This is a genomic window from Sinorhizobium terangae (genome assembly GCF_009601505.1).
GTDB lineage: Bacteria > Pseudomonadota > Alphaproteobacteria > Rhizobiales > Rhizobiaceae > Sinorhizobium > Sinorhizobium terangae.
The window spans coordinates 1-56,571 of the sequence record NZ_WITC01000136.1; the positions used below are offsets into that span (position 1 = coordinate 1).

Annotated in this window: 54 protein-coding genes and 5 pseudogenes (1 of these 59 only partly in view); 27 read left to right on the forward strand and 32 right to left on the reverse strand. The window is 61.0% G+C overall.

Translation table 11 applies throughout. From position 1 onward, the window contains the following. Positions 1-159: 159 nt before the first annotated feature. The 4 genes from GHK62_RS32510 to GHK62_RS32525 form a co-directional block, all read right to left on the reverse strand. Positions 160-1,221 carry an ABC transporter ATP-binding protein gene (locus tag GHK62_RS32510; protein ID WP_153443125.1) on the reverse strand — a complete coding sequence of 354 codons (1,062 nt, stop codon included), beginning with the start codon at positions 1,219-1,221 and terminating at the stop codon, positions 160-162. 2 nt (positions 1,222-1,223) lie between these two features. After that, the gene (locus GHK62_RS32515; RefSeq protein ID WP_153443127.1) at positions 1,224-2,072 is read right to left on the reverse strand and encodes a carbohydrate ABC transporter permease; all 849 of its coding nucleotides are present in this window, start codon (positions 2,070-2,072) and stop codon (positions 1,224-1,226) included. After that, positions 2,065-2,946, reverse strand: coding sequence for a carbohydrate ABC transporter permease (locus GHK62_RS32520; RefSeq protein WP_153443129.1), 882 nt, complete (start codon positions 2,944-2,946; stop codon positions 2,065-2,067). Before GHK62_RS32520 ends, GHK62_RS32515 begins: the two co-directional genes overlap by 8 nt. A 62-nt stretch (positions 2,947-3,008) precedes the next feature. Beyond that, positions 3,009-4,280: an ABC transporter substrate-binding protein gene (locus GHK62_RS32525; RefSeq protein ID WP_153443131.1), complete on the reverse strand. Its 1,272-nt coding sequence runs from the start codon at positions 4,278-4,280 to the stop codon at positions 3,009-3,011. Positions 4,281-4,496: 216 nt separating this feature from the next. Here GHK62_RS32525 and GHK62_RS32530 point away from each other — a divergent pair, with 216 nt between their 5' ends. From GHK62_RS32530 to GHK62_RS32550, 5 genes are read left to right on the forward strand one after another with little or no spacing between them, the layout of a single operon-like run. Further along, complete coding sequence (locus GHK62_RS32530; RefSeq protein WP_153443133.1) at positions 4,497-5,255, forward strand: IclR family transcriptional regulator; 759 nt, start codon at positions 4,497-4,499, stop codon at positions 5,253-5,255. Continuing rightward, the gene (locus GHK62_RS32535; protein WP_153443135.1) at positions 5,236-6,321 is read left to right on the forward strand and encodes a Gfo/Idh/MocA family protein; all 1,086 of its coding nucleotides are present in this window, start codon (positions 5,236-5,238) and stop codon (positions 6,319-6,321) included. The genes GHK62_RS32530 and GHK62_RS32535 overlap by 20 nt, the downstream gene beginning before the upstream one ends. After that, positions 6,318-8,210, forward strand: a complete 1,893-nt coding sequence (locus tag GHK62_RS32540; protein WP_153443137.1) for a thiamine pyrophosphate-dependent enzyme — start codon at positions 6,318-6,320, stop codon at positions 8,208-8,210. Before GHK62_RS32535 ends, GHK62_RS32540 begins: the two co-directional genes overlap by 4 nt. A 10-nt stretch (positions 8,211-8,220) precedes the next feature. Next, on the forward strand, positions 8,221-9,660 hold the full coding sequence (locus GHK62_RS32545; RefSeq protein WP_153443138.1) for an NAD-dependent succinate-semialdehyde dehydrogenase: 1,440 nt from the start codon (positions 8,221-8,223) through the stop codon (positions 9,658-9,660). A gap of 10 nt (positions 9,661-9,670) precedes the next feature. Next, positions 9,671-11,413: a dihydroxy-acid dehydratase gene (locus GHK62_RS32550; protein WP_153443140.1), complete on the forward strand. Its 1,743-nt coding sequence runs from the start codon at positions 9,671-9,673 to the stop codon at positions 11,411-11,413. A 419-nt stretch (positions 11,414-11,832) separates the two neighbouring features. Here GHK62_RS32550 and GHK62_RS32555 read toward each other — a convergent pair whose 3' ends face one another. Genes GHK62_RS32555 through GHK62_RS32565 form a run of 4 tightly spaced genes read right to left on the reverse strand, consistent with a single transcriptional unit; the run spans position 11,833 to position 17,498 of the window. Continuing rightward, positions 11,833-14,913 carry an efflux RND transporter permease subunit gene (locus GHK62_RS32555; protein ID WP_153443142.1) on the reverse strand — a complete coding sequence of 1,027 codons (3,081 nt, stop codon included), beginning with the start codon at positions 14,911-14,913 and terminating at the stop codon, positions 11,833-11,835. Next, positions 14,910-15,980 carry an efflux RND transporter periplasmic adaptor subunit gene (locus tag GHK62_RS32560; RefSeq protein ID WP_153443144.1) on the reverse strand — a complete coding sequence of 357 codons (1,071 nt, stop codon included), beginning with the start codon at positions 15,978-15,980 and terminating at the stop codon, positions 14,910-14,912. Before GHK62_RS32560 ends, GHK62_RS32555 begins: the two co-directional genes overlap by 4 nt. Positions 15,981-16,017: 37 nt before the next feature. Next, entirely contained in the window at positions 16,018-16,482 is a 465-nt protein-coding gene (locus GHK62_RS35125) for a TolC family protein (RefSeq protein ID WP_337733176.1), read from the reverse strand. After that, positions 16,431-17,498: an efflux transporter outer membrane subunit gene (locus tag GHK62_RS32565; protein ID WP_337733125.1), complete on the reverse strand. Its 1,068-nt coding sequence runs from the start codon at positions 17,496-17,498 to the stop codon at positions 16,431-16,433. The genes GHK62_RS35125 and GHK62_RS32565 overlap by 52 nt, the downstream gene beginning before the upstream one ends. A gap of 146 nt (positions 17,499-17,644) precedes the next feature. Here GHK62_RS32565 and GHK62_RS32570 point away from each other — a divergent pair, with 146 nt between their 5' ends. The 4 genes from GHK62_RS32570 (at position 17,645) to GHK62_RS32585 (ending at position 21,397) form a co-directional block, all read left to right on the forward strand. Next, positions 17,645-18,334, forward strand: coding sequence for a response regulator transcription factor (locus tag GHK62_RS32570; protein WP_153443146.1), 690 nt, complete (start codon positions 17,645-17,647; stop codon positions 18,332-18,334). Further along, positions 18,334-19,323, forward strand: a complete 990-nt coding sequence (locus GHK62_RS32575) for a sensor histidine kinase (RefSeq protein WP_153443148.1) — start codon at positions 18,334-18,336, stop codon at positions 19,321-19,323. Before GHK62_RS32570 ends, GHK62_RS32575 begins: the two co-directional genes overlap by 1 nt. A gap of 18 nt (positions 19,324-19,341) precedes the next feature. Further along, complete coding sequence (locus tag GHK62_RS35350; protein ID WP_420377802.1) at positions 19,342-19,647, forward strand: ATP-binding protein; 306 nt, start codon at positions 19,342-19,344, stop codon at positions 19,645-19,647. Between the two features lie 664 nt (positions 19,648-20,311). After that, positions 20,312-21,397: an ABC transporter ATP-binding protein gene (locus GHK62_RS32585; RefSeq protein WP_153443151.1), complete on the forward strand. Its 1,086-nt coding sequence runs from the start codon at positions 20,312-20,314 to the stop codon at positions 21,395-21,397. 75 nt (positions 21,398-21,472) lie between these two features. Here the strand turns inward: GHK62_RS32585 and GHK62_RS32590 are convergent, their stop codons facing one another. The 5 genes from GHK62_RS32590 to GHK62_RS32610 form a co-directional block, all read right to left on the reverse strand. After that, a complete protein-coding gene (locus GHK62_RS32590; protein WP_153443152.1) occupies positions 21,473-22,315 on the reverse strand; it encodes a carbohydrate ABC transporter permease in 843 nt (280 codons plus the stop codon). After that, positions 22,312-23,196: a carbohydrate ABC transporter permease gene (locus GHK62_RS32595; RefSeq protein WP_167528427.1), complete on the reverse strand. Its 885-nt coding sequence runs from the start codon at positions 23,194-23,196 to the stop codon at positions 22,312-22,314. The genes GHK62_RS32590 and GHK62_RS32595 overlap by 4 nt, the downstream gene beginning before the upstream one ends. 73 nt (positions 23,197-23,269) lie before the next feature. Further along, complete coding sequence (locus GHK62_RS32600) at positions 23,270-24,544, reverse strand: extracellular solute-binding protein (protein ID WP_153443154.1); 1,275 nt, start codon at positions 24,542-24,544, stop codon at positions 23,270-23,272. Positions 24,545-24,591: 47 nt separating this feature from the next. Continuing rightward, on the reverse strand, positions 24,592-26,100 hold the full coding sequence (arfA, locus tag GHK62_RS32605) for an arabinosylfuranosidase ArfA (RefSeq protein WP_153443155.1): 1,509 nt from the start codon (positions 26,098-26,100) through the stop codon (positions 24,592-24,594). Positions 26,101-26,203: 103 nt separating this feature from the next. Next, entirely contained in the window at positions 26,204-27,127 is a 924-nt protein-coding gene (locus tag GHK62_RS32610) for an ArsR/SmtB family transcription factor (RefSeq protein ID WP_153443156.1), read from the reverse strand. Positions 27,128-27,333: 206 nt separating this feature from the next. Here GHK62_RS32610 and GHK62_RS32615 point away from each other — a divergent pair. The 6 genes and pseudogenes from GHK62_RS32615 to GHK62_RS35135 form a co-directional block, all read left to right on the forward strand. Next, a pseudogene (locus GHK62_RS32615) lies at positions 27,334-28,080 on the forward strand (ATP-binding cassette domain-containing protein); the annotation flags it as partial. 43 nt (positions 28,081-28,123) lie between these two features. Further along, the gene (locus GHK62_RS35410) at positions 28,124-29,182 is read left to right on the forward strand and encodes a hypothetical protein (protein WP_475527766.1); all 1,059 of its coding nucleotides are present in this window, start codon (positions 28,124-28,126) and stop codon (positions 29,180-29,182) included. Continuing rightward, a complete protein-coding gene (locus GHK62_RS35130; RefSeq protein ID WP_475527767.1) occupies positions 29,064-29,387 on the forward strand; it encodes a beta-barrel domain-containing protein in 324 nt (107 codons plus the stop codon). The genes GHK62_RS35410 and GHK62_RS35130 overlap by 119 nt, the downstream gene beginning before the upstream one ends. 379 nt (positions 29,388-29,766) lie before the next feature. Then, positions 29,767-30,047: pseudogene (locus tag GHK62_RS32625) on the forward strand (type II toxin-antitoxin system RelE/ParE family toxin). Positions 30,048-30,075: 28 nt separating this feature from the next. Continuing rightward, positions 30,076-30,375 (forward strand): HigA family addiction module antitoxin, encoded by a 300-nt coding sequence (locus tag GHK62_RS32630; RefSeq protein ID WP_153443157.1) that lies wholly within the window; start codon positions 30,076-30,078, stop codon positions 30,373-30,375. 141 nt (positions 30,376-30,516) lie between these two features. Next, positions 30,517-30,891 (forward strand): lipocalin-like domain-containing protein, encoded by a 375-nt coding sequence (locus GHK62_RS35135; protein WP_283066884.1) that lies wholly within the window; start codon positions 30,517-30,519, stop codon positions 30,889-30,891. 182 nt (positions 30,892-31,073) lie between these two features. On the opposite strand, the pseudogene GHK62_RS34725 reads toward GHK62_RS35135, so the two are convergent. Beyond that, a pseudogene (locus GHK62_RS34725) lies at positions 31,074-31,461 on the reverse strand (LysR substrate-binding domain-containing protein); the annotation flags it as partial. Positions 31,462-31,519: 58 nt separating this feature from the next. Here GHK62_RS34725 and GHK62_RS33795 point away from each other — a divergent pair. Both GHK62_RS33795 and GHK62_RS32645 read left to right on the forward strand, forming a co-directional pair. Beyond that, complete coding sequence (locus GHK62_RS33795; RefSeq protein ID WP_167528422.1) at positions 31,520-31,690, forward strand: hypothetical protein; 171 nt, start codon at positions 31,520-31,522, stop codon at positions 31,688-31,690. Continuing rightward, positions 31,687-31,950 carry a hypothetical protein gene (locus tag GHK62_RS32645; RefSeq protein ID WP_184108940.1) on the forward strand — a complete coding sequence of 88 codons (264 nt, stop codon included), beginning with the start codon at positions 31,687-31,689 and terminating at the stop codon, positions 31,948-31,950. Before GHK62_RS33795 ends, GHK62_RS32645 begins: the two co-directional genes overlap by 4 nt. On the opposite strand, the pseudogene GHK62_RS32650 reads toward GHK62_RS32645, so the two are convergent. Both GHK62_RS32650 and GHK62_RS32655 read right to left on the reverse strand, forming a co-directional pair. Beyond that, a pseudogene (locus tag GHK62_RS32650) lies at positions 31,916-32,991 on the reverse strand (extracellular catalytic domain type 1 short-chain-length polyhydroxyalkanoate depolymerase); the annotation flags it as partial. The gene GHK62_RS32645 and the pseudogene GHK62_RS32650 overlap by 35 nt on opposite strands. Before the next feature lie 557 nt (positions 32,992-33,548). Continuing rightward, positions 33,549-33,827, reverse strand: a complete 279-nt coding sequence (locus GHK62_RS32655; protein WP_153443159.1) for a hypothetical protein — start codon at positions 33,825-33,827, stop codon at positions 33,549-33,551. A gap of 368 nt (positions 33,828-34,195) precedes the next feature. On the opposite strand from GHK62_RS32655, the gene GHK62_RS32660 reads away from it, so the two are divergent. From GHK62_RS32660 to GHK62_RS34745, 8 genes are all read left to right on the forward strand, one after another. Continuing rightward, positions 34,196-35,011: a class I SAM-dependent methyltransferase gene (locus tag GHK62_RS32660; protein WP_153443160.1), complete on the forward strand. Its 816-nt coding sequence runs from the start codon at positions 34,196-34,198 to the stop codon at positions 35,009-35,011. 286 nt (positions 35,012-35,297) lie between these two features. After that, the gene (locus GHK62_RS32665; RefSeq protein WP_153443161.1) at positions 35,298-37,127 is read left to right on the forward strand and encodes a PHA/PHB synthase family protein; all 1,830 of its coding nucleotides are present in this window, start codon (positions 35,298-35,300) and stop codon (positions 37,125-37,127) included. Between the two features lie 239 nt (positions 37,128-37,366). Continuing rightward, the gene (locus tag GHK62_RS34730; protein ID WP_283066879.1) at positions 37,367-37,720 is read left to right on the forward strand and encodes a LysR substrate-binding domain-containing protein; all 354 of its coding nucleotides are present in this window, start codon (positions 37,367-37,369) and stop codon (positions 37,718-37,720) included. After that, the gene (locus GHK62_RS34735; protein ID WP_234887130.1) at positions 37,714-37,992 is read left to right on the forward strand and encodes a type 2 periplasmic-binding domain-containing protein; all 279 of its coding nucleotides are present in this window, start codon (positions 37,714-37,716) and stop codon (positions 37,990-37,992) included. The genes GHK62_RS34730 and GHK62_RS34735 overlap by 7 nt, the downstream gene beginning before the upstream one ends. 66 nt (positions 37,993-38,058) lie before the next feature. After that, a complete protein-coding gene (locus tag GHK62_RS35355; protein WP_283066876.1) occupies positions 38,059-38,334 on the forward strand; it encodes a TniB family NTP-binding protein in 276 nt (91 codons plus the stop codon). After that, positions 38,300-38,944 (forward strand): TniB family NTP-binding protein, encoded by a 645-nt coding sequence (locus tag GHK62_RS32675; protein ID WP_283066874.1) that lies wholly within the window; start codon positions 38,300-38,302, stop codon positions 38,942-38,944. Before GHK62_RS35355 ends, GHK62_RS32675 begins: the two co-directional genes overlap by 35 nt. A gap of 1 nt (position 38,945) precedes the next feature. Then, on the forward strand, positions 38,946-39,401 hold the full coding sequence (locus tag GHK62_RS34740; RefSeq protein WP_234887137.1) for a TniQ family protein: 456 nt from the start codon (positions 38,946-38,948) through the stop codon (positions 39,399-39,401). A gap of 134 nt (positions 39,402-39,535) precedes the next feature. Further along, positions 39,536-39,847, forward strand: a complete 312-nt coding sequence (locus GHK62_RS34745) for a hypothetical protein (protein ID WP_234887131.1) — start codon at positions 39,536-39,538, stop codon at positions 39,845-39,847. Positions 39,848-40,213: 366 nt separating this feature from the next. On the opposite strand, the gene GHK62_RS32685 is transcribed toward GHK62_RS34745, so the two are convergent. The 8 genes and pseudogenes from GHK62_RS32685 to GHK62_RS32720 form a co-directional block, all read right to left on the reverse strand. Further along, positions 40,214-40,636, reverse strand: coding sequence for a type II toxin-antitoxin system VapC family toxin (locus GHK62_RS32685; RefSeq protein ID WP_153443162.1), 423 nt, complete (start codon positions 40,634-40,636; stop codon positions 40,214-40,216). Next, complete coding sequence (locus GHK62_RS32690) at positions 40,633-40,887, reverse strand: type II toxin-antitoxin system Phd/YefM family antitoxin (RefSeq protein ID WP_184108938.1); 255 nt, start codon at positions 40,885-40,887, stop codon at positions 40,633-40,635. Before GHK62_RS32690 ends, GHK62_RS32685 begins: the two co-directional genes overlap by 4 nt. A gap of 259 nt (positions 40,888-41,146) precedes the next feature. Then, positions 41,147-42,322 (reverse strand): annotated as a pseudogene (gene solA, locus GHK62_RS32695) (N-methyl-L-tryptophan oxidase). Then, complete coding sequence (locus GHK62_RS32700; RefSeq protein ID WP_153443164.1) at positions 42,306-43,826, reverse strand: HAL/PAL/TAL family ammonia-lyase; 1,521 nt, start codon at positions 43,824-43,826, stop codon at positions 42,306-42,308. The pseudogene solA and the gene GHK62_RS32700 overlap by 17 nt, the downstream one beginning before the upstream one ends. Then, positions 43,823-44,599, reverse strand: coding sequence for an ABC transporter ATP-binding protein (locus GHK62_RS32705; protein WP_153443165.1), 777 nt, complete (start codon positions 44,597-44,599; stop codon positions 43,823-43,825). Before GHK62_RS32705 ends, GHK62_RS32700 begins: the two co-directional genes overlap by 4 nt. Before the next feature lie 27 nt (positions 44,600-44,626). Beyond that, positions 44,627-45,331 (reverse strand): ABC transporter permease, encoded by a 705-nt coding sequence (locus GHK62_RS32710; RefSeq protein ID WP_153443166.1) that lies wholly within the window; start codon positions 45,329-45,331, stop codon positions 44,627-44,629. A gap of 9 nt (positions 45,332-45,340) precedes the next feature. Continuing rightward, entirely contained in the window at positions 45,341-46,066 is a 726-nt protein-coding gene (locus tag GHK62_RS32715) for an ABC transporter permease (protein WP_153443167.1), read from the reverse strand. 97 nt (positions 46,067-46,163) lie between these two features. Then, complete coding sequence (locus tag GHK62_RS32720) at positions 46,164-47,006, reverse strand: transporter substrate-binding domain-containing protein (RefSeq protein WP_153443168.1); 843 nt, start codon at positions 47,004-47,006, stop codon at positions 46,164-46,166. Positions 47,007-47,168: 162 nt separating this feature from the next. On the opposite strand from GHK62_RS32720, the gene hutC reads away from it, so the two are divergent. After that, positions 47,169-47,915, forward strand: coding sequence for a histidine utilization repressor (gene hutC, locus GHK62_RS32725; RefSeq protein WP_153443194.1), 747 nt, complete (start codon positions 47,169-47,171; stop codon positions 47,913-47,915). A gap of 237 nt (positions 47,916-48,152) precedes the next feature. Here the strand turns inward: hutC and GHK62_RS32730 are convergent, their stop codons facing one another. The 7 genes from GHK62_RS32730 to GHK62_RS32760 all read right to left on the reverse strand — a co-directional run bounded on the left by GHK62_RS32730 (position 48,153) and on the right by GHK62_RS32760 (position 55,421). Further along, entirely contained in the window at positions 48,153-49,007 is an 855-nt protein-coding gene (locus tag GHK62_RS32730) for a transporter substrate-binding domain-containing protein (protein ID WP_153443169.1), read from the reverse strand. Between the two features lie 57 nt (positions 49,008-49,064). Next, the gene (locus tag GHK62_RS32735; protein ID WP_153443170.1) at positions 49,065-49,841 is read right to left on the reverse strand and encodes an ABC transporter ATP-binding protein; all 777 of its coding nucleotides are present in this window, start codon (positions 49,839-49,841) and stop codon (positions 49,065-49,067) included. 2 nt (positions 49,842-49,843) lie between these two features. Beyond that, positions 49,844-50,566, reverse strand: coding sequence for an ABC transporter permease (locus tag GHK62_RS32740; protein ID WP_153443171.1), 723 nt, complete (start codon positions 50,564-50,566; stop codon positions 49,844-49,846). Beyond that, positions 50,566-51,285 (reverse strand): ABC transporter permease, encoded by a 720-nt coding sequence (locus GHK62_RS32745; protein WP_153443172.1) that lies wholly within the window; start codon positions 51,283-51,285, stop codon positions 50,566-50,568. Before GHK62_RS32745 ends, GHK62_RS32740 begins: the two co-directional genes overlap by 1 nt. A gap of 110 nt (positions 51,286-51,395) precedes the next feature. Beyond that, on the reverse strand, positions 51,396-52,241 hold the full coding sequence (locus GHK62_RS32750) for a transporter substrate-binding domain-containing protein (RefSeq protein WP_153443173.1): 846 nt from the start codon (positions 52,239-52,241) through the stop codon (positions 51,396-51,398). Positions 52,242-52,309: 68 nt separating this feature from the next. After that, the gene (locus tag GHK62_RS32755) at positions 52,310-54,004 is read right to left on the reverse strand and encodes a M28 family peptidase (protein ID WP_153443174.1); all 1,695 of its coding nucleotides are present in this window, start codon (positions 54,002-54,004) and stop codon (positions 52,310-52,312) included. Further along, entirely contained in the window at positions 53,997-55,421 is a 1,425-nt protein-coding gene (locus tag GHK62_RS32760) for a M20 family metallopeptidase (RefSeq protein WP_153443175.1), read from the reverse strand. The genes GHK62_RS32755 and GHK62_RS32760 overlap by 8 nt, the downstream gene beginning before the upstream one ends. Positions 55,422-55,703: 282 nt before the next feature. Between GHK62_RS32760 and GHK62_RS32765 the strand changes: the two genes are divergently transcribed. Next, entirely contained in the window at positions 55,704-56,336 is a 633-nt protein-coding gene (locus tag GHK62_RS32765) for a GntR family transcriptional regulator (protein ID WP_153443176.1), read from the forward strand. Between the two features lie 161 nt (positions 56,337-56,497). On the opposite strand, the gene dhaK is transcribed toward GHK62_RS32765, so the two are convergent. Then, positions 56,498-56,571 carry the 3' portion of a dihydroxyacetone kinase subunit DhaK gene (gene dhaK, locus GHK62_RS32770; RefSeq protein WP_153443177.1) on the reverse strand. 922 nt of this gene lie beyond the right edge of the window, so only the last 74 of its 996 coding nucleotides appear in the window; its start codon lies beyond the right edge, outside the window — the gene reads right to left on this strand; its stop codon occupies positions 56,498-56,500.

Consider the following 56,571-nt stretch of genomic DNA (forward strand, 5'->3'; position numbering starts at 1 on the left):
AAGGATGCAAGCTCCCCACAATCAAGAAAAGATGTCGCGCTGCATGCTCCGCAACACGGCAACAAAGTAGGGTGTTCGAAATTCGCTTGACCCCGAGCATGCGATTAGACAACGGATTCGAACCCACAACACTGTGAATGCGGAATTCAGACAGGACTCCTAACCGGCAAGTGCAACGCCGTGCCTATCAAATGCGTGAATCTTGTCGCCCATTGGTTGCATTCCCACGACATCACCTGCGGCAAGGTTCGATTCGGTCGGGACGGCAAGTGTGATCGGATCGATCAAGCCTTCGGATTCCACATAGGCATAGGTTTGCGCGCCAAGGCGTTCGATCAATTCCACCCGCCCGCGAATGCCGCCTTCTTCTGGCGGAAGAATCGTCAGGTGTTCCGGCCGAACACCCGCTGTGACCGTCCCTGCAGCGTTCCAGGCGCGCGCGCGCTCGATGCGCGTTCCATGCACTGTCAGATTTCCGCCGTCTACCGCAGCCGGCAGGAAGTTCATAGACGGGGCGCCGATAAACCCGGCGACGAAAGTGTTCGCCGGACGCTCATAGAGTTCCATAGGGGCGCCGACTTGCTCGATCTTGCCCTTGTTGAAGACGACAATACGGTCCGCGAGCGTCATGGCCTCCGTCTGATCGTGCGTCACATAGATCATCGTGGCACCGAGGCGTGCGTGAAGGCGTGCGATCTCTAGTCGCATCTGTACGCGAAGCCCCGCATCGAGGTTTGACAGCGGCTCGTCAAACAGGAAAATCTTCGGCTGTCGGATGATAGCGCGACCGATGGCGACGCGCTGTCGCTGGCCACCCGAGAGTTCACGGGGAAATCGTTCGAGAAGGGGACCGATCTGCAACGTGGTCGCGACGTCACCCACCCGACGGGAAATCTCCTCCTTTGCCAGACCAGAGAGCTTCAGGCCGAAACCGATGTTTTCCGCGACTGTCATGTGCGGGAAAAGGGCATAGGACTGGAAGACCATGGCAATCTCGCGCTTGGCCGGCGCAGTCGTGGTCACGTCGCGCCCGGCGATGCCGATCGTGCCGTCCGTCACGTCCTCGAGGCCGGCAATCATTCGCAGCATTGTCGACTTGCCGCAGCCCGAGGGGCCGACGAAGACGACGAATTCTCCTTCCGCGACATCTAGATCGACCCCGCGGATTACCTCCAGCGCTCCATAGGATTTGCGAATCGAGCGAAGTGCAAGCTGTGTCATGATCAACCCTTTACCGCGCCCATGGTCATGCCCTTGATGAAGTAGCGCTGGAAAAACAGAAAGACGAAAAGCGTGGGGAGGCTGGCGACGAGCGAGAGTGCGCCCTGCACGCCCCAGGCGACGGAATACTGCCCTTTGAGATTGACGATGCCGATCATGATCGTCCGCTTGTCGTCGGACTGAGTAAAGATCAGCGGCCAGAGGAAATCGTTCCAAATCCAAGTGAACTGCAGCGTCGCCAATACCGCAAGCGCCGGCAGGCTGAGCGGCAGCACGACACGGGTCAGCACCTGCCACTCGCTTGCGCCTTCCAAGATCGCTGCCTCGCGCAAGGCCGTCGGAACGGTGGCGAAGAAGTTGCGCATCAGAAGAGTGCAGATCGGAATTCCGAGCGCGGTATGAACGATGAAGACCGGCCATAGCGTATCGATCAGACCCATTCTGTTGAATAGGCGGAAAAGCGGAACCAGAATAACTTGTGGTGGGAAGAACATGCCCGCCACAAGGACGAGGAACAGCATGTTGGAGCCGCGAAACGGCAGCTTGGCGAAAACATAGCCGGCCAGCACGCCGAGCGCCGTCGACGCCAGCGTACCGGGGACCGTGACCAGCAGCGTATTGAGGAAGTAGCGATGCACGGCGGGGTTCGCCAGCACCTCGATGAAGTTGCCGAGGTAAAATGCCGACGGAAACGACCAGAGACTGCCGAGCGCGATCTCGCGCGTTGTCTTAACCGAGGCGAGCAGCACGCCGACCGTGGGCAGCAGGAAGAGAATTGCAAGCGCAAGCAGCATGGCGAAGATCGCCCCGCGCCACGGGTTGAAACGGCGGACGACGGAAGGATTAGCCATAGATCCGGTCCACCTTCTTGAGTTGGCGGAAATAGATGCCGATGATCATGAGGGCAATCAGGAACAGCACGACGGAAATGGCACTGCCGTATCCCATCAGATATTTGCGGAAAGACTCGTTGTACATGTGCATGGCTAGGGTATCGGAACTGTTGAACGGTCCGCCGCCGGTCATGATGTAAAGGATATCAAAGCCCTTGAGCGAATTGATCACCGAAAGAGCGATGACGACGACGGTGGACGGAGTGAGCAGCGGCAGGACGACGAAGACGATACGCTGCCAAAGCTTCGCGCCCTCAATTTCACAGACTTCCAGGAGATCTTCGGGAATCGCCGTCAGGCCGGCAAGGTAGATCACCATGGAAAGGCCGGTCTGTTGCCAAGACCAGGCGAGGATGACCGATCCGAGCGCCGTATCGGGCTTGGCAAGCCAGGCATAGCGCATCTTCTCCCCGGTGATATTGGAGAGCACCGTGTTGAGCAGGCCCCAGTCGGGCTGATAGATCCATATCCAGATCTGGCCGACGATAACGGCCGAAAGGCAGATCGGCAGGTAGAAGACCGTCTTGAAGGCGCGCCCGCCTGGAACTTTTCCGTCGAGCAGAAGCGCGAGCCCGAGCCCGAACAATGTCGGCACCACGATCGCCGCGACCATCCAGATCGTTGTATTGATCGCCGCGCTCATGAACAGCTTATCGGTGAAGATCTTGGCGAAGTTGTCGAGGCCCACGAAGTCGTAGTCGGAGCCGAAGCCGTTCCAGTTGGTCAAACTGTAGATGAACGAGCTGAACAGCGGCCAGATCACGAAGACGGCAAAGACGGACAATGGCGGTGCCAGCAGCGCGATGCGCCAGACGGTATTTTGCCGCTCCATCGGTATCCTTTCCGGGAAATCGCGACCCGCCCGGGGCCGCGATCCTCATTCCTGTTATTCGTCTATTGCTTGAACGCCGTCTTGGCATCCACGGCCACGGCCTTCAGGATTTCGTCCAGCTTGGACGGATCGTCGATGAAGCGCGTGAACATGGAAAGGCCCACTTCGGCAACGGGCGGCGTGGTGGCAAGGTCGTAGTTGAAGGCGAAGGCTTCCGCTTCGGCAACCGTCTTGGCGGCACCCTGCATGACGCTGTTATAGGTCTTCGGGTCAACATTGACATTGGCGGAAAGTGCGCCCTGCGCTTCAGCCCATTTCGCCTGGACATCGGCGTTCGACATCATGAAAGCGAGGAACTTCTCCGCTCCCTCCGGATTGGCCGCGTTGGCGGAAATCACCAGACCGTCGACCGGCCCGACCGCTGCGTTCGGAACACCGTCCTTGATCTCCGGGAAGGGGAAAAAGTCGTAGTCCTCGCCGGGGACAAGGCCGACGCCGTTCCAATAGCCGGTGATCCATGTGCCCATCAGGGTCATCGCCGCATCGCCGCGGGCCACCTTGTCGGCGGCGTCCGTCCAGTCGTCGGCATTGGCGTTTTCCACGAAGAAACCCTGGTCGAGAAGGTCCTTCCAGAGAGACATGGCAGCGACGACTTCCGGGTCGTCATAGGACGCTTCACCCTTCATCAGCTTGGCGCGGTAGTCGGGACCGGCGGTGCGTAGCAGCAGGTAATCGAACCAGAACTGCGCCGGCCAGCGGTTCTTGGAACCGAGCGCGACGGGGGCAACGCCCTTTTTCTTCAGGGTCTTGCAGAGCGCGATGAACTCGTCCCAGGTCGCCGGAGGCGCCGCCATGCCTGCATCGGCAAGCACCTTCTTGTTATAGAACAGGCCGGCGTAGTGATAGTTGAACGGCACGAGGAAGCGCTTGCCGTCATAGAGCGTCGCGCTGTCGGCGATGGGCTTGGCGACGACGCTGTCGAGCTTCTCGCTCGCCCACATGTTGTCGATCGGGCGCAAGCTGCTGGACTTGACGATGAAATCGACGCGCGCGCCGGCCCAGTAGCTGAAGACATCAGGGAGGCTGTGGCCTGCCGCCCGCACGAGAATGTCGGTCTTGAAGTCCTCGTGGCCGACCGGGCTTTCCTTCATCTTGACGCCGGTCGCCTGCTCGAACTTCTCGACCTGCTCGTTGAAGGCCTTCAACCCGAGTTCGCCCGTGAAATAGTGGCTGATCGTGACGTCGCCCGACTGGGCGAAGGTGGGGTTAGCCCCTCCCGCCGCCGACGCCAGGAGCGCTGCAAGCATGAGCGAGCGCCGTGTGATGGAAAACATAGGAACCTCCCGTAAAGTTTTCGATTGTTAAACTTCCTGCCTCACACACTCAGAATTCGGCAAATTTGTTGCCCCTGTCAACACAAAAGTATTGCATTTTGAAACAAAACCGGCAACTTGTTCCCATGTCGGGCGACGTCACCGATTTTGTTGCCATATGCTGTACTTGAGTTTAGCATGGCGCAAATGAACGGCACCCCGAAGGAGTTTACACCGATGCGCCTTTTGCAATCTCTCACGCGCGGCCTAGAGGCCCTCGACTTTCTTGCGGCAAGCCGTGAGCCGGCCCGGTTGACCGACGTCGCCGAGGCACTGGGCGTGGATAAGTCCAATGCGTCGCATCTGATGAAGACACTGGTCGCCGCCGGCTACGCGACCCAGGATTCGGCCCGCCGCTACCAGCCGACCGACAAGATCGCGCGACATACGGCAAGCAGCCATTCGTTGATCGACATCGTCTCGGTGAAGGAAGCCTGGCGCCCGGTGCTCGAACGACTCGTCGCCGAGACCGGCGAATGCGCCCACATGGCCGTGCTGGTCGGTAGCCGCGTCTGGTATATCGACAAGATCGATTCCTCGCTGCCGCTCAAGGTCGATCATCCGATCGGCGCCCTTGCGCCGCTCCATTGCACGGCGCTCGGCAAGGCGTTTCTTGCCTTTGGCGACGCCCAGCTCGAGGGCCCCTTCCCGTCCTTCACGGCGCGTACACTGACGACGCGCCGATCTCTCGACGACGAGATCGCGCGCACCCGTGCACGGGGCTATTCCATAGACAACGAGGAATTTGCGCCCGGCATCCGCTGCGTCGCCCGTCCCATCTACGACGATCACAGCCACATGATCGCCGCCGTCGGCGTCTCCGGCCCCTCCGTCCGCGTGACCGACGAGCGCCTCGCCGAGCTCGGCCACATCGTCACATCCGCTTCCATACCTTCACCGCAGAAAGGCCCATCGCATGAGTACCAACCCGATTAGGGTCGCCATTATCGGCACCGGTCGCATATCCGATCTTCACGCCATCGAATATCTCAAGAACCCGGCAAGCCGTATCGTCGCACTGTGTGACCGGGACCCGGCACTGGCCGCGACCAAAGCAATGGAATGGGGAATAGAGGGCGTTGCGATCGAGACCGAGCTCGACGCTGTCCTCGCAAGGCCCGATGTCGATCTGGTGGAAATCCTCCTGCCGCATCACCTGCATCTTAGCGCCGCGCTCAAGGCGATGGACGCCGGCAAGATCGTCTCCCTGCAGAAGCCTATGTGCGTTTCGCTTGAGGAGGCGGACCAGCTCGTGGCAGCGGCCGAGGCCTATGACCGGCCAGTCAAGATCTTCGAGAACTTCATCTTCTATCCGCCGGTGCTCAAGGCGCGCGACCTGATCGACCAGGGCGCCATCGGAACGCCGCTCTCCATCCGCATCAAGTCCAATCCGGCGCGCAGCGCCACGGCCTGGAATGTGCCGGCCGCCGCGAATGCTTGGCGCCAGAAGCAGGATCAGTCCGGCGGCGGGCCACTGGTCTTCGACGATGGCCACCATAAATTTGCGCTGGCCTGGCACTTCATGGGTGAGCCGGACGAAGTCCACGCCTTCATCGGTGACACCGAAGGCCCCGGCGGCATTCGCTTCGACGCCCAGTCGCAAATCTCTTTCCGCTTTCCCGGCAACCGCATCGGCAATCTCGAGATTGTCTATTCGCCGGAGATGGAACTGGCGACGCGACACTATGCGCAGGACGACCGCGTGGAGATTACCGGCACCCAGGGCGTCATCTGGATCAACGGTGGCCACGGGCGGCTCGCTGACGTTCCGCCGGTCGTGGTTTACAGCGACGGCAGATTGAAGGAATTTCGCGACATTCCGACGGGTTGGGAGCAGAGCTTCGTCCTGTCGACCCGGCACTATATCGACGCAATCGGTACCGGCGCCGCCCCCGTGCTGACGCCACGCCAGGCCCGCGAGATCCTGCGCTTCGCGCTCGCCGCAGACGAATCCGCACGTATCGGCCGCCCCGTGGACCTCAGGAGCGGGAGGTCCGCATGACGCTTCTCCCGTTTCCCAATGGCCCCACGCATACAGCCACCGACCGCGCCGCCTGGCTCAGCGCCGCTGGAGGACTGAAGGCCGCGCTAGATGCGGACCGCCTCAGCGCACCCGTGACGATACCGCTGGTCGAGGCGCTGGTTCTCGGCCTGATGCGACAGGGCGTGACCAAATATCTCGCGATCTTCGGCCATGGCAGCACCGCGCTCGCCGATGTGCTTGACGCTTATGAGGCCGAGGGTCTCGTGCGCTGCTGGCAGTTCCGCAACGAGGTGGAAATGGCGCATGCCGGCACGGCACTCTCCTGGGTCTATGGCGAGGTCGGCGCCGTCGTCACATCGATCGGGCCGGGCGCCTTCCAGGCGATGGCGGCATCACTTGCCGCCGCCTCCAACGGCGTCGGCCTCTATCATCTCTACGGCGACGAGACGACACAGGGCGAAGGTTACAATATGCAGCAGGTACCGAAACCGGCACAGGGCGTCTTTTCCCAAATTACCTCCCTTATGGGAAGCGCCTATACGCTGCATACTCCGGGCGCGCTGCGGGATGGACTGCGCAAGGGCGCAACTTGCGTTTTCCACCCGTGGCGCCCCGGCCCCTTCTACATGAACCTGCCGCTCAACACGCAGCCCGCACCGGTAACGCTGCGCCTCGACGCCCTGCCCGACCGGCCGGTCTTCCCCGCGCTCGCACCGGCTGACGACGGCCCATTCCGGTTAGCAGCGAACGTTATCGGCTCAGCGTCGAAGGTGGCGATCAAGCTTGGCGGCGGCAGCCGCACCGCAGCCGAAAGCGTCCGGCGGCTGGCCGAGGCGGCTGGTGCGCTTGTCGTCTCCAGCCCCGGGGCCAGCGGCGTCATGCCGGCCGATCATCCGCAGAACATGTGTGTTGGCGGTTCCAAGGGCTCGATCAGCGGCAACTGGGCGATGGACGAGGCCGACCTCCTCATTGTCATCGGCAGCCGCGCCGTCTGCCAGGCGGATTGCTCGGGCATCGGCTGGCCCAACGTGCGTCATGTCGTCAATATCAATGCTGACCCAGTCGACGTGCAGCACTACAACAACACGATCGCACTGACTGGCGATGCATCCGTCGTTGCCGGGCGGTTGGCCGCAATGCTGGCGGATAGACAGCCCGATCCGCGCAAAGCGGCTTGGCTGAAAGCCGGCACCGTCAAGCGAGCGGATTGGGACGATTTTCTTGCCCGCCAGGCATCCTCGCCGCCGGTTTTTGATCCTGTCTGGCAAAGACCGGTGCTGACCCAGCCTCGCGTCATCCGGCTTGCCGCCGATTTCTGCCGCCGGCACGGCGCCCTGAAATTCTTCGATGCGGGTGACGTCCAGGCGAACGGTTTCCAGATCGTCGAGGACCAGGCACCCTTCGAAACCTTCACCGAGACCGGCGCGTCCTACATGGGCTTTGCCGTCAGCGCGCTGCTTGCCGCCGGCATCGCCGACAAGGGACGCTACGGCATCGCCTTCACCGGCGACGGCTCCTTCATGATGAACCCGCAGGTGCTGATCGACGGTGTCGAACATGGCGTGCACGGCACGATCCTGCTCCTCGACAACCGCCGCATGGCCGCCATCAGCCATTTGCAGCACGCGCAATACGGCCGCGATTTCCGCACCAATGACGGCGTCGCCGTCGACTACGTGAAGCTGGCCGAGGCAGTGAGCGGCGTACGCGCTCTATCGGGCGGCGAGGACGAAGAGAGCCTGACAGCCGCCCTCGAGGAGGCGCGAGCCTGGCCGGGCCTCAGCCTTGTCCACGTTCCCGTCTATTTCGGCGAGGACCCCGCCGTCGGCCTCGGCGCCTATGGCCAGTGGAACGTGGGCAACTGGGTCGACGACGTCCAGCGGCAATATGCCCGCACCTTGATCTGAGAGAACGACCATGTATGAACAATTCGGACTGCTGATAGACGGTCAGTGGCGTGCCTCGCGCAGCGGGCAGACCCGACCCGTCATCGATCCTGTCGATGAAGAGATCATCGGCCATCTTCCCTCGGCCGACGCCACGGATCTCGACGAGGTTCTGAGCGTCCTCTCCCGCGAGGCCCCGCGCTGGGGCAAGGTTCCCGGCTGGGAACGGAGCGCCATCCTCCGTCGCATCGCCGGGGAAATGCGTAGCCTCTCGGACCGTGCAGCGCGCGACATGTCCGCCGAAACGGGCAAGCCCATTACGGAAGCCACAGGTGAATGGAACGCCGCCATCGATCAGTTTGATTGGTATGCCGACGAGGCGCGGCGCATCTTCGGCCACGTTCTCGGCGGGCGCGACCCGAACGTGCGTCTCGACGTCCGGTTCGATCCGGTCGGCCCGGTGGCCGCCTTCACCGCCTGGAACTTCCCGGCGCTGCTTCCAGCCCGCAAGATCGCCGCCTCGCTTGCCGCCGGCTGCCCCATCGTCATCAAGCCCTCGGAGGAAGCGCCGTCGAGCACGCTGCACATCGCGGCAGCCGCCATGAGGGCTGGCCTGCCCGCCGGCGTGCTGAATGTGGTCAGCGGCAACTCTTCCGATGTATCGACCCACCTGATCGCCTCGCCGACGATCAGGAAGGTCTCGCTCACCGGCTCCGTCGCGGTCGGGAAGCTGATCCTCAGGCAATGCGCCGACACCGTGAAGAAGGTGTCGATGGAGCTGGGTGGCCATGCGCCGGTTCTCGTGCTGGAAGATGCCGATCCGGTTGCTGCCGCCACCGCCTGTGCCCGCGCCAAGTTCCGCAATGCCGGTCAGGTCTGTATCTCGCCAAGCCGCTTCTATGTCCACGACTCCATTTACGAGCCCTTCGCGCGTACGATGGCCGACGTCGCCAACGGCCTCAAAATCGGCCGCGGCAGCGACGACGGCGTGGAAATGGGCCCGATGGCCAACGCCCGCGGCCGCGAGCGTATCGTCAGCATGGTCTCCGATGCCCTGGCCAAGAGCGCGACGCTGCTTGCAGGCGGCGAAATCCCGGCTGACCGCAATCGCGGCTTCTTCTATCGTCCGACGGTTCTCGGCGACGTTCCGGACGATGCACTTATCATGTCGGAGGAGCCGTTCGGCCCCGTCGCCCCGATCGCGCGCTTCTCCGACTTTGACGATGCCGTGAAGCGCGCCAACGACGTGCCCTTCGGCCTTGCGGGCTACGTCTTCTCGCGTTCGCTCGAGCGCGCGAACAGGGCGGCGGAAGCGCTCGAAGTCGGCATGGTTGGCGTCAACGACATGCTGCTTGCCGCAGCCGAGATCCCCTTCGGCGGGATCAAGGAAAGCGGCATGGGCCGTGAGGGAGGCCGGCTCGGAATCTTCGACTATCTCGAAGCCAAATACATCAAGATGCGGGTCGCGTGAGGAAGAAAACATGTGTGACGACCACAACAATTCCGGCAAGGAAACGGGCTTTTCGCGCGGATTAACCAGCTATGGCGACCGGGGGTTCAGCATCTATCTGCGCCGATCCTTCGCCAGCTCCATGGGTTATAGCCGGCAGATGCTCGACCGGCCAATCGTCGGCATCGCCCACTCGGCGAGCGGCTTCAACAACTGTCACCGGCATTTCCCCGAGATGATCGAGGCGGTGAAGCGCGGCGTGCTGGCCGCAGGCGCGCTGCCTGTCGAGTTCCCGACGATCTCGCTCGGCGAGGTCTTCCTCAGCCCGACGAGCCTCAAGTTTCGCAATCTCATGTCCATGGATGTCGAGGAGATGACCCGCGCGCAGCCGATGGACTCGGTGGTTCTCCTCGGCGGCTGCGACAAGACCGTTCCCGCGCAGCTGATGGGCGCTGCATCCGCCGGCCTTCCGTCTATCCAGCTCGTCGCCGGCCCCATGTCGACCAGCCGTCATCGTGGTGAACGTCTCGGCGCCTGCACCGACTGCCGCCGCTTCTGGCAGCGCTATCGCGCGGGCGACGTCGACGATCAGGGCATCGGCGAGGTCGAAAAGCGCCTCGCGTCCACCAGCGGCACTTGCGCGGTGATGGGAACGGCCAGCACCATGGCCTCGCTTGCCGAAGCTATCGGCATGATGCCCGCAGGCTCCGCAGCCATCCCCGCAGTCGATGCGGATCGCCTGCGCATGGCCGAGGAAACCGGCCGTCTCGCCGTCCAGCTGATCGGCACGGACAGGACACCCAGGAAGATCATCACGGAGAAAGCGCTGGAAAACGGCGTGCGCATCCTGATGGCGATCGGCGGTTCCACCAACGCTATCATCCACCTCGCCGCCATTGCCGGCCGCCTCGGGGTGAAGATCGACCTGAATCGGATGAATGAGATTAGCGACACGACGCCCGTACTCGTCGACCTCAAGCCGACCGGCGCCGCTTATATGGAAGACCTGCATGCGGCCGGAGGCATTCCGGCCGTCATGCGGGAGCTGAAGCATCTCCTTCACCTCGACTGCGAGACGATCACTGGCGAAACCATTGGCGACCGCATCCAGGCGGCGGACCCCTGGGTTGATCGCAATGTCGTGAAGTCGTTCTATGCTCCCATTCGTGAAAGCGGCGGGCTTCTCGCCCTGTTCGGGAACATGGCGCCGCGCGGCGCGATCATCAAGCGCTCGGCCGCAGACCCCAATCTCTTCGAGAAAACCGGCCGTGCCGTCGTCTTCACTTCGTTGCAGGATCTTGCGGCTCGCATCGACGATCCCGACCTCGACGTTACGGCGGACGACTTCCTTGTTCTCCAGAATGCCGGTCCGCTCAGCGACGCTGCCATGCCGGAGGCTGGTTACATCCCGATCCCGGCCAAGCTCGCACGTGCCGGCGTCAAGGACATGGTGCGTATCTCCGATGCACGTATGAGTGGGACCGCCTACGGCACCATCGTTCTGCATGTCGCGCCGGATGCTGCTTCGGGTGGTCCGATCGGTCTGATCCGTAACGGGGACTCGATCGCGCTGAGTGTAAAAGATCACTCGATCCGCCTTCTCGTTTCCGATGAGGAACTGGAGACCCGGCGTGCTGAGCGGACGATAGAAAAGCGTCCGGCGCTTCGGGGTTACGATATGCTTTACCGCGATCATGTCTTGCAGGCCGACGAAGGCTGCGACTTCGACTTCCTGCAAAGCAGACCGGCCTCGTCATCCCACATCCGAAGCTGAAGCTCCAAGGAGGAGCCGGTTAAGCTGACAGCGAACTACCGCCTCATTGAGCTCGTTGCGGCGGCCATCGGCGCGGAGACGGCGAGGGTCAATTCCCCCTTTCGTCCCTCGGGGAGCGCCGGTTGACCCTGCCGAATTCGTGAAAGTCGGCAGCGATCGGCGCCGACCTTCGGCCAGTTCCTGTTGATAGATTACGCGATGTTTTGAGAACAGAACGAGAACGCACGAGTGCTGCGCCGAATGCTGGTGTACGGCTGCTCTCGACCCTTTGCGGCCTTGGACGAGGACCGGGAATGGCTCGATTGAGCCCAATCCGGTCCTTCCAGGTGTCGCCGTCAGCGGCACAGGTCGATGGTGAGCGGGGGTCGTGGCAACAGCGCTGTAGGGCAACATTCCGCCAACGACCCGACTGTGCCGAGTTAAGGTTTTGCCAGTGTTTGTGCATCAGCGGCGATGGATACGAAGTGCCGCTTGAAAGCGATATGTAGATCGTCAATCAGCGTGAAGATTGTCGGGATGACGAATAGGCTGAGGAAGGTTGACGTAAGTAGCCCGCCGATCACAACGATCGCCATTGGCTGTCGGAAGCTGGGATCGCCGCCGGTCAGGCTCAACGCCACAGGGATCATTCCTGCGCCCATCGCAATCGTCGTCATGATAATCGGCCTTGCGCGCTTGTGGCATGCGTCAACGAGTGCGTCGAACCGCGGCACACCTTGCCGCCTCGACATGATCGCGTACTCGACGAGCAAGATCGAATTCTTGGTCACGATACCCATGAGCAGAATCAGGCCGATCACCGCCGGCATGGAGAAGCTCATGCCCGTGACCAGCAGTGGAACGAGTGCGCCTCCGAGTGCCAATGGAAGCGCCATCAGGATAGTGACGGGCTGAAGGAAATCGTGGAATAGAAGGACAAGGACCGCGTAGACGCAGAACACGCCGATTGCCATTGCTATTGCAAAGCTCTCGAAGAGTTCGGAACTCTGCTGCAGTTCGCCCTGCTGGACCTGATAAACCCCCGGGGGCAACTGGCGAAGCGCTGAAAGCGCCTGCGCCTCCCGGTTCACGTCACCAAGGATGCGGCCGTTGAGTTCGACGGAGAGGGTGACGTTGCGGGCGCGATCGATGCGGTTGATTTCCGAAGGACTGCCGCCAATCGATATGTCGGCGATGGTCCCCAAAGACACCTTTCCTTTGGCACCGGACACCTGGATTCGAGAGATGGCGTCAATGTCGGTCCGTGACTTTGGATCAAGACGAACACGGACGTCGATCTGGCGCTGCGGTAGATTGAGCTTGGCCATTGAGTTCGAGTAGTCGCCATTGGTGGAAACACGAACTGCCTCCGCAATCGCCTCGGACGTTACGCCCAAGGCGGCCGCTTTGGGGAAGTCTGGCTTGATCTGAACTTCCGGCGCCTGCAGGGACGCGCTGGAGGTCACCGCACCGACACCGTTCAGCGTCCTCAACTGATCCTCCAACGAACTCGCAGCGCGATCCAGAGCGTCGGCATCATCGCCGGCAATCGTGATCTCGAGCTTCGTGCCGTTGCCGCCGCTTCCGACTTCGACCGTGGCGCCGGGCAGGACAGAGAGGGCATTGCGTATGTCCTGCTCGATCTCTGTCTGCTTGCGGTCTCGATCGCTCATGTCGGTCAGGTTGACCACGACCGTCGCCTTGGTGATGTCGCTAGTCGTCGAGGAATCAGGGCCGCTTCCCGAAGAGGACGAGCCGACGGAAACGTACACGCCGGTGACATCCGGCAACTTTGATATGATCTCGGCCGCGCGTCGGGACGTGGTGTCGGTCATCTCCAGCGTGCTGCCCGGCGAAAGCGTCAGATTCACCTGGGTCTGAGAATTATCCGAGGCCGGAAGGAACCCTGTCTTGAGAAAGGGTATGGCCATCAGCGATGCGACAAGCAGGGCGCTCGTCGCGAGCATAGTGATGAGCCGGTGCCTGAGGCATGCCTTGACGACGGACAGATACGTTCTCATCACCCAGCCGTCCTTTTCCTCTTTCGGATGCGCCTTCATGAGATATGCCGCCATCATGGGGGTGATGAAGCGGGCGACGAGAAGGGAGGCGAGCACGGCAGCCGCCGCCGTCACACCGAACTGTCGGAAAACGAGGCCGGGAACGCCGCCCATGAATGCTGTCGGTAAGAAGACGGCGACGAGGGTGAAGGTTGTCGCGATCACGGCAAGCCCAATTTCGTCGGCCGCCTCCATGGCGGCGTCTCTGGCGGTCTTGCCCATTCCGAGATGTCGTTCGATGTTTTCTATCTCGACGATCGCATCATCTACCAGAATGCCGACGACCAGCGACAGTGCAAGCAACGTCACCGTGTTCAGGCTGAAGTCTGCGAGATACATCACGAGGAATGTCGGGATTACCGATAGCGGGAGGGCGATAGCAGAGAGAAAAGTCGCCCGCCAGTCCCGTAGAAATGCCCAGACGACGACGACCGCGAGGAAAGCGCCTTCGTAGAGCATGTGCATCGAACCGTCGTAGTTCTCGATGATCGGCTTGACGGTCGTGTAGGCGTCGACGATCTGGACCTCCGGATTCGCCGCCGCGAATTCCCGCATCTTCGCCTGGATTTCGTCCGCTACCGCGGTGTCCGAGAAACCGTTCGAACGGTAGATCTGGACGGCTATGGCCGGCTTTCCGTCGAGGTAGGCGATGGACGAGCGGTCCGCATAGCTATCGGTGACGGTCGCTACGTCGTCCAGCCTCACGTTCTGCCCGTTGGAGAGCGGGATAGCGAGGGATGCGAGGTCATCGACCGAAGGTACGGCACCCATCACGCGGACGGTTTGCCGCAGGGCACCGATGTCGCCCCGACCTCCCGATATGTCGGATTGAACCGACTTGATCTTGGAAGAGATGTCGGCGGCCGTGATCCCGAGGCTTGTCAGTACGTCCGGCCTCAGGTCGACATGCGCCTCGCGGTCCACGCCGCCGATGCGCGTTACCTGTCCGACGCCTCCACCTGACAACAGCGCCTTGGTCATGTCGTTATCGACGAACCACGACAACTCCGCCTCGTCGAGTTTGTCTGACCGTACCGCGAAGGCGAGAAGGACGGACGACTGCACCGTCACCTTGGAGACGGTCGGCGTATCCATCGCGGATGGAAGCTCACTTTTGGCGCTGTCAACTGCGTTGCGGACCTCGTTGAGGGCCGCCTCACTATTCTTCTCGAGTTTGAACGACACGCTGATCGTGACGTTGCCGTCGGTGATCGTCGTCGTGATGTGGTCGAGCAGGCTCAGCGACGCGAGCTTGTCCTCGATCTTGCGCGCCACCTCTGTTTCGAGCTGCGTTGGAGCTGCGCCTTCCAGGGTGCCGACGATTTTTATGGTCGGCAGATCCATGTCGGGAAAGTCCTGCACCTGAAGGCGCAAGAAAGCGAGCAGTCCGCAGACAGTCAGGAGAGCAAACAGAAGGACGACTGGAACGGGATTTCGGATCGACCAAGTAGAGATATTCATCGCGCAGCCTCCTCGATCTTGACCAGCGCGTTCTCAGACAGAAAGGCGCCGCCCGCCTGCACAACCCTCTCCCCACCTGCCAGGCCCTCGGATACTTCCACCCGGTCGGACCTGCGTCGGCCGACCTTCACCCGCACGCGGTGCGCCCTGCTTTCCTCGTCGATCACGAACACGTAAGCGAGGCCGTCGCGGTAAACGATGGACGATTCCGGAACCGTAAGGGCTTTGCTCGCCGTGATGTCAATGCGTCCGGACACGTAGAGGCCGGCGCGAGGCTTCGGTTCCTCTGGGAGCTGCACGTAGACGATCGCTCTCCCCGTCTCGTCGCTGATCGTCGGCGCGACAAGCCGCACCATACCCTTGAACGTGCGTCCGTCCGGCGCGTCGATCTCGGCCGCTTGCCCCGGTTCGACCCTCAGAAGGCTCAGCGCCGGGACTTCGGCCTGCCATTCAATGCGCTGCTGGCGCGTCAGCCGGAAAAGTTCGGTACCAGTCGACACGACCGCGCCGAGAGATGCCGACCGTGACGTGATGATCCCGTCATCCACGGCGGTGATAGTTGTCTGCGAGACCTTGATCCGCTGGCCTTCGAGAGCGGCCTCTTCGGACGCGAGGGCGGCTTGCGCCGTCCTCTCGGTGTTGAAGTACTCGACCCTTTTTTGGTCGGACAACACTCCGGAGGCGATGTCGCGCGCACGCTTAGCCTCGGACGTTGCCTTCTCAAGATTTGCCTTCCCGGTTTCCACCGCCGCCTCCTGCTTTTTCAGGTCAGCAAGGACGCCAGCCTGATCAAGCCGCACGAGGACGTCTCCCTTTTTCACGACAGATCCCACATCGACCAGAACCTCCTTGATGCGCAATCCACTGGTTTCGGAGGCGATGGTGGCCTCGTGCCAAGGCTTCAGCCACCCACTGACCGGAATGGTTTCGGGCCACTGCTCCTTTGCCGGCTCCACCAGGGACACGGTAAGCGCAGGCGCCTGTGTTTCCTCCTGTGCCGCCGCCGGCCCGCGGGCGAGAAGAAGGCACGTCGCGAGGGTGCCTGCGAATATTGCAATGTTCTTCATTCTTGGTTTCCTCGATAGGTTGGGCGTGGAGGTCGGCTCATCGTCCAGTCTTCCGCATTGCGAGATGCGGGCCGACGAAGCCGTCTTCGACCCTGGGCACGGTCACGTCGATGGGGCCGCTCCAGCCGCCGCCAAGGGCCTTGTTGAGGGACACGTAGTTTGTCGCGATGTCCGCATTCGCCTGGATCAACTGCTCCTGGGCGGAGTAGAGGGAGCGGTCGGCATCGAGGACGTCGAAGAGGTCGCTCTCACCGGCGGCTAACAGGTCGCGCGAATACTTCGCCGCCAGTCTATAACCGGATACGGATTCTGCGAGCGAGGCGGCTCGGGCTCGCGACTTGTTGAGCGAGACGATCGCATTTTGCACGTCCTCGAGGGCGTTCAGAACGGTCGACTGATAGATGAAGAAGTGCTGGTCTCGTTCCGCCTTGGCGACACCTACCGCGGCCTTCAACTGTCCGCCCTGAAAGATCGGAACGTCAGGCTGGGCCCGAAAGACCAGCCGATGGTCGACTTCTTGCCGAGATCGCTGATGCTCGCCGCTGAGGTGTCGATCGCGCCCGTTAGGCTGACCGAAGGGTATCGGTTCGCTTCTGCCTGTCCGACTTTCGCGGTTGCCTGGGCAAGCTGACGCTCAGCCGATCGGATATCCGGCCGGGTGTTCAAGATATCCGCCGGAATTCCCACCTTCATCTTGCGCGGCGGCGACGGGATCGGCTCTGCGCTACGGAACTGCGCATCGAGATCAAGTGCCGATCGACCAAGCAGGACAGCAAGGCGGTTTACGGCCTTGGCATAGCTGATCTGATAGGACGGCACGTCGGCCTGGGTCGACGCCGCCTGCGCCTCCGCCTTGGAGACATCGACCCGGGACGCCAGTCCGACTGCGACTTGCTGCGTCGTGAGGACGGCGGTTTCGCGCTGGGATTTTGCCGAACGTTGGGCGAGTGCCACAAGCTGCTGGTACTCGCGAGCCTGGACGTAATAGGTGGCGACGTCGCCTATCAGAGTCACGAGCGTGTCGCGCAATTCTTCTTCCGAAGATTGCTCGGCGTAGACAGCCGCCTCCACTGCGCGCCTTGCTCCGCCGAAAAGATCGATCTCCCAGCTTGCATCGAAGCCAGCCTGGTACTGCGAATAGACCGTGGGCTCCGTACCTGTCGTGGTCCCCTTGTTGCGGGTTGCCGACGACGCCTCGGAAAGCGAGGGAAACAGTGTACCCCTTTCTTGCTGGAGCGATGCCCGGGCCTGCCGGATCTTTGCCTTCGCCGTCGCGACATCCAGGTTCGAGTGGACGGCCTCCGTCACGAGTCCGTTGAGGACCGGATCATGGAACTGCTTCCACCACTCCGCCAGCTCGGGAGGAGCTTCGTGGACGTGCTTTCCTTTTGTTTTCCAGGAGGCCGGCATCGCGATCGACGGTTTCACGTAGTCCGGCCCGACGACGCAACCGCTCAAACTCCCGGCAAGGCAGACAAGGCTGACCAGTTTCAATTTGCGCTTGATATGGCTCTTCAACGTGTGCTCCGCCGTCTCCAATGTCAGAGCCGTTGATAGAGGTCGGGGTGTTAAGTGCGGTTAAGGAAGCGTAAAGTTATGTAAAAATTGCCCCGATCTGCTGCTGCCGTTGTATTGCTCACGGGAATGGTGAACCGGGATTGCCCATGCCGAAAGTACTTCTGATCGACGATGACACGGAACTGACGACGCTGCTGAGCGAATACCTCACCGAGGAGGGCTTCGACGTCGAAACGACGGACGACGCACGGCAGGGGATCGCAAGCGCCGCTGCCGGTCAGGGAGTCGACATCATCGTCCTGGACGTAATGATGCCGCGGATGAACGGCATCGACGCGCTGCAGCGCATCCGCCGTCTGGGCGACATCCCGGTGCTGATGCTGACAGCGAAGGGCGACGATGTCGACCGCATCTCCGGGCTCAATCTCGGGGCTGATGACTATGTCTCGAAGCCCTGCTCGCCGGGCGAGCTGGTCGCGAGAATCCGGGCGATACTCCGGCGGACGACCGGCAAGACGACAGACGAGAGCGAGACACTGCAGGCGGGCGGGCTTACCCTCAACCCCGCGACGCGTGCGGCGATCTGGAAAGGTCGGCACCTGGAGGTGACCGGCACGGAGTTCTCGATCCTCGAAGTCCTCGCGCGCAGCGCTGGGCAGCTCGTTCCAAAGGAAGAGATATCCCGGTGGGCTTTCGGGCGCGGCTTGACGCCATTCGACCGGCGGATCGACGTCCACATAAGCAGCGTCCGGCAAAAACTCGGGTTGCGGGATGACGGCTCCTCCTGGATCCAGTCGGTCCGCGGTCAGGGCTACCAATTGCTGCGGGACGGCTGATGCAGAGACTTCGGAGAAAGATGTTCGTGATGGTGTGGCTGTGCGTAGCTGGATCCATCGCGCTGGTCTTCGCCATACTCAGCTTCCTGCCGCTCACGCCGTTTGCCGAAGAGGTCCAGGAGCGAACCACAAGCTTTGCCCTGGACACGGCTTCGGACCTGCTCGCTCGCCAAGGCATGCTTGCCGTGCAAGACGTCATATCGGCGTTCGCAAATGCGGATCCTTCGATCCGCCTGAGCGTGAAGGCGGTCGGCGCACCGATCGAATGCGCGGTATCCGTCAGCGACACGCTTGTCCGGCGCGTCGTGAACTCGGGCAAATGCTATGAAGTCACGGCAGTCCCGGACGATGCCTACATTTGGCGACAGTGGCCCAAACTCATGCCGTGGGCTTCCGCCCTTTTGGCCGCGGCCGGCGCCGCGTTCTGGCTGGCGAACTACTTCACAGGGCCGGTCGAACAGCTTCGGCAAGGACTGGGGGAACTCGCTCGCGGCAACTTCGGTGCGCGGATCGGTGAAGAGGTCGACCGCAAGCGTGACGAGGTGGCTGCCCTTGCTCATGACTTTGATGCCACGGCTTCTCGTTTGCAGGAGTTTCAGGAGGTTCAGCAGCGCCTGTTTCACGACGTCTCCCATGAACTCCGGTCGCCTCTCTCGCGTCTGCAGGCTGGTCTAGGGGTGCTTCGCCAGAACCCAGCCCGGCTCAACGACATGCTGGAACGGCTGGAGCGGGAAATTCAACGTATGGACGATCTTGTCGGCGAGATCCTGACGCTTGCCAAGCTTGCGGCGGCGGCGGACCAGCCTTTGAACCGACAGAGACTTGATCTGATCGACCTCGTTCGCGAGATAGTGGACGACAGCACCTTCGAGGGAGCGTCGAACCAGGTCGCGGTCGAATACGACGGAGAAGAGTCGTTCGTGACGTCAGTAGATGGCGAGCTGATTTATCGAGCGGTGGAGAATGTCGTGCGGAACGCAGTGAAATAACCCGGATCGGTGGTCCGCGTGTCGAGCCGAAGAACGTCGTATAGTTTCGAGCTTATCGTCGAAGACGAAGGCCCCGGAGTTCCAGACAGCGCGCTCGAATCCATCTTTCATCCCTTCCGGAGGTTTGCCGATACCCCGGCCGACGCTGCCGGGTTCGGTCTGGGTCTGTCGATCACCAAGCAGGCATTCGAGCGGCATGGGGGCAGGATTGACGCATCGCGGATCTCCGGTAGCGGTTTGCGTATGAAGATGATTCTGCCGATCACAGAGGCAGATGCTGTTCTGCGCACGATGCCGGCAAACCGCCGGCCTTCCGCTGAATAATTACTGTCCGGTGGGGAGCGGTCGCTCGCGCGTCACACGGTGACGGTTGCTTTGCGCGGCAAAACCGGAAATTCCGAGTGCTATCGACGGATATCGGCTTAGGGTCGAAGCGTCGGTTGAATGAACGTCCCAAAAGTCCGCATCTCGGCCATTCGCGCTAACCGCAGCAGACGACCGGTCACCACCCCGAAAACGACTTTCCAGCCACGATTCACGAACGACCGCTGTGCGCCTTCAAGTCGGACACTGAGCAGAGCACGGTGGTATCCCAGAAGCGGAATGCATACATGCCGCCGAGGTGCAGGTTTGCACCACTTCCAGACCTTACCCTCGGAAGCTGCGATCGACGCGTTTCGACCCAGTGCTGCCGTCTGATATCAATGGGGCAAAGACCGCTTAGAGCCCGAAGCGGACTGTCAATTCGTTGCGCGGGACGGCAGGTTTGCGCCGTCATCGGTCGTCCACACCACCTGCTCAAGCTCATAAAAGCCGTCGATACGCTTAGCCAGCGGCCACGCCGGGAACCCCAACAGGAGACATCGGCCGAGCGTGTTCTCCCTTATGTTGGTCCCACATTTGTGCTCGCTGCTCGGCGGTTGTTGGAGGCGATATCTTGACTTCCGATACATACCGAAAAGAATGATGCAAACATTGGGAGGATTACATGGCGGAAATTCGTCTGGAGAACGTTTCCAAGAGCTTCGGCTCGGTATCGGTAATCAGCAACATATCCCTGACGGTAAACGCCGGCGAACTGATGGTGTTTCTGGGACCATCGGGGTCGGGAAAATCAACGCTTCTTCGGATGATCGCCGGTCTGGAGACAATCGACTCCGGCTCTCTGACGATCGGCGGCATACGCAGCGAAGCGCTGCCGCCCGGCCATCGCAACGTAGCGATGGTTTTCCAGAACTACGCGCTTTATCCGCACATGTCGGTGCGGGACAACATGGCGTTCGGGCTTGAGAACATCGGGCTTCCGGCGGCGGAGATCGAGACGCGGGTCTTGATGGCGGCGCGAATGCTCGAGATGGAAAACCTGCTTTCTCGCAAACCCGCGCAGCTATCTGGTGGCCAAAGGCAGCGCGTAGCCATAGGGCGTGCGATCGTGAAGGAGCCAAAGGCGTTCCTTTTCGACGAACCTCTGTCGAACCTCGATGCCGCCCTGCGCGTGAGGACCCGCGTCGAGCTGGCGCAACTTCACCAGCGGATGAAGTCTACGATGATCTATGTCACGCACGACCAGACGGAGGCGATGACGCTGGCAGATCGGATCGTGGTGCTCAACCAATGCAAGATTGAGCAGATCGGGACGCCAATGGAGGTTTACCTCAAACCCGCGTCCCGCTTCGTCGCAGGTTTCATCGGAAGCCCAGGAATGAATTTTCTTTCGGTCGATGTCATCCGTCCAGGGCGGACACCCATCAGGTTCGGGAACGGGTTCGAGCTCGAGATTGAGGCCCCTGTGCCCGCGCCAGGCAGGTTCGATCTTGGCATACGGCCAGAGTCGGTCCGGATCATGACTGGCGAAATCGATCCCTCTCGTCCCTCGATCGAAGCACAGGTTGGCGTCGTCGAGCAACTTGGCGAGCGGACGCTGGCATATTGCACGCTCGAGGACGGTTCACAGCTTATCGCTCAGGATGCGGGGCGTTCCGAGGTCCGTCCGGGAGATCGCGTGCGCGTGGGACTCGACCCTCTGGCCGTTCACCTCTTTGATGCCGACGGGAAATCCTATCAAGCAATCTGATACGCGTCCAAATAGCAGCGGACCTCCAATCACCAATTCGGAGGTCCGTGCAGGCGCCAGCCGGAGAGTAACAATCTAGCCTTTAATACCCGCTGACAGCGTGATCGCTTCAGTGACGCGCCGCTGAAAGATTAGGTAAGCCATCGCCACGGGCAGGCCGGCGAGAACCGCCGCAGTAAGCTGCCTTGCATAATAGACCCCGAAGGCATCGTTCACCTGCGTGATCCCCACAGTAATCGTCATCATGTCGGTCCTGGTCACCGCAAGGAATGGCCACAAGAACGAGTTCCAGGACCAGATGAAGCAGACGATCGAGAGCGCCGTTGTCACACCCCAGTTCATAGGAATATAGACCTTGGTTAAAATCCGCCATTCAGACGCATTGTCCATAACCGCCGCCTCGCGAAAATCCTTCGGCACGCCGTCAAAGAATTGCTTGTAGACGATGATGATGACGGGATGAATGAGCTGCGGGAGCACGATCCCACTCCAGGTATTGATTAGGCCAAGACCGGCCACCAATTCGAAGTGATTCACGATCAGGGTCTGCATGGGGACCATGAAGCTCGCCAAGATTAGCCACCACAAGACATTCCGAAGCGGAAAGCTCAGCTGCGAGATGGCGTAGCCGCAGAACAGTGACGAACTGACAGTTAGCACCGTGACGGCTATCGCCGTGAGAATGGAATTGACATACCACCGCCCGATCTCTGTCTGAGTCAAGGCGAATACATAATGCGAAATGGTAAAAGTCTCGGGCCAGAGCTCGATATAGGGCCTGACGACTTCGTGCTCAGGTTTCAGTGACGAAACCACAGCCCAGTAGAGGGGAAACGCCCAGACGATGGCGCAGATGACGGTTATAACAGTGATAATGAGGCCGATGGCGTTAAGTCGGCGCGCTGTTGTCGCGGTCATCGGTCCCGCCCTCCCGAAAGGCGTGTCAGCTGAAAATTCAAAACAGACACGACAATGACGATCACAAATAGGACCACCGCGACGGCTGCCGCCCTGCCTCCCTGATCCGATTGGAACGCTCGCTGAAAGACATAATAGACCAGGACCACGTTGTCGTTCGGTCGTCCGCCGACTGAGAAGAGGTAGACTTGGTCAAAAATCTTGAGCTGCGAAATCAACTGGATGGTCAGTACGAGCGCGGTGATTGGCCACATCAAAGGCCAAGTAATGCGGCGGAAGGTCGACCATCTGCCGGCGTTGTCTAAGGCCGCAGCCTCGTAGATTTCCGTCGGGATGGTTCGCAATCCGGCGAGAAACAACAATATGGAAAATCCTGCGGTCCACCAGATCGTGATTATGCCGACGGCGGGCATGAACCAGGCGGTCGACTTGAAAACGGGGATGCGCGCGATGCCGAGCATGTCGAAAAGGTACATCGCGATGCCGAACTGGAAGTTCAGCGTCCAATCCCAGAGGAGATACACGACCGAGACCGGAAGAATATATGGCAAGAAGAACAGGGCGAGTATGGCTGCCTGAAGTCGTCCGGCAAGACGATTGACGCCGAGCGCTATTGCGAATGCCACAAGCGTTCCAGGGACGACGGTGATGAGTACGAAGTAGGCCGTGTTCCATACCGCGGTGCCGAACCGTCGGTCAGAAGGAAGGCGTGCGTAGTTGTCGAACCCGACGAAGTTTCCATCGCCAATCAGGGGCGCATCTGTCAGGCTTATCATGAAAAGCCTTATCGTCGGATAGACGAACACAAGTCCGTAAATGGCGACGAACGGCGCGATGAGCGCCAAGGCGAAGAGAGCTTCGTTGCGCCGGTTTCTGAGCATCATCCTCCCGCTCCACTTACCTTTCAGACGAGGATGGCCCAGGCGAACGATTGATTGCCTGGGCCTCGGGTCGTCAAAGGTCGGCCAAACCGGTCTTGATCTCCTCGACCGCTTTCGCGGGCTCCATTTCACCATTGAGCGTCGGCACGAAGAAATTCGACATCACGTCAAAAATTGGCCCAGCGATGCCCGCCAGCGGAGTCTTCGGATCGAAGATCATGTTTGCGGTCAGCGAAGAGTATGTGTGGTTCGGCTCCATCGCCTTGTACTCGGCCGAGTTCGTGACGGGACCATATGCGGGGATATGCCCCGCGGTCGCCCAGAACAAGGAATTCTTCGACATCCAGCTCATGACCTCGAGGACCGCGGCTCGCTTCTCGGGACTCATGTCCTTGCCCTTGTTCGCAGGGAGCGCGAAGGTGTGACTGTCGGCGTAGGTGGAGGGATGATTGAAGATTACAGGCAGTTCGACGGCTCCCCATTCGAAGAGCTTGCCGTTCTTCTTGAGGTCCGTCATCGTCGGGACTTCCCAAACCCCGTTGATCATCATCGCAGCTTCACCCGATGTGAAGAGCGCCACGGTCGCAGGGTAGTCCGTATAGGTGGATTGAAGCCCTTCCTTCGTCCATTCGGACAGAACGGCAAGAGAGTTTTCGAGCTTCTTTGCGCTGTCGCCAGCAAGAAACTCACCGTCCGTCATGAGCTCACCATCCTGCTGGCCCATGAAGGAATAGACGGTGCGGAACATGAAGTTGCCGTCCGCAGTCACCGAGCCAAGCGGGAACTTGACCCCAGCGGCCTTCAAGGCCTTCAGCGTCGCGGTGAAGTTCTCACGCGAGTCCATGCCCTTCGGCTTGCCGTCGTCGCCGAGAACTCCGGCTTTCTTGAGCAGGTCCTTGTTATAATAAAGGACGATTGGGTGCGTATCGAGCGGCACCGCATACTGTTTGCCGTCGATGCTCACAGCCTCCCAAGTCGCGGGGGCGTAGTCAGATTGTCCGAGGCCCATCGTCTTCCAGTCGTCGGCGGTGATTTCCTGCAGAATGCCCTGCTTCACCGCCAGCGGGATGCGGCTGGCGTGATACGTCATGATATCAGGGCCTTCGCCAACCGCCGTAGAGGTTTGGACCTTGGAGTAAAATGGCGTTCCCCATTCCAGCGTGGTCGCATCGATCTTTATCTCGCCCTTGTGGGCCTCGTTGAAATCGGCGACCATTTGTTTCATGCGAACGCCGTCACCGCCGCCGAAGAAGTCCCACCATGTGACGGTTTCCTCGGCGTGGGCGACGGTGGTCATGAGACCTCCCGCCAAAAGCACTGCCTTCGTAAGTTTAAACCAATTCGGCATGTCACTTTCCTCCCAGACAAGCAGCGTGTTGCCGCTACCGATTGATCTTAAAGTTGAATTCTGATCATCGAATATGAGTATGGCGGAACGGAAACACTCACACTGTTGCCGTCCATGACCGCATCGGACGTCTTGCGCGGCGAGACATTGTCCGGATTGTCCTTGGTATTCCGGGCCTCGAGATCGTCGTGCTTGATCAGGGTGTGCTCGACGCCCCTGATGGTTCCGAAGCGCTCCACGGCGAGCTTGATGCTTGCCGATTCGGACGAGTGGCGATTGACCGCAAAGAAGGTGAGAGTGCCCGCGTCGCCGTCATGAACGCCGGCGATATCGAGATAGGACACAGCTTCGGACACGTTGGAGACATAAGTCGCACAGTCGACGTCGAGTTGTAGAGCGGTGCCTCGACCGTAGCGAGATGCCAGATGGAAGGGATGGTAGATCGTCTGACGCCAAGAACGACCGCCTGGCTCGGTCATGATCGGCGCGATCACATTGACCAACTGCGCTATGCAGGCGACTCGCACGACGTCCGAGCGGCGGATGAAGGTGTTGATGATGCACCCGACCTGGAGCACATCCTCGAAGTTATATATGTCTTCCAGGAGCACCGGCGCATGAGGCCAATTCCATTCTCGCATCCGCTTAGCGTCGTTCTTGCGCTCGTGGTACCAGACGTTCCATTCGTCGAAGGAAATCTTGACGTCTCGCTTGGATCGTTTGCTGCCCTTCACAAAATCGATAACACCACTGACGGTGCCGATGTAGCGATCGAGCTTTTCCGGAAGAGCGAGAAACTCTGAAGTTCTCTTCTCGTAGTTCTCGAAATACATGTGGAGGGAGATGTAGTCGACCTGGTCGTATGTCGCGTCGAGGACCGTTGCCTCCCACCGAGGATAGGTCGCCATATCGGAGTGGGATGATCCGCAGACGACAAGTTCAAGCTTGTCGTCGAAGGCTCGGATGGCCTTCGCGGTCTCGTTTGCGAGGTGGCCGTACTCGGCGGCGCTTTTGTGACCCACCTGCCACGGCCCGTCCATTTCGTTGCCAAGGCACCACAGCTTGACATTCCAAGGCTCCGCGCGCCCGTTCTGGCGCCGTAGGTCCGACCACTGACTGCCGCCCGGATGGTTCACGTACTCGACGAAGTTCCGGGCGGCGTCCAGGCCGCGCGAGCCCAGATTGACCGCCAGCATCATTTCTGTGCCAGCAGCCTCGGCCCATTCGGCGAACTCATGGATACCGACCTGGTTAGATTCCGAGGTGCGCCATGCGAGATCAAGGCGCGTCGGACGGCCCTCTTTCGGCCCAATGCCGTCTTCCCAATTGTAGGCCGACACGAAATTGCCACCTGGATAGCGGCAAATCGGTGTATCGAGTTCCCGCACGAGATCGATTACGTCCTTGCGCATCCCGTTGGGGAGCGCCGTTGGATGGTCGGGTTCGTAAATGCCTGTATAGACAGCCCTACCCAGGTGCTCCAGGAATGATCCGTATAGCCGCCGATCTATGTCGGCGATTGTATAGCGCGAATGCGCGGTGACCCGAGCCTCCAAAACTCTCTCCCCTCGAATTCAATATCCAAGATTTCGGTTTATATCCAATTTGTTGGTATATGAAACCGAATTGGAGGGTCACGTCAAGCAAAAGTATGACTTCTCAAATTTGAATTCGGAGCACGATGTCCTGGTCGTAATTGCCGAAGCCGCTGCCGAAAATGTTGATTCCACCGGGATGCTCGGCCGCGTCCTTGACGCCAACCCGCAACCGGATTGAACGATGCTTGTCCAGATCGAGGTCATCGAGGTTGGTGTTTGATATCTTCACTCCATCAACGAAACTTCCCTGCTCGTTGATGCGCCAGTTCTTGAGCTTGCCATACTGTGAACCCGCGAGTTTCCACCAGTCCGGCGTGAAAGTACCCCTTTTGTCCCCATAATCGCCCGGCGACGTCCACGTGCCGATTTCGATTCCGTTGACCTGCAGAAATATGTCGGACGGCCAGTTTGCCGACGTCCCCGGCACTTCAGAACTCAGTTCCATCGAGAATTCGATTGCCTTAGGTTTCGCCTTCTTGAGCAGGGTGTTGTTAGGAAACTGATATTCTACGAACCCCGTGTTGAACCACAGAAGCCCCGCTTTCATACGGTCCGGATCGAGGAAGGTGTCCGGTACGTCGAGAAGGCCGATGACACCATCCTTGGAGCACATCCCACACGGGCCGGTGACTTCAAACTGGGTATATAGACCAAGCGGCATCGAAACTTCTATCGCGTCCGCTAATCGATCAACCACTGGCTCTGAAAACGAAATGAGAATTTCCTGGAAGGCCGAATAACAGACTTTCTGGCTGCCCTTTTTGGCCCGCTGTCCCTCAGTATAGATCAGTCCGCAATCCTCGAGCACCTTCAGGTTGATCGACGCCGTTGACTGGGGAAGACTTAGTTCCTCCGCGATCTCGTTCACGTTTTTGGGACCGCTCGATCGAAGCAACTTCAACATCATCACGCGAACGTCGCTTGCGAGACCTTTGATGAGGTCTTGCCGCTCGATCGGATCAATCACGAGTACTTTACCAGTCATATCATCCCCACGCTTTCCTACGCTTCATATCAGGTTTCACGATATGAAAGCAACTGCTGCATTGAGTGCGGACGTGTGACACTAGGGAGCCTACAGCACTGATCGCGGTGGCGTCATCGAACCAGCAATTGGCCCGCTACAAAGAGAATTCTCGTGAAATTGCCAAGCCAAGACACCATCAACCGATACGCGCCTGCGAGAACCGCCAGCCGGTGCCACTGCCGGCGCCGCGGCAAACATTGGACGCGGCCGGGCTCGTCGTCGCCGCACCCGGCAACAATGCCGCCATCGTCCGCGACGTCTCGTTCAAGCTCGCCGCGGGCCAGGGCGTCGGCATCATCGGCCCAAGCGGCTCCGGCAAGTCGACCCTGGCCCGTGCCTTGGTCGGTGTCTGGCCGCCCGCGCGCGGCACGATCCGCCTCGACGGGGCCGAGCTCGGCCAATGGGAGCCAGAATCGCTTGGGCCTTCGATCGGCTACCTACCGCAAGGCGTCGACCTGTTCGACGGCACGATCGCCGAGAACATCAGCCGCTTCGCGAGAGACGTGGACCCGGCCGCGATCATCGAAGCGGCCGAACAAGCCGGCGTGCTTCAGTTGATCCTGTCGATGCCGGAAGGCTACGACACCCGGATCGGTGCTGCCGGCGCCATCCTGTCGGCCGGCCAGCGCCAGCGCATCGGCCTCGCCCGGGCGCTCTACGGCAAGCCGTTCCTGCTGGTGCTCGACGAGCCGAATGCCAGCCTCGACGCGGAGGGCGAGGCGGCGCTCACCAATGCCATCCTCGCCGCCCGCAAGGCCGGCGCGATCGTTGTCGTTATCGCCCACCGGCCGAATGCCCTGGCCGCCGTCGATCAGGTCCTGTTCATGGCCGAGGGCCGAGCCGTCGCCTTCGGCCCGCGCGACGAGGTGCTGCGCAAGACCACCGTCCACGCCGTTTCGGAGACCGCATGAGCACCAAAGCAGAAAGCCGCGCCGCCAAGGCCATCTCCCGCACATGCTGATCGCCGGCGTCTCGATCGCGGTACTCGTCTTCGGCGTTGGCGGCTGGGCGGCAACGAGCAATCTCTCCGGCGCCTTCGTCGGCGCAGGCACCGTTGTCGTCGAGGGCAACGTCAAGCGCATCCAGCACCGCGACGGCGGCATCGTCGGCGAGATCCGGGTGCGCGACGGCCAGCAGGTGAAGGCGGGCGAGTTGCTGGTCCGGCCCGACGACACCGTCACACGCGCCAATCTGACGGTCATCGCCAAGCAGATCGACCGGTCGCAGGCGCGCGCCATTCGGCTCACCGCCGAGCGCGACGAGGCGCAAGAACCGGCGCCCCCGAAGGCGCTCGAAGCGAGGCTGGGCGATCCCGAGGTCGCCGCCTACGTCAATGCGGAAAAGGCGCTGTTCCACGCACGCAAACGCACGATCGACGGCCAGAAAGCGCAGCTCAGGCAGCGCGTGCATCAATTGGCGCAGGAGGCAGATGGACTGAAAGTCCGGCGCGATGCGAAGGATGACGAGCTGCGGCTGATCGATGAGGAACTCGCGGGCATTACCAGCTTGCACGCGCAGGGACCGGCGCTGTTCTCGCGGCTTGCCGAATTGAAGCCGATGAAGGCGCAATTGTCGGGCGAGCGCGGCCAACTGACGGCGGAGATCGCCCGCGCGGCGACGCAGACGACGGAGACCGAACTGCAGGTCCTGCAGCTCGACCAGGACCGCCGCTCCGAGGTGCTAACGGAACTGCGCGACGTCGACAACAAGCTGGCGGAACTCACCGAGCAGCGGGTTACCGCCGAGGACCAGTTGAAGCGCATCGATATCCTCTCGCCGCAGAACGGCATCGTGCACGAACTTGCGGTGCACACGGTTCGGCGGCGTCATCGCCCCCGGCGAAACGGCGATGCAGATTGTTCCCGTCAACGACAGCCTCGTCGTCGAGGCGAAAATGCAGCCGGCCGATATCGATCAGCTGCATCTCGGGCAGAAGGCCACCTTGCGCTTCTCTGCCTTCAACCAGCGCACGACGCCGGAGATCATCGGCGAAGTGCAGACGATTGCCGCTAACCTCAGCACCAACCCGCAGACCGGCGAGGCGTGGTACGCCGCGCGCATCCGGATTTCCGCGGCCGAGCTCCACAAGCTCGGCAGCCTCGTCCTGCACGCCGGCATGCCGGTCGAGGCGTTCATCCAGACTGGCGAGCGCACGGCGCTCTCCTACCTCGTCAAGCCGCTGGCCGACCAGATCGCCCGGGCGATGCGGGAGGAATGAGCTCAACGGCGTTTTTTATGCAAATCGATGAAGCCCCGGCCCCTCCTCAAGGCCACTGTTCAGCATGCGAGTCGCCAGCGCGACAGTTCGACTCTTCAAGGCGGGGGTGGGGAAATGTCGGCTTCTCGCGCGGATTGCTGTCACTCGTTGGGTTGCTCTCCAAGTTTTCCACCCGACTGAGACGACCGGAAGCCGACGATACGCCGCCACCCGAGATGTCGGCTCCTATCCCTCGCCTTGAACAACGGTATCGAACCGAAGATCGGCCATTTTCGGATGGCGTAAAAAGGATCGCGATTGCGAATCTGTATCGTGCAATGATACATATTGGTTGACTTTCACCAGTATCACCATATGATACAAGCATAAAGAGCCGGACGTGATCAGGTCATTTAAGGACGCCAAAACCGAAGCCGTTGCGCGCGGCAAAGCACCAAAAGGCTTTCCTTCAGACATCGTGAGGTCGGCCGTTCGTAAATTGACGATCCTGAAAGTGCTGCCGCTCTTGACGACCTGCGTTCCCCTCCGGGAAATCGACTTGAAGCGCTGAAGGGCGATAGAGAAGGCCAACACTCGATCCGGATCAATGATCAGTGGCGTATATGCTTCGTATGGACAGATGCCGGTATCGAAGACGTCGAAATAGTTGACTACCATTAAACGCCAATCGTGGCACAGGGAGCTTGAGATGACCCATATCCTTCCGCCGGTCCATCCGGGCGAAATCCTACGCGAGGAGTACCTACGTCCCCTTAACATGAGCGCTGGTGCACTGGCGAAAAAGCTCAATGTTCCTCGCACCCGCATCGAACGCATAGCGGCGGAGCAAACACCGATAACGACGGATACCGCTTTGCGCCTCGCCAAATACTTCCGCACAACGCCGGAGTTTTGGATGAACATGCAGACCAGCTTCAACCTCAAGACAGAGGAAATAGCACTTCATCGCGAACTGGAGTTGATCCCGGAAATCGATAGCGCAGCATAGCCTGACCCTGTCCCCCAAGTACGGCACATTCCAGCCGATACATTATGCGATCTTCTGCAACGGGCGTTGCGTCAATCCCTTGTGAGCTTATGGCCGTATTGTCCCCGGCCCTCGCCAACGACGAAAAGGGTTCGTTGGTGCGTGGAACATGACCTCCCTTCAGGTCACCGACGCGAGCGGCAGACAGAACAGATTCCGTATTCCGGACAGGTGATCCTCTCGAAAAGCGGCACACTATCCGTGCAGGCCATGAACCCGGACGCTGCGGCGGAGCCGACGCCTTGCATGGCAAATGGCTATGAGGCCTATTATGGCCCGGTCGAAATCGACCAAGCGAAAAAGACGTTTGCCATCACGGTGTGTTCATCGCTCGTTCGCAACCTTATCGGACAACGGCTCGAGCGGAATTTTGAAGTGACGGAAGACCAGTTGGTGATCACGCCGACAAATGCACCCGAAGGCTGGCGCGTGACGTACGAGCGGCGTAGGCCTTTGCAGGGCTTGCGTGGCTCTTAACGAACTTTCAAACCGGAAGTCCTCTCCCTCTACTGGTGGCGGGGGCTTCAGTCACGACTAGTTTGCCTCCCCAGGCCCCTAGTTTAATCCTTCGAGCCCTCGACGCGTGCGTCATGGGTTTTCCTGTAGGAAGAGGATATTAAAAGAGAGCATTACCTTGCAGATTTGGAGCCTTCTTGATCTCAGTTTGGTTTCACGGCGATTTTAGGCCCTGACATCGCGGAGCGACCGACGCCCACAGGGGTCGGAGCCTCCTCGAAACACTCGATCAGCATTTCTGTGAGACACGTATCTTCTTTGCGGGATGCTGCCCCGACGGGCGGATGACATATATGCCGGCAGAGGTGGTGGATAGCGTGTCATGACCGGAACCAGCGCGCCGGATGCTGCATATTCACGGGTCACGCCATCGGGGATCCAAGCTACCCCCAGCCAATGCGGCGGCGGGGAGAGCCCGGGCGTTGTCGGCCTTGAAGCGCCCCCGGTAATGATCTTTTCGCCGTCCATGAATTGCCAGGCTTCCGTTCCTTGCATGAGGGCCTGATGGGCGACGAGCTCCTCCGGCGCCTCAAATGCCGGGGAGTGTTAGCCCTTGACGTCATTGGCAGATGAGAAGAATGAGGTTCTCATGACCAATGCGGAAGACGTGATCGAGCGCGCTCACTCCATCGTGGCGGCTTTGCGCGCAAAAAGAGAGCGCGAGGCAGCGCGGCGCAAGGAGGTGGTTGGGCGGATTGAGACCGGCAAACCCTTGACGATCCCCCAACGCAGCATCCAGCTAAGCCTGAAATTACAATGACCGCCCCAGAAATAAAGGCGAAGAGCGCCGATCTCGATTGGGAGGTCGAAGCCGCCCTCGCCTGGCACGATGAAGATCCGCGCGCAGCGATCGCCACACTGCTGCTCGACTGCAAGCATCTGCGCGAGCAGCTTGCAGTCGCTGAGCAGTTCATGAGCCGCGGGCTCGCGCGCGGGTGGTCACCGCAGTATCAGAGGCCAGAAAATCAGACGGAGTCTGTTTCGGCATCAGCCCGGCCGATCGAAGAGCGTCGGCGATGACTTTCAGGATTTTGTTCTGAGCCGAGCGTGAACGATCCGCATGTAGAGTGGATGCGTCGGCTTTGCCTCGTCACGTCGGTCTCTCGTCAGTTTTCGCGTCAATCCCCATGAATAGGCAATATGGGCGGTTGACGATATACCAACGTCGAGCATGTAGGGACCGCGCTTTCCATAGCCACTCGCCAGATCAAGCGGCAGCCCGTGCCCCATGCCTTCGATGCTATAGAGAGTGACGACCTGCCGTCCGTCATTGTCCTTCCAGACCTTGCGCGTCTGCCCGTCTATCGTTTCAGTGACCGTCGGCGCCTCGCCCAAGCCATGCACGCCGCGCCACTGTTCGACGATTGCGCGCGCGTTCACTTCGGCAACAGTGCTGTCCCTCGTTCCATGCCAGACGGAGATTGTCGGCCATGGTCCCGTATGGCTGGATGCCGACAGAACTTTGGCGCGCAGTTCTCGCGTCGACGGCATGCCGTGCCCGCGCATCCGCTCGAATGCCTGCGAGAGGGTCAGCGCGGTTGCGTATGGGAGCCCGGCAATGATCGCTCCGCCAGCGAAAACCTCGGGATAGGTCGAAAGCAAGACATTCGCCATTGCGCCACCGGCGGACAGTCCCGTCACATAAATTTTTTCACCGGCGATCTTGTGCCTCGAGCACATCGTCTGGATCATTTGCCGAATGGAAAGAGCCTCGCCCGCTTCGCGCCGGATATCGCCAGGCAAGAACCAGTTGAAGCAGAGATTGCCGTTATTGTCGCGCACCTGCTGCGGGTAAAGCAGCGCGAAGCCATGCCTCTCGGCCAGTTTCGACCAGCCGGAACAGACATCGTAATCGGCTGGAATCTGTGTGCATCCGTGCACAGCGACGACGAGCGCCGGTCTCTTTGCCAGGTTCGGCGGCAGATAATATCTGGCTTTCAACTTACCTGGGTTCGACCCGAAATTCGTTAGTGTGGAAAGCCTGTTGCCGGAGTGCAGGTGCGCCGCCTTGCCCGTACTGGGCCGCGTAATTCTTGGAAGGATAACGGATAGGGTTCTCATGAATGGATATCTCCTTGCATCAGCGGTAGGGCTGCGCGCCCGAGTAACAACGTGGCTAGCCCCGGATTGTTGCTGCGCTGCACAATGAAATATCCGTGATAGTCACCTCAGCTGGTTGGGCTCATCAGAAGATCGCGAGCGCCTCTCGCGGTCCTCTGAGAGAGTCCTCAACACCGGCTAGCAGAAATGCAGCGGGTACCCATTGCGCCGATACTCGGCATCGCGCGCAGCGGCAATGGGCTTCAGCGCGCAGGTATCCAGTCGGCGTCGCCAAGCCTCACGCACCCGAAATCGACTCAGCGAACCGGGGGCACTGCCCAAGCGCACGGAACGCTGGGCGCGCTCGCTTATCCGCCGCGGGAGGGCATCCCGGAAATGGCATCGCACACTTCAAGGCGCCATTCCACCTCAAGACACCTTACCCGGCGCGCCACCAATCGGAGTGATCACCTTTACCGTCCCGCCTCAGTCTGGGCATGCTTCGCCGTCGAGCTTGCCTGTTCCGGAGCAGCGGCGGCAGATGTTCTCGCCCGACATGGGCATCCCGGCGAGACCTTCTATTCAGATCCGTCTGTCCCGACGTCGACAAATCGGCCAATTGATCGCAGGTAAGCGACAATCTCGACCTTGAGGAAATCACGATCGCCATACGCTTCTTCGATCCTGTCTAACATGCGCCTCTTCTTCTCATAGGCGCCCGGTGGCAGGTCGGTATGTCCAATCACGTATTTGTCGCGGCCAACGGCGCAGATATCGCATCCGGCCTCGATGACGTCATCCACGAAGGCTGGAATGTCGCTCGCCTTCATCAGCTTTTGGTTGGTACTGCGCGCCATCGTAATTTCTCCGCTCGCAAGTGAGCAGGCAAGGCGCCATCCGGTCGGGAGACTTGCAAAACTGCAACCTTCCTCCGAACCGCGATGGTCGCGGTTCGTTCCGTGCAGACTCACGCGCTCCGAGCGCTGCGCTAACGGATCCCAAGAGGCGCTGCGGTGCCTTTCGAAATCTGGCAGTCGCTCCAGAGTATCGGGGAGGGACCGCCTGTCCGCCTCCTCACTGTCGCCACCAGGCGCTCATCGGTGCTACGCGGCAGATTTGGCTGCTGCCCCGCACGATAGCTTGATTGATGTTGCGGATAAGAAACCGTTGCTGCGGATGCGACAGAGAGAGTACGCTCCTGATGCCGGGCACCTTGGAGAAAGCCATGCAATCGGAGCAAATCCGCCTCACCGGCGCAAGGGAAACCCTGCTGATCACGCTCCAAGCCAAGGCAGCCGAAAACGCCATGCCGGATTCGCTGCTGCGCGACCGCTTTGCCGCAGACGCATTGCACCGTATCGATCAGGACGGTCGGCACCTTAAAGTTGGTCAGGACATGGCCATCGGCATCGCGTTGCGCGCCTATATGCTTGATCGCTGGACAGAGGCATTCCTTCAGCACTGCCCGGAGACGACTGTTGTCCATCTCGGCTGTGGTCTCGATAGTCGCATCTTCCGGATAAATCCTGGGCCGGGGGTTCGCTGGTTCGAAGTGGATTTCCCGGACGTCATCTCCTTGCGTCAGCAGATCTACCCGGACCGTGCGGGCTGCACGATGGTTGCCGGCTCGATCGTTCAGCGCGGGTGGATTGCGAACCTTCCTTCCGACAGGCCGGCCATGATCGTCGCCGAGGGCGTTCTGCCTTATCTGAAGGAACGGCAAGTTTCACAGGTTTTGCGGCGGATCGCCGGCCACTTTCCCTCGGGCGAGATAGCCTTCGATGCCTATAGCAGCTTCGCGATCCGACTGCTGCGCTTCAATCCGGCAATCCGCGCCACCGGTGCCTGTCTCCATTGGGCGCTCGACGACCCGGCAGAGATAGAACGGCGGGTTTCGGGGCTAAAGCTCATCGAGGATCGTTCGGATTGGGACATCGGACAGATGGCGCGGATGTCACCGCCCGTCCAGATCGCGCTGCAGCTCTTCAGCATGATCCTAACCCCCTATCGTATGGGGCGCCTCGTTCGATTTCGCTTCTGAACCATTCGCACGATAGCCAGACAGCGCGGCGCGCCTCCCGAACACCGACGTGTTTTCGGGATGAGAGCTCTTCTGGGGAAGTTGATGTACCTCCTCCAGCGCAAGGCGGACCTGCGCTTCGGAATGCCGAAAGGCCTTACTTGCCCAGAACTGACAAGCAGCGCACCATCATAAATGGTAGCTTCCGTCTGCTGCTCCGATCGACGACACTTCGTTGATCCCCGTCGGCGATCGGGCATTAAATCGGCGTGAACGACTGCGCAGCAAGGCTGAATGGAGTTTCGCAATGAAGACGCCTGAAAGACCAGTTTTGGCCGCAGCCCGCGCGAGGAAAGCAGGGTCCGCCAGCTCGATAACGGCTCAGTCGGCGCTGCCATACGAAGACGAGGACGCGGGCGGCGAAGCATTCCGGGCGATCGATCGGATGCGTGAGGCTCTGAGTGCAATGGCGACCGGAGGTCTTTCACCTGCCGCATTGATGCTCGCCTATTTCGACTGGTCGATCCATCTCGCATCGGCTCCGGGGAAGCGCATGGAACTCGCCGATAAGGCAGGGCAGAATTGGGGCCTTCTGCTGACTTACATGGCTGCAGCCGCGACGCGTCCGGACGCGACACCCTGCATCGAGGCGCTGCCGGGAGACAACCGGTTTCGTGCGGAGGGTTGGCAAAAGCAACCCTACACAATCTGGGCGCAGGCTTTCTTGCTGTGCCAGCAGTGGTGGCACAATGTTACGCGCAACGTCCCGGGCATGACACCGCACCACGAGGATGTCGTCTCCTTCACCGCGCGCCAGTTGCTGGACATGTTCTCGCCGTCCAACATTCCCTTTGCCAACCCGGAAGTGATCCACAAGGCAATGGAGACGGGCGGGGCGAACTTCGCGCAGGGATTCCGCAACTGGCTCGAAGACGTCGGCCGGATGGCCATGAGGCAACCTCCGGTCGGGACGGAAGCCTTCCGCGTAGGACACGATGTCGCGGCCACGTCTGGAAAGGTCGTCTACCGAAACCACCTGATCGAGCTGATCCAGTATGCGCCCGCGACGAAGGACGTCCTGGCCGAGCCGATCCTGATCGTGCCGGCCTGGATCATGAAATACTACATCCTCGACCTTTCACCGCATAATTCCCTGATCGGCTATCTCGTGGCGCGGGGCCACACCGTCTTCTGCATTTCCTGGCGCAATCCCACCGCGAGGGACCGCGACCTTACTCTCGACGATTACCGGAGACTGGGAATCCTGGCCGCGCTTGATGCCGTCAGCGCCATCGTTCCTGAACGCAAGATCCACGCAACGGGCTACTGCCTGGGAGGGACGCTTCTAGCGATCACGGCGGCCGCGCTGGCGCGCACCGAGGACCAGCGTTTGGCGTCGGTCACGCTGTTTGCCGCTCAGACGGACTTCTCCGAACCTGGCGAATTGGCGTTGTTCATCGATCACAGCCAGCTGCATTTTCTCGACAGCATGATGTGGCATAGTGGCTGTCTTTCTGCCGATCAGATGGCGGGGGCATTTCAACTGCTGCGCACCAACGATCTCGTGTGGTCGCGCCTTGTCCACGACTATCTGATCGGTAAACGCACCCCGATGACCGATCTTATGGCGTGGAACGCGGACCCGACCCACATGCCCTACAGGATGCATGCGGAATATCTGCAGCGTCTCTATCTCGACAACGAACTTGCCGCCGGCCGTTTCATCGTTGACGGACGACCGGCTCACCTCCAGAACATCCGCCTTCCGATGTTCGTCGTTGGGACGGAGCGAGACCACGTCGCACCGTGGCGTTCCGTGTACAAGATACATTATCTCACCGACACCGACGTCACTTTTGTGCTGACAAGCGGGGGCCACAATGCCGGCATCGTCTCGGAGCCAGACCATCCCGGGCGAGGTTTTCGCATCGCATTGTCACGTGAGGGCGATCCCAGCGTCAGCGCGGACGAATGGGCCGCGGCAGCCACATCGAAGGACGGCTCATGGTGGCCGGACTGGGTCGAGTGGCTCGCCGGCCATTCAGCGCCGGAACGGGTGGCACCGCCGGTCCTCGGCGTTCCCAAGAGATATCCCCCGATCGACGATGCGCCCGGCACTTATGTGCATCAGCGATAAGGCTAGGTTTTCGGGCACCGGTGGAACGGCACCGCCGGGCGATCGAGGCCTAGTCGCGTCGGCCGTAGTCCTGTCATTCTTTGCGGTTCCTGTTGATACTTTATGCGATTTCTTAGCCCAGCCACGCTGCCCGACGCGCCGGCTTATCCGCGGGCACGGCGCTTCGCCGGGACAGGCGGTGTGTCGCGGCGGATTTTCTCAGCGCACTCGCTCTGAGCCGGCGGTCGGATCGGCCAACGGTGGTCCCGGCAGTGGGCTCGACGCTTTATGGCGGCATCCCGGACCTCGTCCGTCGAATGCGCGGACGTTGGCCCGATCTGTACATCGAGATCCGGGAAATGGTGTCGACCGAACAGGTCACCGCTCTCAAGGAAAGGCGGATCGATGTCGGCTTCGGCAGGGTCCGATTCAATGATAGCGAGATTGAGAGGCTGACGTCGCGAGAGGAACGGCTGGTCGTCGCCTTCCCCAACGGACACCCGAAATCGCTTTCCACCGAACCGATCGCCCGTGCCGAACTCGAGGGCAACCGCTGGTCGTCTATCCGTCGGCTCCACGGCCGAGCTTTGCGGACGAGATCCTCAAGATGTTGACCGAGCTAGGCATTTCTCAAGGAAGCGTGGAAGAGGTCCGCGAAATTCAAACTGCATTGGGTATCGTGGCGGCCGGGGTGAGCTTGTGCGTCATTCCCGCAGCGTCGCAGCGGCAAAGACCCGACGACGTGTGCTACCGCACCATAAAGCACGAGAACGCCACGTCGCGGATCATCTGCGATCGAGCAGCGCAAACTGGTGGACGCAGCGGTCAAGAAGACGGCGGCTGCGCGACGCGGCCGTCCAGGCAGCGCAAAAACGAGGGTGGATGACGGCGGATGGGGCTCGCTTCGCGGGGTCGACTCCAGCAAACCTGTGGCCTTTGACGAGGACACGGAGTGAGCTGGCATGAACACCGAACTCTCCACCTGACCGCGAGCGCCGCAGCGCTGATTGCTGAAGCCGACGAACAGCGCATCCGCGCGATCAGATCGCGCCGCTGGCTTGTTTATCCGCGGGCAAAGCAGGTGCTCGATCGACTGAACCTCTTGCTCGATCATCCGCGTGGAACGCGAATGCCATCCATCGCCATTTATGGCGACAGCGGCATGGGCAAGACGATGATCATGAAGCGCTTCCGTGGACCCGCCAAGCTTCAATTCGATTACCGGTAAGCTGAAGACACCGGTCCTGGCCATGGAGATGACCAGCCGCCCCGGCGAACGGCGGTTCTACGCCGGACTGCTGACCCTGCTCGGTGCACCGCAGCGGCCACGCGCCGATATCGCGCAGATGGAGCAGGCCGCTTTGCGGATCATGGAAGCGATCGGTGTGCAGGTGCTAGTGATCGACGAAGTGCATAATATTCTTGCCGGAAGCTATCGCGAGCAGCGTATTGTCCTCAACACATTGCGTTTTCTTAGCAACCGCCTCCAGATCTCTCTCGTCTGCTTCGGGGTTAATGACGCCCGCGAAGCCATCGGCGGCGATGTGCAATTGGCCCGCCGCTTCGAGCAGTTTACGTTGAACCGCTGGGCCGCCAACGAGCAGTTCGAAATCTTGATCGCCTTGATCCTGCGCAACACGCCGCTGCGTCTACCATCGGTGCTAACAGCAAAATCGCTGCGGCGGATGCTACAGATCACCGAAGGCGTCACCGCGAACATCTTTCACATTATCAACTCACTCGCTATCGAGGCCATCAAAAGCGGCCAAGAAAGGATTACGGACGCAGCCATCGAGAAATGGGAGCCGGAGTTTGATGCGGAAGCCGCCTTCGCCTGATATGGGAGAGACCTCGCGGCGGTTGCCGGTAACGCTGGCGCCTCGCACGGATGAGCTTCTGTCGTCGTGGATCGGCCGGCATGCCGAGTTCTATGCTGTCCCTCCCCTGGCTATGCTTCGGCATTGCCTTCCAGAGGCGTCATCCCTGCGCGCCGCAGATCTCGACCTCAACGAGGATCAGGTCTTCCGCCTTGCCCGCATGTTCTCCGCTGATCAGACCATGGTTCACCGCATGACCTTCGCGAATATCGCGCAATCGTCGCGGCGCCTGATTGCCAAGGAACCTGTCCAATCGTGCTCTCGCTGTCATCCGGCAAAGCACGACCCCAGGCCCGTTCTTCGGAGCCAGCTTTTCGGCTGGCGTATCACCTGCACGCTTTGCGGCTGCCTGCTCCGGCACTCAGGCAGGCATGACCGCCAACTGCTTTCGGCCGCTACCATGGGACTTCTCTCATAGGAGAACGGCTCCTCGACGATGAAGCCGAACGCAATGTCCGAACCTGGACATCGCCGGCCGAGATCGCGCGGCTTCTGCTGATGCGACGGGTGACGAGACCCATCTCCCGAGGATACGAACCGTGGCGATACAGGGTGATCGGCGCAATCATTCCAGATCTCGATGATGTCGTCGAACGGGGGAGCCTGACGACACCGGCAAGTCCGATCCTGCCGCTGCATCTGCGACCAGCTCTGCTGGCCGGAGTGGCCATCGTCGAGCGGGCCGGACCTGAGATGCTCGACATGCTACGCGGCCAAATGATGGGTGCGAACAAGGCGCGTTTCAGCGGCGCTATCGACGAGATCATGACCCATACATGCCGATCAATGGCGTGTTCGCAGTTGCAGTTTAATTTGAGATTCCGGCCGCTCAGATTCTCAGTATTAAATGCCAACCTTGGCTAAAACAGGTGCATTCTCACGTTTAAATGCAAAGCGACATCCCTCATTCTGACCCACTGGCAAGCCCACGAGGTCGAAATGGCCGCATTCCCATAATTGAACGCTAGAAGCCGACATTTCGGATTCGGCCCCAAACAGGTCATCCGGCAATCGGCTTGGCGACGACCGCTTAGTCCGCATCGCGGCCATTCGCGCTGGCCGCAGCGGCGCGACCCTCCCCGCCCTACTGAGACGATCGGAACCCGGGAACATGGCTGCCAGTCCGGAATCTAAACTCCTATCCATCGCCTTGAACGGATTCGATCCGGCCACCCAGCAATCGAACTCGCCCGGTCAGGAACGGCCTGTATTCGGATAGGAGTGAAACGATCAGCCTTGCCAGGGATCGACGATAACGACGCCGGTGCCTTCGAAGTCTCTGGTGTTTCGGGTGACAACGATCATGTCGTGAACCATCGCCGTCGCCGCAATCAGCGCGTCGGCCTCATTGCGCCGGTCGGGGATGTGCAGGTGCGCGCACCGTGTCGCAACCACATCGTCAACCGGAAGAATACGGCCGGCGAATTCCGGACGCACATGACTGTCGAGCCAAGAACGCAACCGAGCGCCTTGTGCGGCGTCTCGGCGCTGCACCCCGAGTACACCCCGCTCCAGTTCGAGAATTGTGATGGCCGAAAGGAAGAAGCGGGACGCATCTTCCGCTCCGATCCATGCGACCACATTGGCATCGGCTTTGCCGTCACCGATCTTGCGCAATTCGGAAACGACGTTGGTATCGAGCAGGTATCTCAAGACAAGTCCACTTCGCGCGGACTAATTTCAGCGCGGTGCGGCTCGAAATCGATCCCCGAGAGGCCAGGCATGGCGAGACCCTCGACAAGACTGCGGTGCTTGCCGGTCAAGCGCTCAAATTCATTGTAGGTCATGAGCACATGGGAAGGCCTGCCGCGATCCGTGATGATGACCGGGCCGCTTTTTGCCGCCTTCTTGGCGCTACTCACGTCGTGGTTCAGCTCTCGGCTGGAAAGGGTCGTAATCCCCACAGCTAACACCTCCATGTAGGTAGTTACCTACATATAGCATGAAAAGAAGAAATAACAAGCCGAACAGTCGAGCGGGCCCAGCGGGTACATCAGGGTTCAATGGAGGTGTCCGGCACTGCAGCGTTCCAGTCGATATATTATGCGATCTTGAGAGCACATAACGAGAACACCGCGCGTCAGCGGGATCAAATTTACGCGTCACCGGCTGACGGATGATATTTCGGTCGTTGGCGGTTTCCTGGTGCAATCGGCCGCTCGATCATCCAAGTGGAATGTCTGTAACGCGCGCCCCGCACTCGAAACGGTTCATGGCATCGAAAGAGAAGGCGGCCACCGGCAAGCTGGTTGCGGCCTCGAGTGCGAGGTCCGCCAAGATTTCACCGACGACGCTGGTAAACTTGAAGCCATGTCCCGAACAGGGCGAAGCGACGACGACGTTCGGATTGCCGGGCGCGAGGTCGAGCAAGAAATCCTCGCTCGGCAACATCGTATAGCGGCACGTCACGGCATTGACACGCTGTCCGGCGGCCGCCGGCACGCGCTTGGAGATAAAGCCATCGAGCAGCGCCGTGTCCGCATCGTTGACCGGCGGGTTTGGCTCATCCGGATTGATCCGTTCGCGAAAATGTGCATGCCTGCCGACTTTGACGCCATCAATGCCGATCGCTGGAAAGCCGAAGTAAGAGCCCCCTGCTCCCTCGTCCCTAAGAAAGCAGGGCATGCGCCGCGGTTCGGTCGCGAAGCCGTCGCGTGGCTGGTACCAGGCAACGACCTGCCGGATCGGCACCGCATGCGCCTTCAACTGCGGAACGAGTTCGGCGATCCAGGGTCCGGTCGCAACCACCGCCTTCTTCGCGCGATAAAGTCCATCGGCTGAGCGGAGCGTGACACCGCCGTCGCCCGGCTCGATTGCGGTTATCCGTTCACCGAAGTGGAGAACGGCGCCATCCTGTGCGGCAAGTTTCAGTTAGCCCGCAATGGCTGCTTCCGGCCTGAGATAGCCGCCCTGCGGATCGAGGACCGCGATCTCGTCGTCGTCCAGTTGAAAGGCGGGGAACCGGCGTCCCATCTCAGCCTTATCGAGCACCTCATGCGCCAAACCGTGCATCTCACAGGACGCGCGCGTTCCCGCGACGATCTTGCTGTCCGCAGCACCAACCTGGAGGACGCCGGTTGTCGTCAAGATCTCCGTGCGAAGCCGGATTTCCAACGCGCGCCAGTTGTAATAGGCACGTTGCAGCAGCGGCACATAGGATGGATCCTCGAAGTACCCGAGCCGGATCAGGCGGCTGTCTCCATGCGAGGAACTGAGCGCATGGGCCGGGAAATAGGCATCGATGCCGATCGTCTTGGCGCCGCGCGCCGAAAGAAAGGACAGTGCAGCACTTCCCATGGCGCCGAGGCCGATAACGGCAACGTCAAACTCGACCGTCATCCCTGCTCCCTCCGTTCACGACCGGTGGCATGTCTTCCCGGACCAGGATGCGAAGCGCTTCCATGTCGCCGGCAAGCGGACGATCGTCGTCGTAATGCGCAACGACCCCGCGCACGAGGCGATAGATGGCATCAGTCCCTTGCGCGCGCGCTGCGGTCGCGGACAGGAAGTCATGAGCCTGGGCAGCCGCCATCAGCTCGATCGCCAGGATGTATTCGGCATTGTCGACCACGTTCAGTAGCTTGTTTGCGGCCGCCGTCGGATGCGCGAGAAAGTCCTCCTGGAGAGCAGAAGTCAGGCCGCCATCTGTCGAGGCCGGAGCCGCCAGCCTGCGGTTCTCATTGCTGAGCGCTGCCGCGGTATATTGCGCAATCATGAAGCCGGAGTTGCTGCCGGCGTCGCTTGCCAGGAACGGCGGCAGGCCGCTCACCAACGGATTGACAAGCCGATCCGTGCGGCGCTCGCTCATGGCGGATATCTGCCCAAGGGCGATCGCCAGGTTGTCGCACGCCTGTGCGAGGGCGGGCGCGACGGCATGGGCTTGCGACGAGACGATCGGACTGTGGGGCGTTCCTGACACCGTCGGATTGTCAGTGACGGAAGCAAGCTCGCGGTCTACGACATCAGATGCATGGTCAAAGAGGTCGCGGGCGGCCCCGTGGGCGTGCGGGATCGCGCGGAGACTGAGCGCATCCTGCGTGCGCCGGCCGAGCGCAGCCGCGACGAGCCCGCTGCCTTCCAGGCGCTCTCGCAGGGTAGCACCGACGTGCCCGAGGCCGCGCGACGGGCGAAGCGCCAGAACCGCTTCGTCGAAGGCCGCCATCTGGCAGCCGGCTGCCTCCAAAGTGAGGGCTGCGATCGCATCCGCCCAGTCGAGCAGCCGCTCGGTGCGCGCGAGTGCAACGCTTGCAAGACCCGTTGCGCAGGCCGTACCATTGACGAGGCTCAATCCCTCCTTCGCGCCGAGCACAAGCGGCGAAAGGCCGATAGCGCTGAGCGCCTCGCGGCCACTCATGCGCTGGCCGGCCACCTGCGCGCTTCCCTCGCCGATGAGGACGAGCGCGGTGTGGGCGTTGTGCGTAAGGTAACCGGCCGAGCCTTTCGATGGGACATCCGGCACACAGTCCTTTTCCAGGAATCCCGCAAGATAGCGGATAATGTCCGCGCTCACACCGGAATGGCCGTGGGCAAAGTTGGCGATTTGCGCAGCGATGATTGCTCGGACCTCGCGTGCGGCCAAGACATCGCCGACGCCGCAGGCGTGACTGAGAACAATGTTGCGCGACAGCCGGCTTTGATGGTCGCGACCAACGACCGTGTCCGAAAGCGCGCCGACGCCGGTATTGATGCCGTAGGCGCGCACCCCCGTCTCGACAATGCGCGCAACGATGCGACTGGCATTGTCCACGCGTGCCCACGCCGCGCGAGAAAGCGCAACCGTCTCCCCGGCCGCGACGCGGGCCACCTCGCGCCAGCCGATCCGCGTGTCGATGGTGACCGTCATTGCGCGCTTCCGAAATGGCCGATGAACTGGCGAAAGGCGGGCGAGGCTCCGCCGCCGAACATCTCGTCCGGCGTGCCGCTGCTGTCGACCAGGCCTTCCTTCATGAAGACGACCCGGTTGGAGACATTGCGGGCAAAGCTCATCTCATGGGTTACGACCAGCATGGTCATCCCCTCCTCGGCGAGCGCACGCATGACGCGCAACACCTCACCGACGAGTTCCGGGTCGAGCGCCGAGGTCGGCTCGTCGAAAAGCATGACCTTCGGTTTCATCGCCAGCGCCCGGGCGATCGCGGCGCGCTGCTGCTGCCCGCCGGACAGGTGCGCAGGATAGGCATGGCGCTTGTCGGCAATGCCGACCTTCTCGAGCAACACCTCGGCCTCGGCGATACATTCGGTGCGCGGGCGTTTGAGGACATGGACCGGTCCCTCGATCACGTTCTGCAAGATCGTCATGTGCGACCAGAGATTGAAGGACTGGAAGACCATGCCGAGCTCCGAGCGGATATGATCGACCTGCTTCTGGCTCGCGGGCCGGCTCGTGCCGCCCTTGTGAACCATTCGAACCTGCTCGCCATCAACCCAGATCTCTCCGTCGGTTGCCGTCTCCAACAGGTTGATGCAGCGCAGGAAGGTGGATTTTCCGGAGCCGGATGCCCCGAGCAGCGAGATGACGTCGCCATCCTGGGCATCGAGGGAAATGCCGCGCAAGACCTCGTGGGTGCCGAAGCTTTTGCGGATGTTGCGTACGGAAAGTCGGGTGACGCCTGGCATGGAAGCTCCAATCGTGTCGTTCAGCGCTCAGGCTTTCAGCGCCGGCGGGATCGCGCGGCGGTGTCGCGAGAGCGAATATTCAAGCAGTGACATCGCCTGCAGAATGATGAAGTTGAGAACGAGATAGATGATAGCCGCACAGAGAAACACTTCCATCGTGCGATAGGTCTGCGAGATCAGCCGCTGCGCCACGCCCGTTACTTCCCATACGGTCACCAGGCTTGCGAGTGCCGTCGATTTCATCATCAGGACGATCTCGGTGGAATAGGCCGGCAGCGCGTGCCGAAAGGCGATCGGCGCGAGGATGCGACGCACGAGGAGCGCGCCGGACATGCCGATCGATCGCGCTGCCTCAATGTCGCGCGGGGAGACGGCGCGAATGCCGCCGCGGAAAATTTCAGCCGTATAGCCCGCGGTGCAGAGCGCCAGCGAGAGGACCGCGCAGACAAAGGGTTCGCGCAGGAACGGCCACAGGAACGAATAGCGGATGAAGCCGAACTGGCCGAGTCCGTAGAAGACAAGAAACATCTGGATCAACAGCGGCGAGCCGCGAAAGACGAAAATGTATCCCTTGGCGACGGATGCGAGCACAGGGTTGCCGCCGACACGCATCCAGACGATCAGAAGCGCCAGAATGCCGCCGGAGAAGATCGAAAGGGAAAACAGTGCCAAGGTCATCGGAACGGCCTTGAGCAGCGTGGTCATCGTTTGGGTGAGAAAGGCAAAATCCATGGTACTATCTCACGCCTTGCCCATGGCCGCCGCCGGCATGCTCCGATTGGCGCGCCGTTCGGCGCCGTTGAAGACGCGGTCCGAGAGGCTCGTCAGAATGAGATAGAGACCGCCGCCCACGATGAAGAACAGGAAGTATTGTCGCGTCGAACCGGCGGCAACCTGGCTGGTGCGCATCAACTCAGCAAGGCCCGTCACCGAGATCAGCGCCGAGTCCTTGAGGCTGAGCTGCCAGACGTTGCCGAGACCCGGAATGGCGAAACGCAGTACCTGCGGGATGATGATCCGGCGAAACCGGAGACCCCGGCGCATGCCGATGGCCGATGCCGCCTCCAGTTCGCCCTTGGAAATGGCGAGGTAGGCACCGCGGAAGACTTCCGCCTGATAGGCACCGGAGATGATGCCGACGGCCAGCGCGCCGGCCAGGAAAGAAGGCAGTCCGAGGAAGCCTTCATAGCCCATCGACTGACTGATCGCCGTGACAGCCGTAGAGCCCCCGAAATAGATGAGATAGATAATGAGCAACTCCGGCACGCCGCGAAACACCGTCGTGTAAAGGCTGCCAAGCGCAACAAGAAACGCGTTGCCGGAGAGCTTTGCGGCGGCGATGACAGAACCGAGCACGGCTCCTATTGCGAGCGCACTTGCAGTCACGCAGAGGGTCATCAGCGCGCCGAGCAGAAGGAGTGCGCCCCATCCGGTCGTGCCGAAACCAATTAGTTCCAGTGTTGCCATATCAAGTTCCCCGCCCCACCGCCTTCTCGGCGATATCAGAACAGCAAGCGGTCCCCGGCATCGAGCCTGGAGACCGCCCTTTCGGCCCGCGCGGGCGTCAATTCTGCGGGCTGACGTCGACCTTAAACCACTTCATCGACAGGTTCTTCACGGTACCGTCGGCGAGCGCGGACTTGATCGCTTCGTTGAACTTGTCGCGCAGGTCTGTATCGGCCTGACGGATGCCGAGGCCCTCACCCTCACCCCAAATCGGGCCTACGATTTCCGGGCCAGTAAAGGCCAGGCTATCGTTTGCGGACTGGAAGGCATTGGCGAAATAGACGGCGTCATCGAAACCGAGATCGATGCGGCCGGTCTGGAGATCGAGGTCGCGGTCTGCACCGGTCTTGTACTCGCGCACCTCTGCGATGTCGCCGAAATTGTCATAAATGAACTTGGCGTAAACGGTGGCTGCCTGAATGCCGATGGTCTTGCCCTTGAAGGCTTCTTTCAACGCTTCGACCTCTTTAACGCCGGTCTGGCCGGGCGTCATCTTGATTGTCGCGCCGGTGCCGGCCGCGTTTGCCAGCGGGCTGTCTTTAGCGGTTGCGAAGGCCGCCGGCGTCGCAGCGTAGGGAATAGTGAAGTCGATGACCTTCTTGCGGTCCTCGGTGATCGACAGGGCGTCCATGATGACATCGAACTTGCCGGCATTAAGAGCCGGGATCATGCCATCCCAGTCGGAGGCGACGAGCGTGCACTCGATCTTGGCCCGCTCGCACAGCACCTTGGCAAGTTCCGGCTCGAAGCCGCCCAGCGTGCCGTCGGCATTGGTCATGTTCCAGGGCGCATAGGCGCCCTCAAGCGTAATCGTGGCAGCCTTCCAGTCTTTAGCAGCAACAGGAGCGGCGAAAGTCGAAAGCGCAAAAGCGCTGGCAAGAACAAGCTTGCTGAAGTTCATCGGTGAGTTCTCCTCTGAGGTTACGATTGGCCTTGCGGCCCGACGCCAGTCTCCGCCGGCTTGCCCGACACCAGCTCTGTTGGCCGTGTGTCGAGGTTGGTGTTATGCAAGAGGAAAGTCGATTTAATCGAGCGGATTCCGCCGTCGCAAAAGGAAAAGGCATTGAAGCATCCAATCGAGATGAAGCGGGACAACGATACCGCACCGCTTTACGCCGGTGTGAAGCAGATGATCCTTGACCGCATCCACAGTGGCGAGTGGCCTCCCAGGCATCGCGTGCCTTCCGAGAACGAATTGGTGACTGAACTCGGCGTCAGCAAGATGACCGCTAACCGCGCGCTGCGTGAACTTGCAAACGAGGGTGAACTGGTCCGCATTCAGGGCGTCGGCTCCTTTGTTGCCGAGCGTAAGGGTTACTCGGCCCTGTTTGAAGTGCGCAACATCGCCGACGAAATTGCCGAGCGTGGCCATACGCACGAGGCCTCCGTTGTAATTCTCGCCCAGGAAGCTGCTTCTCCCGAAACCGCGGACGCGCTCGATTTAGCGATCGGCGCAGCGGTGTTCCACTCGCTGATTGTTCACAGCGAAAACGGCGTGCCGGTGCAGATAGAAGATCGCTTCGTTAATCCGGCGGCGGCTCCCGACTATCTCGCGCAGGAGTTCTCCTCAATCACGCCGAACGCCTATCTCACGGCTGCAGCCCCGCTTAGCGGTTCTGAGCACATCGTCGAGGCGGCAATGCCGCAGTCCTGGGAATGCAAGCTGCTGTCAATTCTCAAGAGCGAGCCGTGTCTCGCAATACGCCGCCGGACATGGTCGGGACGACACGTCGTCTCCACCGCCCGCCTCATCTACCCCGGTCACCGCTATCGACTGGAGGCACGCACGGGCAAGATGTTTGAGGAATAGGGCCATCTTGTATATGGAACCACGGTAGTGATTGCGGCTATCGCTTGGCAGATGGGTGGTTGCCTCCTCACGTTGAACGGGATTGAACCAAAGCACCAATCACCCACGGCGTTATTGGCGATCCTGTTGATTAACGCAAAGCCGCTTCGCTAATCAACGCGACGTGCGTTAACGCGCCGCGCAGACACCGCGCATTCCGACGAATACGCGGCTCTTGCGCCCCACCGCAGAAATGCCTTATTGCGGCGTCAGGTCGAAGCCGAACCACTTTTCCGAAAGGCTTTTAATCGTGCCGTCCGCCTTCGCCGCGGTGATGGCGTCGTCGAACATCGCCTGCAGGTCGGTGTCGCTCTTGCGCAGCCCGACGGAGCTGCCGGCACCGAGAAAGCCGCCCTGGAAGCGCGGTCCGACGATGGTCATGTCGGCATTCGCAGGCTTTTCGACCGCGGTTTTCAGGTAACCCATCGAGGCCATGACAAGATCGACCCGGCCGGCGACCAGATCGAGATCGTGCTGTTCAGTCGTCTTGTATTCGCGGACTTCGACGACTTCTTTAAGATACTCGTCGATGAAGCGCGCCGCGATCGAAGCGCTCTGGACGCCGATCGTCTTGCCTTCGACAAGCGGCTTCAGCTCTTCGACGGCCTTGCGGGCACCCGCCTCGTTGGACGCCAGCGAGAAGAGTTCGCCTTTCATCGGCAACGTTTCAAGCTCGCTGCCCTTGAGCGTCGCGAAAGCTTGGCCGGTGCTGCCGTAGGAGATGGAAAAGTTGATAACTTCCTTGCGCTTTTCCGTCGCCGACATGCCTGCCATGATGGCGTCGAACTTACCGGCATTGAGAGCTGGGATCATCCCGTCGAAGGCCTGCGGAATGATGGTGCATTCCACCTTCATGTGATCGCAGAGATATTTGCTGAGCTCGATCTCGTAGCCGTCCAACGTGCCGTCCGCCTTGGTGAGGTTATAGGGCGGGAAGGCGCCTTCGGTGGCAATAGTGATCTTCGTCCACTTCTTTTCCTCCGCCTGTGCCGTCGTGGCGAGAAGCCCCGTGGCAACGGCGAGGGCCGCCAGGATCGCGGTCGTTTTCTGCATTTCGGTATTCCCCTTTTTGCTGTGGTGGTTGTTTGGTTCTTTCAGGAGGTCATTCGCCTAATTGCTGATGAACTGCCGGAAACGTTCGGATTTCGAGCTGGTGAAGACGTTATGAGGCGCGCCCTCCTCCTCAATCGCGCCCTTGTGCAGGAAGACGACGCGGCTCGATACATCGCGGGCGAAGCCCATCTCGTGGGTCACGACCAGCATCGTTCTGCCTTCTTCGGCGAGCCCGCGCATGACGCGCAGCACCTCGCCGACGAGTTCCGGATCGAGTGCGGAGGTCGGCTCGTCGAAAAGCATCGCCTTCGGCCGCATGGCGAGCGCACGGGCAATCGCTGCACGCTGCTGCTGGCCGCCGGAAAGATGAGCGGGGTAGTGGTTGCGCTTGTCGGCGATGCCAACCTTGGCAAGCAGCGCCTCCGCCTCGTCGATCGCTTCCCTGCGCGGCCGCTTCAGCACATGGACGGGCGCCTCGATAACGTTCTCCAGCACCGTCTTGTGGGACCAGAGATTGAAGCTCTGGAAGACCATGCCAAGCTCGGAGCGGATGCGGTCGACCTGCTTCCGGTCGGCAGGCCGGCTTTTGCCGCCGCCCGCCGCCTTGAGGCGGATCGTCTCGCCGGCCACCGCGATGGAGCCGGAATCCGGCACCTCCAGCATGTTGATGCAGCGCAAGAGCGTCGATTTTCCCGAACCCGACGAGCCGAGGATCGAGATCACCTCGCCCTCATGCGCGTCGATCGATATCCCTTTCAGTACCTCGACCGGGCCGAAGCTCTTGTGCAGATCCCGGACACTGATGGCGAAGAACGGAGCGGCTTTTGCGGACATGTTCAATGGGATTCTCCCTTCAGCCTGCCGGTCATCGGCAGCGGCTGGCGCTGATGCGGGCTCAACTGGTACTCGACGAAGGCGATGAGCCGGGTGAGCAGGAAATTGATGGTGAGATAGATGGCGCCGGCGACGACGAAGACCTCGATCACCCGGAAGGTTTCGGAAATGATCTTGGCGGCAACCCCGGTGATTTCCATGAGCGTGATGATCGAGGCGAGCGAGGTCGCCTTCACCATAGAGATCATCTCGTTGCCGTAGCCGGGCAGTGCCTGGCGGATGGCAAGCGGCATGACGATGCGGCGGAAGATCATGAAACGCGGCATGCCGCAGGCGCGCGCGGCCTCGACCTGCCCGTGCGGCACTGAAAGCAAGCCGCCGCGAATGATCTCGCTCGCATAGGCCGCGGTGTTCAGCATCAGGGCAAGCACGGCACACCAATAGGGCTCGCGCAGCACCGGCCAAAAGATGCTGTGCCTGACCGCGCCAAACTGGCTAAGACCGTAGTAGATCAGGAAGATCTGGACGAGCAGCGGAGTTCCGCGAAAAATGAACACGTAGAGGCGCGCGAACCAGTCGAACAGGAGGATGCCGGAGAGGCGCGCGAGCGCCAGAGCAAGAGCGAGAACCGCACCGAGAGCGATCGCCGTTATTGCGAGCTCAAGCGTGAGCGGCAGGGCCGAGAGCAGGCTTATCAGCGTTTCCGCGGCAAAGGCGATATCCATCAACCCCTCCTGACGCCGCGCGAGAACCAGCGTTCCGAGGCATTGAGGAAGAGGCCGGAAACGGTGGAAATCGCGAGATAGATCATCGCGGCGATGAAATAGAAATCGAAAGGCAGACTGGTCGATCCGGCGCCGATTTGGGCTTGGCGCAGAAGCTCGACGACGCCGGTGACCGAAACGAGCGCCGACTCTTTCAGCACCACCTGCCAGACATTGCCGAGTCCGGGCAGCGCGTGGCGCAGCGTCAGCGGCGCGGTGATGCGGCGGAACTTGAGCACGCGGCCCATACCGCAGGCGGTCGCCGCCTCCAGTTCGCCCGGATGGACGGCACGGAAAGCGCCACGGAAAACCTCCGTCTGCTGGGCACCGGAGGTCAAGCCGACCGCAAGCGCACCAGCGAGAAAGCCCGGAAAGCTGACGAAGCCCTCGGCGCCGAAGAACTGCCCGACCGCCGTCACGACGGCGCTGCCGCCGAAATAGAAAAGGTAGATGACGAGCAGATCCGGAATGCCGCGCAAGATCGTCGTATAGGCATCGGCGAACATCCGGAGGAACCGGCCGCCGGATATCTTCGCCCACGCGCCGAGGGTACCGATGACGCTGCCGATCGCAAAGCCGGCAAGCGCGATCAGGATCGTCATCCACGCGCCCGCGGCAAGCGCGTGACCCCACCCGTCAGGCCCGAAACTGATGATGTCGAGGAAACCGGGATTACTCATGGAGACGATGGTCCTTGGCCAAGCGCTCCGAGGACTGACTCGCTGTTCATGGCTGGATGTCCGTCGAGTGGTGCCGGACGGGCCTTGCGGCCCGCCCTACCAGTCCGTTGTTAGAACGAGGGCGTAAGATCGAGCTTGCTCCATTTTTCGGAGAGCGCACGAATAACGCCGTCAGCCGCTGCGGCCTTGATCGCGTCGTCGAACCTCGCCTTCAACTCAGCCTCCCCCTTGCGCATGCCCATCGCCACTTCCGTTGCCAACATCGCGCCCTTGACCAAAGGTCCGGTCATGGCGAGGTCCTCGTTGCCGGGCTTGGCGAGCATCGACGTTCCATAGACGCCGCTGTCGAACCCGGCATCGATGCGCCCAGCCTTGAGGTCGAGATCGCGTTCGCCGGAGTTCTTGTAGGCGCGCACCGTGACGGTGTCGCCGAAATAGGCGTTGATGAGCTGTTCCTGGCTGGTCGACTGCACAACGCCGACGGTCTTGCCGTCGAGCGCTTCGCCGATCGTCTTCATGACCGGATCGGCCTTCGCCTTGTCGTTGAGATTAAGGCGCTCGCCGGTCATCGGCAACTCGGTGACCGGTCCGTTCTTGGCAATCAGGAAAGTCGCGACACCGCTCGCATAGGGGATGGTGAAGTCGACGACCTGCTTGCGCTTCTCATTGATGCCGAGCGTCATGATGAGATCGAACTTGCCGGCGTTGAGACTGGGGATGAGGCTGGTCCATTCGCCCGTCATCAACTCGCATTCCACCTTGGCGCGGGCACAAACATCCTTGATCAAATCGACGTCGAATCCGGTGAGCTGGCCCTGGGAATCGAGCGCATTCCATGGCGGGAAGGCGCCTTCGATCCCGACCCGGACATGCGTCCAGTCCTTGGCCAGCGCCGACGTGGCGGTCAAGGAAAGGCCGGCCATGAAAATGGCGGCGACAAATCTGCTTCGTTTCATGTTTCAGTTCCCTTCTTTTTGCCGGGCCTTTTTGGTGGCCGGCTTTGCGATTGATCGATCCGCGCCTTTCAGCGCGTGTCGTGTTTGAGGGCGGCTGCCAGTGTTGCCCGCGCCTCCCGCAAGGCATGTGCAGCGAGGTTTCGGCATTGTCGGGCGTGCACGGCATAAAACGGCAGTTCGGGCGAGCTCTGCGGCAGGTCGGCAAGCTCGCGCAGGCCGGCAAGCGATGGCCAGGCCGGGTGCGGCAGGGCGCTGTCGTGGCTGAAGCGGTGTCCGGTCGTGTAATTGAGGGGCACGAGCAGACGAGACACCTGCATGAGGGAGCGGTTGATCGCTTCCAGCGCGTCCTCGCCGGCGCTCTCGGCCATCCTGTTCACAGCCTGTACCGCTTCCTCGAACGCGCCAAGGCGCGAAATCAAAATGTCGATGTCCATGCGGTCGGCGAGGCGGTCCTGAAGGGTCAGCAGTTCCTTCCTCATCGAAGCGGCAACGGCGGTGTAGTCGAGCGGTAGCACTGGCGCAGTCAACAGGCGCCACAGAACGCGCAGCACGATTGCCGTGTCGCGTTCAAGGTTGTCGAGATCGATGTGCTCTGCCGTGTCGTGCGGCGTATGCCACCACCAGCCAAGCGCCGTCAGCATCTTGACGGGACCGGGCGGCTGATGGCTGAGGCTGCCGAACATCGACGGTATGCCAACACCCCAGAACGACTGGTCTGCGGCCCGGCCGTGGCGGCGACCGGCGTGGCGCTGTCCGCTGACCGCCTCGACCGCTTCAGCCGCAACGGATTTCAACTCGTCGATGACAGCCGAGTTGGTAAGCACGCTTGCCCCCCCGCCGCCGGTCGAATCGACATTCACATGGGCGACGCAGCGCCGATCGAGCTCGTCCCAATATTCGTCCGCATACCACGCGGATCCCGAATAGCGCCCATGCGAATGGCCGGACCAGAAGCAGAGACGCAAGCCCCGCCGCCACGGGCCGCGCCGCCCGGCGAGCAGCCTTGCCGCCTCCAGCATGGTGGCGTTGGCGCCTCCGTTGTCCATGACACCGTAGTGCCAGGTGTCGTGATGGCCGGAAAACAGCACGAAAGGGGCGCCGTCGTCCACTTTCTTTTCAGCAGGCAGCTCCGCAACGAGAATGGGCGTTTTGCGCCAGCTGGTATCGACCTCCGCCCAAAGCGACACCTGCACGATCTCGCCCGCTTGGCATTGCGCCCGTAGCCTCGCGCCGTCGTCGCGCGCGATCGTACAAACGACCGTCGTTGGAAGCTTCGGCCGCGTCACCTGCGAGGGACTGCCCCATACCGGTGAAACGCACATTTCGTAAAGGTGTTCGTTCGGGCTGATATGAAGCTGGCCCAGAGCGCCATGCGCGCTTGCGAGCGCGGTCACTTCCTCGGTGGCAATGCCGTCGACAAGAACGATCTTGCCTCTGACATCGACGGAGGCGAAGGCCGCCTCGTCGCCCTCACCGACATAGACGATCGGCGCGCGGATGCCGTCGCTTGTCGTCGCAACCGACATCGAATGCGTGATGCAGCGCAGGTTTTCGCCGTTTGCCTCGACGCGAGCCTGTCCGGGCAGGCTGATATAGGCGTCGTGGAACAGAAGCTCCGTGCGATAGCCGTAGGACGCCATCTCCCGTTCGAGATAACGGAAGCTCTCAAGTTCCTCAGGCGTTCCCGAGAGCTTGATGCGGCGGCCGAACTCCTCGATATGGGCAGCCAGCCGCTCTCGATCGGGTTGAGCTAGGTCAAGCATCGCGCTTCTCCGGCAGCGGCGGATCGACATCGTCCGGGATCGGGTTCACGAAAGGCGTGCCGTCCAGTCTCGCCGCATGATCGGCCTTGGCGGCGGCTATGAGATCGGGCTTCAGGATCAGGTCGAGCGCCGTGCTCGCCATCACCTTTGCCGCATGTTCCATGCCCTTGTGCGCGGCTGGCAGCTTGCCTTGAGCGACGAGTTGCCAGGAATGACCGGGCGTTCCGATGGCGTAGGTCGCGCCGCGCATCTGGACGGTCGGCACAATCCAACTCACCGTGCCGACGTCGGTCGAACCGACGAGCGTGCCGTTGCCGCTTTCCGGCGGAAAGATCGTGTCACACAGGGCAACGCCGCGACGCACCTTCAGCCCGAAGCGCTCGAAGGAAGAGGCAATATCCTCCTTCGAGAAGGTCTCCTGGAATTTGGCCGCAAGGTCGCGGTCCTCTTCATCAAAGACCGGGGGACCGAGGCGTTCCAGGTGCGAATGCATCAGGGATTCGAGCGGGGTGTTGCCGACGAGGTTGGCGTCGCCGCTGACGATTTCGCTCCGCACCGTCGTGCCGGTCATCAGTGCCGCGCCGTCGGCGACATTCCTTACGCGGGCGGACAGATCGAGCAGTTCCGGCAGACTGCGGGCGCGGACGAGATAGCGCACCGTCGCGCGCGCCTGGACGACGTTCGGTGCGTGCCCGCCGGTATCGGTGACGGCATAGTGGATGCGGGCGGTCGACGGCATGTGCTCGCGCAGATAGTTGACACCCACATTCATGAGCTCGACGGCGTCGAGCGCGCTGCGGCCGAGATGGGGCGAAGCGGCGGCATGCGAGGCGCGGCCGCTGAAGTGGAAATTGATCTCGTTGCAGGCGAGCGAGATCGGGTTGTTGACGCCGGCGAAGGGTGCCGGATGCCAGGAAATGGCGATATCGACGTCGTCGAAAACGCCCGCCCGCACCATGAAGCCCTTGGACGAGCCGCCCTCCTCGGCAGGGCAGCCGTAATAGCGAATCCGCGCCTTGATGCGGTTGGCCTCCAGATAGTCCTTGACGGCAGTTGCCGCCATCATCGAGCCGGCGCCGAGCAGGTTATGTCCGCAGCCATGGCCGTTGCCGCCGACAACGAGCGGCCTCTCCTCGGCAATCCCCGCCTCCTGGCTCAAACCCGGTAGCGCGTCGAACTCTCCAAGGATGGCGATAACCGGGCCGCCCTCGCCCGCCTCGCCCATCACTGCCGTCGGCATGCCGGCAATGCCGCGCGCGACGCGGAAACCTTCAGTCTCCAGCATGGCCGCGTGCGCAGCGGACGAGCTGTATTCCTCGTAGTTGGTTTCCGGCGTGTCCCACACACGGTCGCTCAAGGAGCAGAACGCTTCGCGCTTCTTTTCGACGAGGTCCCAGACGGCATCGGAATTTTTCATCGTTTACTGGCTTCCACAACAATGGTATCCAAAATTGGCGCCAATTTATGACAACATTTTGAAGCACGCAAGCGCGTTATGGGTGTAAAACAGAGGGCGCGAAGAGATTTTTCCACGGCTTTGCGGGTGACTGCATCTTGGAGAGCAGTCGGGCGCAATGGCAGAATGAGAGGCAGGTCCTGCAGCGCCGCGCATCTTAACCAGACGCGAAAGGGACGCGGCAGAACTTTGAATTGCTGCCTGTTTTGTTCGAAAGAGGAAAACCTGCAGTAGGGAGGCTGTATGAACAAGGTGAAACCGCGGGAAGCAAACAATCCGACTGCAGTCGATGTCACGGACCTGATTCTCCATGACATTCAGACCGGCGTGCTTGCACCCGGATCATGGCTGAAGCAGATCGACCTGGAGCAACGCTACCAGTGCACGAGGCCGGAAGTGCGGCGCGCACTCGACCGGCTTGCGCAACGCCGCCTTGTCGAACATGTGCCGAACCGCGGCTATCATGTGTACGAGCCCGATGGCCGGCAGGCTTCCGAAGTCAGCGAAATTCGCATCCTGCTCGAAGCGGGGGTTGCGGGCAAAATCGCCGCCAACGCGTCAGAGCTGGACGTCGAGGCCCTGCGTGACCTCGCGTCGCGCTTCGACACGCTCATTCTCGAAGGAACGCCGATCGAGCTCTACGAGGCCAATCTTGCCTTTCACCATCGGCTGCTTTCGCTCTGCGGCAACAAGGAACTCGTCAATCTCGTGACCGAGATCCGCCAGCGCACATCGTCGGCCCCGGTCTCGCAGTGGAAGACACGGGCGCGCATCGAACAATCCTCGCGCGAGCACCATCAAATGATCGACGCCGTTGCCGCCGGCGATGGAGCAACCCTCAAGGAAGCGATTGCACGCCACATTCGCCAGGATTGAGCGCGCGCCACCGGGCGCGCCTGTTGCGGCTCGTCGCGTGGTCAGAAATTTGTCACGAACTTCACCCAGATGGCGTCGCCCTGGGACCTGTCCTGAGCAATAATCATGCTGCCACGAAGCGTGCCCATGTCGGGCTGCGGCGCGCAGAGAGGAAAGATAAATTAATCTCCCCAGCGCAGCGCCGCCGTGTCGACCGGCGCGTCCCACAGCGAAAGCTCTCGGTCCGCAAGACGCG

Excerpts from the sequence above, each read along its gene's own strand:
- GHK62_RS32510 (WP_153443125.1), bottom strand. The coding sequence starts at position 1,221 with ATGACACAGCTTGCACTTCGCTCGATTCGCAAATCCTATGGAGCGCTG.
- GHK62_RS32515 (WP_153443127.1), bottom strand. The coding sequence starts at position 2,072 with ATGGCTAATCCTTCCGTCGTCCGCCGTTTCAACCCGTGGCGCGGGGCG.
- GHK62_RS32520 (WP_153443129.1), bottom strand. The coding sequence starts at position 2,946 with ATGGAGCGGCAAAATACCGTCTGGCGCATCGCGCTGCTGGCACCGCCA.
- GHK62_RS32525 (WP_153443131.1), bottom strand. The coding sequence starts at position 4,280 with ATGTTTTCCATCACACGGCGCTCGCTCATGCTTGCAGCGCTCCTGGCG.
- GHK62_RS32530 (WP_153443133.1), top strand. The coding sequence starts at position 4,497 with ATGCGCCTTTTGCAATCTCTCACGCGCGGCCTAGAGGCCCTCGACTTT.
- GHK62_RS32535 (WP_153443135.1), top strand. The coding sequence starts at position 5,236 with ATGAGTACCAACCCGATTAGGGTCGCCATTATCGGCACCGGTCGCATA.
- GHK62_RS32540 (WP_153443137.1), top strand. The coding sequence starts at position 6,318 with ATGACGCTTCTCCCGTTTCCCAATGGCCCCACGCATACAGCCACCGAC.
- GHK62_RS32545 (WP_153443138.1), top strand. The coding sequence starts at position 8,221 with ATGTATGAACAATTCGGACTGCTGATAGACGGTCAGTGGCGTGCCTCG.
- GHK62_RS32550 (WP_153443140.1), top strand. The coding sequence starts at position 9,671 with ATGTGTGACGACCACAACAATTCCGGCAAGGAAACGGGCTTTTCGCGC.
- GHK62_RS32555 (WP_153443142.1), bottom strand. The coding sequence starts at position 14,913 with ATGAATATCTCTACTTGGTCGATCCGAAATCCCGTTCCAGTCGTCCTT.
- GHK62_RS32560 (WP_153443144.1), bottom strand. The coding sequence starts at position 15,980 with ATGAAGAACATTGCAATATTCGCAGGCACCCTCGCGACGTGCCTTCTT.
- GHK62_RS32570 (WP_153443146.1), top strand. The coding sequence starts at position 17,645 with ATGCCGAAAGTACTTCTGATCGACGATGACACGGAACTGACGACGCTG.
- GHK62_RS32575 (WP_153443148.1), top strand. The coding sequence starts at position 18,334 with ATGCAGAGACTTCGGAGAAAGATGTTCGTGATGGTGTGGCTGTGCGTA.
- GHK62_RS32585 (WP_153443151.1), top strand. The coding sequence starts at position 20,312 with ATGGCGGAAATTCGTCTGGAGAACGTTTCCAAGAGCTTCGGCTCGGTA.
- GHK62_RS32590 (WP_153443152.1), bottom strand. The coding sequence starts at position 22,315 with ATGACCGCGACAACAGCGCGCCGACTTAACGCCATCGGCCTCATTATC.
- GHK62_RS32595 (WP_167528427.1), bottom strand. The coding sequence starts at position 23,196 with ATGCTCAGAAACCGGCGCAACGAAGCTCTCTTCGCCTTGGCGCTCATC.
- GHK62_RS32600 (WP_153443154.1), bottom strand. The coding sequence starts at position 24,544 with ATGCCGAATTGGTTTAAACTTACGAAGGCAGTGCTTTTGGCGGGAGGT.
- GHK62_RS32610 (WP_153443156.1), bottom strand. The coding sequence starts at position 27,127 with ATGACTGGTAAAGTACTCGTGATTGATCCGATCGAGCGGCAAGACCTC.
- GHK62_RS35410 (WP_475527766.1), top strand. The coding sequence starts at position 28,124 with ATGCTGATCGCCGGCGTCTCGATCGCGGTACTCGTCTTCGGCGTTGGC.
- GHK62_RS35130 (WP_475527767.1), top strand. The coding sequence starts at position 29,064 with ATGCAGCCGGCCGATATCGATCAGCTGCATCTCGGGCAGAAGGCCACC.
- GHK62_RS32630 (WP_153443157.1), top strand. The coding sequence starts at position 30,076 with ATGACCCATATCCTTCCGCCGGTCCATCCGGGCGAAATCCTACGCGAG.
- GHK62_RS33795 (WP_167528422.1), top strand. The coding sequence starts at position 31,520 with ATGACCAATGCGGAAGACGTGATCGAGCGCGCTCACTCCATCGTGGCG.
- GHK62_RS32645 (WP_184108940.1), top strand. The coding sequence starts at position 31,687 with ATGACCGCCCCAGAAATAAAGGCGAAGAGCGCCGATCTCGATTGGGAG.
- GHK62_RS32655 (WP_153443159.1), bottom strand. The coding sequence starts at position 33,827 with ATGGCGCGCAGTACCAACCAAAAGCTGATGAAGGCGAGCGACATTCCA.
- GHK62_RS32660 (WP_153443160.1), top strand. The coding sequence starts at position 34,196 with ATGCAATCGGAGCAAATCCGCCTCACCGGCGCAAGGGAAACCCTGCTG.
- GHK62_RS32665 (WP_153443161.1), top strand. The coding sequence starts at position 35,298 with ATGAAGACGCCTGAAAGACCAGTTTTGGCCGCAGCCCGCGCGAGGAAA.
- GHK62_RS34735 (WP_234887130.1), top strand. The coding sequence starts at position 37,714 with ATGTTGACCGAGCTAGGCATTTCTCAAGGAAGCGTGGAAGAGGTCCGC.
- GHK62_RS34740 (WP_234887137.1), top strand. The coding sequence starts at position 38,946 with ATGGGAGAGACCTCGCGGCGGTTGCCGGTAACGCTGGCGCCTCGCACG.
- GHK62_RS32700 (WP_153443164.1), bottom strand. The coding sequence starts at position 43,826 with ATGACGGTCACCATCGACACGCGGATCGGCTGGCGCGAGGTGGCCCGC.
- GHK62_RS32705 (WP_153443165.1), bottom strand. The coding sequence starts at position 44,599 with ATGCCAGGCGTCACCCGACTTTCCGTACGCAACATCCGCAAAAGCTTC.
- GHK62_RS32710 (WP_153443166.1), bottom strand. The coding sequence starts at position 45,331 with ATGGATTTTGCCTTTCTCACCCAAACGATGACCACGCTGCTCAAGGCC.
- GHK62_RS32715 (WP_153443167.1), bottom strand. The coding sequence starts at position 46,066 with ATGGCAACACTGGAACTAATTGGTTTCGGCACGACCGGATGGGGCGCA.
- GHK62_RS32720 (WP_153443168.1), bottom strand. The coding sequence starts at position 47,006 with ATGAACTTCAGCAAGCTTGTTCTTGCCAGCGCTTTTGCGCTTTCGACT.
- GHK62_RS32730 (WP_153443169.1), bottom strand. The coding sequence starts at position 49,007 with ATGCAGAAAACGACCGCGATCCTGGCGGCCCTCGCCGTTGCCACGGGG.
- GHK62_RS32735 (WP_153443170.1), bottom strand. The coding sequence starts at position 49,841 with ATGTCCGCAAAAGCCGCTCCGTTCTTCGCCATCAGTGTCCGGGATCTG.
- GHK62_RS32740 (WP_153443171.1), bottom strand. The coding sequence starts at position 50,566 with ATGGATATCGCCTTTGCCGCGGAAACGCTGATAAGCCTGCTCTCGGCC.
- GHK62_RS32745 (WP_153443172.1), bottom strand. The coding sequence starts at position 51,285 with ATGAGTAATCCCGGTTTCCTCGACATCATCAGTTTCGGGCCTGACGGG.
- GHK62_RS32750 (WP_153443173.1), bottom strand. The coding sequence starts at position 52,241 with ATGAAACGAAGCAGATTTGTCGCCGCCATTTTCATGGCCGGCCTTTCC.
- GHK62_RS32755 (WP_153443174.1), bottom strand. The coding sequence starts at position 54,004 with ATGCTTGACCTAGCTCAACCCGATCGAGAGCGGCTGGCTGCCCATATC.
- GHK62_RS32760 (WP_153443175.1), bottom strand. The coding sequence starts at position 55,421 with ATGAAAAATTCCGATGCCGTCTGGGACCTCGTCGAAAAGAAGCGCGAA.
- GHK62_RS32765 (WP_153443176.1), top strand. The coding sequence starts at position 55,704 with ATGAACAAGGTGAAACCGCGGGAAGCAAACAATCCGACTGCAGTCGAT.